This window comes from Sphaerothrix gracilis Ecp01, from assembly GCF_030405905.1.
GTDB classification, from domain to species: domain Bacteria; phylum Cyanobacteriota; class Cyanobacteriia; order Phormidesmidales; family Phormidesmidaceae; genus Sphaerothrix; species Sphaerothrix gracilis.
Window position 1 is genome coordinate 1 of the sequence record NZ_JASATW010000024.1, and the last position, 57,671, is coordinate 57,671.

General features: G+C 50.3%; 44 protein-coding genes and 2 pseudogenes (1 of these 46 running past the window's edge). 30 read left to right on the top strand and 16 right to left on the bottom strand.

What is annotated here, in order from left to right; all coding sequences use genetic code 11:
• Positions 1–135 (top strand): annotated as a pseudogene (locus QJQ48_RS21565) (IS701 family transposase); the annotation flags it as partial.
• 205 nt (positions 136–340) lie between these two features.
• Here the strand turns inward: QJQ48_RS21565 and QJQ48_RS21570 are convergent.
• From QJQ48_RS21570 to bicA, 3 genes are read right to left on the bottom strand one after another with little or no spacing between them, the layout of a single operon-like run.
• A complete protein-coding gene (locus QJQ48_RS21570; RefSeq protein WP_346293316.1) occupies positions 341–1,750 on the bottom strand; it encodes a cation:proton antiporter in 1,410 nt (469 codons plus the stop codon).
• A 44-nt stretch (positions 1,751–1,794) separates the two neighbouring features.
• Complete coding sequence (locus QJQ48_RS21575) at positions 1,795–2,007, bottom strand: hypothetical protein (protein ID WP_346293317.1); 213 nt, start codon at positions 2,005–2,007, stop codon at positions 1,795–1,797.
• 3 nt (positions 2,008–2,010) lie between these two features.
• Positions 2,011–3,714: a bicarbonate transporter BicA gene (bicA, locus tag QJQ48_RS21580; protein ID WP_346293318.1), complete on the bottom strand. Its 1,704-nt coding sequence runs from the start codon at positions 3,712–3,714 to the stop codon at positions 2,011–2,013.
• 392 nt (positions 3,715–4,106) lie between these two features.
• On the opposite strand from bicA, the gene QJQ48_RS21585 reads away from it, so the two are divergent.
• The gene (locus tag QJQ48_RS21585) at positions 4,107–4,457 is read left to right on the top strand and encodes a DUF6788 family protein (protein ID WP_346293319.1); all 351 of its coding nucleotides are present in this window, start codon (positions 4,107–4,109) and stop codon (positions 4,455–4,457) included.
• A gap of 36 nt (positions 4,458–4,493) precedes the next feature.
• Here QJQ48_RS21585 and QJQ48_RS21590 read toward each other — a convergent pair whose 3' ends face one another.
• Positions 4,494–8,777, bottom strand: coding sequence for a tetratricopeptide repeat protein (locus tag QJQ48_RS21590; protein ID WP_346293320.1), 4,284 nt, complete (start codon positions 8,775–8,777; stop codon positions 4,494–4,496).
• Positions 8,778–9,180: 403 nt separating this feature from the next.
• On the opposite strand from QJQ48_RS21590, the gene QJQ48_RS21595 reads away from it, so the two are divergent.
• The 5 genes from QJQ48_RS21595 (at position 9,181) to QJQ48_RS21615 (ending at position 14,030) form a co-directional block, all read left to right on the top strand.
• On the top strand, positions 9,181–9,864 hold the full coding sequence (locus tag QJQ48_RS21595; RefSeq protein ID WP_346293321.1) for a response regulator: 684 nt from the start codon (positions 9,181–9,183) through the stop codon (positions 9,862–9,864).
• Positions 9,848–12,037: a CHASE2 domain-containing protein gene (locus QJQ48_RS21600; protein WP_346293322.1), complete on the top strand. Its 2,190-nt coding sequence runs from the start codon at positions 9,848–9,850 to the stop codon at positions 12,035–12,037. The genes QJQ48_RS21595 and QJQ48_RS21600 overlap by 17 nt, the downstream gene beginning before the upstream one ends.
• A 573-nt stretch (positions 12,038–12,610) precedes the next feature.
• The gene (locus QJQ48_RS21605) at positions 12,611–12,922 is read left to right on the top strand and encodes an NfeD family protein (protein WP_346293323.1); all 312 of its coding nucleotides are present in this window, start codon (positions 12,611–12,613) and stop codon (positions 12,920–12,922) included.
• Between the two features lie 86 nt (positions 12,923–13,008).
• Complete coding sequence (locus QJQ48_RS21610) at positions 13,009–13,251, top strand: hypothetical protein (protein ID WP_346293324.1); 243 nt, start codon at positions 13,009–13,011, stop codon at positions 13,249–13,251.
• 164 nt (positions 13,252–13,415) lie between these two features.
• Positions 13,416–14,030, top strand: coding sequence for an esterase/lipase family protein (locus QJQ48_RS21615; RefSeq protein WP_346293325.1), 615 nt, complete (start codon positions 13,416–13,418; stop codon positions 14,028–14,030).
• Here QJQ48_RS21615 and QJQ48_RS21620 read toward each other — a convergent pair.
• Both QJQ48_RS21620 and QJQ48_RS21625 read right to left on the bottom strand, forming a co-directional pair.
• Positions 14,006–14,914, bottom strand: coding sequence for a lysophospholipid acyltransferase family protein (locus QJQ48_RS21620; RefSeq protein ID WP_346293326.1), 909 nt, complete (start codon positions 14,912–14,914; stop codon positions 14,006–14,008). The two genes, QJQ48_RS21615 and QJQ48_RS21620, sit on opposite strands and share 25 nt — an antisense overlap.
• A 59-nt stretch (positions 14,915–14,973) precedes the next feature.
• Positions 14,974–15,405, bottom strand: a complete 432-nt coding sequence (locus QJQ48_RS21625; RefSeq protein ID WP_346293327.1) for a DUF2267 domain-containing protein — start codon at positions 15,403–15,405, stop codon at positions 14,974–14,976.
• A gap of 1,580 nt (positions 15,406–16,985) precedes the next feature.
• Between QJQ48_RS21625 and QJQ48_RS21630 the strand changes: the two genes are divergently transcribed.
• The gene (locus QJQ48_RS21630; protein WP_346293328.1) at positions 16,986–17,591 is read left to right on the top strand and encodes a Uma2 family endonuclease; all 606 of its coding nucleotides are present in this window, start codon (positions 16,986–16,988) and stop codon (positions 17,589–17,591) included.
• A gap of 129 nt (positions 17,592–17,720) precedes the next feature.
• Here QJQ48_RS21630 and QJQ48_RS21635 read toward each other — a convergent pair whose 3' ends face one another.
• Together QJQ48_RS21635 and QJQ48_RS21640 are read right to left on the bottom strand one after the other, a co-directional pair.
• A complete protein-coding gene (locus QJQ48_RS21635) occupies positions 17,721–18,401 on the bottom strand; it encodes a hypothetical protein (RefSeq protein WP_346293329.1) in 681 nt (226 codons plus the stop codon).
• The gene (locus QJQ48_RS21640; protein WP_346293330.1) at positions 18,394–18,930 is read right to left on the bottom strand and encodes a hypothetical protein; all 537 of its coding nucleotides are present in this window, start codon (positions 18,928–18,930) and stop codon (positions 18,394–18,396) included. The genes QJQ48_RS21635 and QJQ48_RS21640 overlap by 8 nt, the downstream gene beginning before the upstream one ends.
• Positions 18,931–19,134: 204 nt before the next feature.
• On the opposite strand from QJQ48_RS21640, the gene QJQ48_RS21645 reads away from it, so the two are divergent.
• Entirely contained in the window at positions 19,135–19,377 is a 243-nt protein-coding gene (locus tag QJQ48_RS21645) for a DUF2267 domain-containing protein (protein ID WP_346293376.1), read from the top strand.
• An 18-nt stretch (positions 19,378–19,395) separates the two neighbouring features.
• Here the strand turns inward: QJQ48_RS21645 and QJQ48_RS21650 are convergent, their stop codons facing one another.
• Positions 19,396–21,786 carry a WD40 repeat domain-containing protein gene (locus QJQ48_RS21650; RefSeq protein WP_346293331.1) on the bottom strand — a complete coding sequence of 797 codons (2,391 nt, stop codon included), beginning with the start codon at positions 21,784–21,786 and terminating at the stop codon, positions 19,396–19,398.
• Positions 21,787–22,116: 330 nt separating this feature from the next.
• Between QJQ48_RS21650 and QJQ48_RS21655 the strand changes: the two genes are divergently transcribed.
• The 11 genes and pseudogenes from QJQ48_RS21655 (at position 22,117) to QJQ48_RS21700 (ending at position 39,217) form a co-directional block, all read left to right on the top strand.
• On the top strand, positions 22,117–25,329 hold the full coding sequence (locus QJQ48_RS21655) for a DEAD/DEAH box helicase (protein WP_346293332.1): 3,213 nt from the start codon (positions 22,117–22,119) through the stop codon (positions 25,327–25,329).
• A 5-nt stretch (positions 25,330–25,334) separates the two neighbouring features.
• On the top strand, positions 25,335–26,171 hold the full coding sequence (locus QJQ48_RS21660) for an SWIM zinc finger family protein (protein WP_346293333.1): 837 nt from the start codon (positions 25,335–25,337) through the stop codon (positions 26,169–26,171).
• 157 nt (positions 26,172–26,328) lie between these two features.
• Positions 26,329–31,149 (top strand): PAS domain S-box protein, encoded by a 4,821-nt coding sequence (locus QJQ48_RS21665; RefSeq protein ID WP_346293334.1) that lies wholly within the window; start codon positions 26,329–26,331, stop codon positions 31,147–31,149.
• Positions 31,150–31,582: 433 nt separating this feature from the next.
• Positions 31,583–32,224 (top strand): annotated as a pseudogene (locus QJQ48_RS28400) (ABC transporter ATP-binding protein); the annotation flags it as partial.
• 75 nt (positions 32,225–32,299) lie between these two features.
• Positions 32,300–32,737, top strand: coding sequence for a Wzt carbohydrate-binding domain-containing protein (locus QJQ48_RS28470; protein WP_487247702.1), 438 nt, complete (start codon positions 32,300–32,302; stop codon positions 32,735–32,737).
• 69 nt (positions 32,738–32,806) lie between these two features.
• On the top strand, positions 32,807–33,601 hold the full coding sequence (locus QJQ48_RS21675; protein WP_346293336.1) for an FkbM family methyltransferase: 795 nt from the start codon (positions 32,807–32,809) through the stop codon (positions 33,599–33,601).
• Positions 33,602–33,613: 12 nt separating this feature from the next.
• Positions 33,614–34,534, top strand: a complete 921-nt coding sequence (locus tag QJQ48_RS21680; RefSeq protein WP_346293337.1) for a sulfotransferase family protein — start codon at positions 33,614–33,616, stop codon at positions 34,532–34,534.
• Between the two features lie 155 nt (positions 34,535–34,689).
• Positions 34,690–36,111 (top strand): hypothetical protein, encoded by a 1,422-nt coding sequence (locus QJQ48_RS21685; RefSeq protein ID WP_346293338.1) that lies wholly within the window; start codon positions 34,690–34,692, stop codon positions 36,109–36,111.
• Positions 36,102–37,250 (top strand): glycosyltransferase family 4 protein, encoded by a 1,149-nt coding sequence (locus tag QJQ48_RS21690; RefSeq protein ID WP_346293339.1) that lies wholly within the window; start codon positions 36,102–36,104, stop codon positions 37,248–37,250. Before QJQ48_RS21685 ends, QJQ48_RS21690 begins: the two co-directional genes overlap by 10 nt.
• Positions 37,247–38,365, top strand: coding sequence for a glycosyltransferase family 4 protein (locus QJQ48_RS21695; protein WP_346293340.1), 1,119 nt, complete (start codon positions 37,247–37,249; stop codon positions 38,363–38,365). Before QJQ48_RS21690 ends, QJQ48_RS21695 begins: the two co-directional genes overlap by 4 nt.
• A 39-nt stretch (positions 38,366–38,404) precedes the next feature.
• Positions 38,405–39,217 (top strand): hypothetical protein, encoded by an 813-nt coding sequence (locus QJQ48_RS21700; protein ID WP_346293341.1) that lies wholly within the window; start codon positions 38,405–38,407, stop codon positions 39,215–39,217.
• 4 nt (positions 39,218–39,221) lie between these two features.
• Here the strand turns inward: QJQ48_RS21700 and QJQ48_RS21705 are convergent, their stop codons facing one another.
• The gene (locus QJQ48_RS21705) at positions 39,222–40,172 is read right to left on the bottom strand and encodes a glycosyltransferase family 2 protein (protein WP_346293342.1); all 951 of its coding nucleotides are present in this window, start codon (positions 40,170–40,172) and stop codon (positions 39,222–39,224) included.
• 53 nt (positions 40,173–40,225) lie between these two features.
• Positions 40,226–41,173 (bottom strand): glycosyltransferase, encoded by a 948-nt coding sequence (locus tag QJQ48_RS21710; RefSeq protein WP_346293343.1) that lies wholly within the window; start codon positions 41,171–41,173, stop codon positions 40,226–40,228.
• 598 nt (positions 41,174–41,771) lie between these two features.
• Between QJQ48_RS21710 and QJQ48_RS21715 the strand changes: the two genes are divergently transcribed.
• The 9 genes from QJQ48_RS21715 (at position 41,772) to QJQ48_RS21755 (ending at position 51,076) form a co-directional block, all read left to right on the top strand.
• Entirely contained in the window at positions 41,772–42,641 is an 870-nt protein-coding gene (locus QJQ48_RS21715) for an ABC transporter permease (RefSeq protein WP_346293344.1), read from the top strand.
• 36 nt (positions 42,642–42,677) lie between these two features.
• Positions 42,678–43,352 (top strand): acylneuraminate cytidylyltransferase family protein, encoded by a 675-nt coding sequence (locus QJQ48_RS21720; protein ID WP_346293377.1) that lies wholly within the window; start codon positions 42,678–42,680, stop codon positions 43,350–43,352.
• 17 nt (positions 43,353–43,369) lie between these two features.
• A complete protein-coding gene (locus QJQ48_RS21725) occupies positions 43,370–45,613 on the top strand; it encodes an N-acetylneuraminate synthase family protein (RefSeq protein ID WP_346293345.1) in 2,244 nt (747 codons plus the stop codon).
• 62 nt (positions 45,614–45,675) lie between these two features.
• Positions 45,676–47,313 (top strand): hypothetical protein, encoded by a 1,638-nt coding sequence (locus QJQ48_RS21730; protein ID WP_346293346.1) that lies wholly within the window; start codon positions 45,676–45,678, stop codon positions 47,311–47,313.
• A gap of 30 nt (positions 47,314–47,343) precedes the next feature.
• The gene (locus tag QJQ48_RS21735; protein ID WP_346293347.1) at positions 47,344–48,318 is read left to right on the top strand and encodes a glycosyltransferase family 2 protein; all 975 of its coding nucleotides are present in this window, start codon (positions 47,344–47,346) and stop codon (positions 48,316–48,318) included.
• 256 nt (positions 48,319–48,574) lie between these two features.
• The gene (locus tag QJQ48_RS21740) at positions 48,575–48,736 is read left to right on the top strand and encodes a transposase (protein WP_428843078.1); all 162 of its coding nucleotides are present in this window, start codon (positions 48,575–48,577) and stop codon (positions 48,734–48,736) included.
• Between the two features lie 490 nt (positions 48,737–49,226).
• Positions 49,227–49,889 carry a hypothetical protein gene (locus QJQ48_RS21745; RefSeq protein WP_346293348.1) on the top strand — a complete coding sequence of 221 codons (663 nt, stop codon included), beginning with the start codon at positions 49,227–49,229 and terminating at the stop codon, positions 49,887–49,889.
• Complete coding sequence (locus QJQ48_RS21750; protein ID WP_346293349.1) at positions 49,886–50,494, top strand: hypothetical protein; 609 nt, start codon at positions 49,886–49,888, stop codon at positions 50,492–50,494. Before QJQ48_RS21745 ends, QJQ48_RS21750 begins: the two co-directional genes overlap by 4 nt.
• A complete protein-coding gene (locus tag QJQ48_RS21755) occupies positions 50,495–51,076 on the top strand; it encodes a hypothetical protein (RefSeq protein ID WP_346293350.1) in 582 nt (193 codons plus the stop codon).
• A 72-nt stretch (positions 51,077–51,148) separates the two neighbouring features.
• Here QJQ48_RS21755 and QJQ48_RS21760 read toward each other — a convergent pair whose 3' ends face one another.
• The 5 genes from QJQ48_RS21760 to QJQ48_RS21780 all read right to left on the bottom strand — a co-directional run bounded on the left by QJQ48_RS21760 (position 51,149) and on the right by QJQ48_RS21780 (position 56,189).
• A complete protein-coding gene (locus QJQ48_RS21760; protein WP_346293351.1) occupies positions 51,149–52,249 on the bottom strand; it encodes a ParB/RepB/Spo0J family partition protein in 1,101 nt (366 codons plus the stop codon).
• 58 nt (positions 52,250–52,307) lie between these two features.
• On the bottom strand, positions 52,308–53,135 hold the full coding sequence (locus QJQ48_RS21765; RefSeq protein ID WP_346293352.1) for a ParA family protein: 828 nt from the start codon (positions 53,133–53,135) through the stop codon (positions 52,308–52,310).
• 95 nt (positions 53,136–53,230) lie between these two features.
• Positions 53,231–53,995, bottom strand: a complete 765-nt coding sequence (locus QJQ48_RS21770) for a peroxiredoxin-like family protein (protein WP_346293353.1) — start codon at positions 53,993–53,995, stop codon at positions 53,231–53,233.
• A gap of 20 nt (positions 53,996–54,015) precedes the next feature.
• Entirely contained in the window at positions 54,016–55,101 is a 1,086-nt protein-coding gene (locus QJQ48_RS21775) for a PDDEXK nuclease domain-containing protein (protein ID WP_346293354.1), read from the bottom strand.
• A gap of 59 nt (positions 55,102–55,160) precedes the next feature.
• Positions 55,161–56,189: a hypothetical protein gene (locus QJQ48_RS21780; RefSeq protein ID WP_346293378.1), complete on the bottom strand. Its 1,029-nt coding sequence runs from the start codon at positions 56,187–56,189 to the stop codon at positions 55,161–55,163.
• 1,378 nt (positions 56,190–57,567) lie between these two features.
• On the opposite strand from QJQ48_RS21780, the gene QJQ48_RS21785 reads away from it, so the two are divergent.
• A protein-coding gene (locus QJQ48_RS21785; protein WP_346293355.1) for a hypothetical protein crosses the window boundary here: on the top strand, positions 57,568–57,671 show its beginning. It continues 1,336 nt past the right edge of the window; only the first 104 of its 1,440 coding nucleotides appear in the window; it begins with the start codon at positions 57,568–57,570; its stop codon lies off the right edge, out of view.

Below are 57,671 nucleotides of genomic sequence, written 5' to 3' on the forward strand. Positions count from 1 at the left end.
CGGGCCTTTGTCGAGTTGGAGTTGCAAGTCTGGCACCAGCAGTTAGGCAATTGGTATGAGCTCCAACGTCATCTCTATCAGGACGTCGCTCGCCAGTTCATACTTCAAGCACCTCTGATGGGTAGGACCGCTTGAATCTTAGTTTTGTCGATTTTGTCAATGCGTAAGTCCTGATGAATTAAAGAAAGTAACCTTACCCCAAAAAACAAGACATTCTTTACAGAATGAGCCACAGAGAAAATCTGCGCTTTTTCGGGGTAAGGTCAAATTTGTAAAAGCTCAGGTTCAGAAACAATCCTGACTGCTCAAGCCCTGAAGCTACAGGCAGGGCATTGACGAATCATTTAGAGGTAGACAGCGTGACCTCTTCGGCAAGCACTGCTTCCGACTGGTCTTTGAGAGAAAATTGCAGTAAGGGCGGTGCCAGAAAGGTGGTCAAAATCACCATGACGATGATAGCGGCTTCTAAGGGGCGATCCAACACGCCGCTGGCAGAGCCAATTCCAGCAAAAACTAAGCCTACTTCCCCGCGCGGAATCATGCCGACGCCAACGGCTAGACGATTGACATCGGGCTGACCAAACACGGCCCAGCCTGTGACGATTTTGCCCACAATTGCCACCACAATCAGGAAGGCCGCAATAATCAAACCGGCTCTGTTTTCCGCCACTGCCGGATTCAAAACGCTGAGGTCAGCCTTGGCCCCTACGGTCACAAAGAAAATGGGCACCAGCAGATCGGCAATCGGCATCACCTGCTGATCTAACTCCTTACGCTTATCGGTTTCATCCAGCACCAGACCAGCAGCGAAAGCGCCTAAAATTGCCTCTAAATGGATAATATTGGCAAGCACCGCCATCACTAAGGCAAACGTAAAGGCCGGAATCAGCAGGGCACCGCGCGTTTGCAGCTTATCAGCGATCGCCACAAAGCTTTGATTAAAGAACTTACCGAGCAGAATAGCTCCCAGTAGGAAGGCACTGGCGCTGATGATGAGATAGACCACATTCAGCAAATCTACCTCGCCGGTTTTGGCTAAACTGGCGACAACAGCTAGCACAATGATGCCGAGGACGTCGTCGATCACTGCCGCGCCGACAATAATTTGACCTTCCGTTGACTTAAGCTGTCCTAATTCTGACAAGACTTTAGAGGTAATGCCGATGCTGGTCGCCGTTAGCGCTGCCCCGGCAAAAATGGCCGGAATCACCGCCACATGAAATAGCGTCACTAGCCCCACCGTACCCAAGATGAAAGGAGCCGCCACGCCGACTACTGCTACAACTGCTGCCTGATAGCCAACCTTGCCCAACTCTCGCAGGTCTGACTCTAAGCCAATTTCAAACAGGAGTACGATGACGCCTAGCTCAGCTAAGACAGAAATTACCTCGCTTTGACTCTGGAAGATGTGGGTCACAGCGGCGGCATCTAGCTGACCGAACTGCTGCAAAATGCTGATGATGGCGGAATCTGTGGCCACCCCGTTTTCTGGGAAGAGGAGCAAGTGCAAGGCTGAAACACCGACCAGAACGCCGCCAATAAGCTCTCCTAAAACCGGCGGCAAATTTAGCCGCTTAGAGAACTCGCCCCCCAGCTTGCTGGCTAGATACACCACAATCAGGCTTAGCAAGACGCCCGTAATCACAAACGAAGCATAGTCCGCTTCGGGGGTGGCCGCTAGAACCCAGGGGGGCGACGGCCACACATCAATCCAATCGGCTAACAAGCCCGAAGTTATCTCCAACTGCATAACAATATTCTCCAAAAAGCAACATACCGAGTCATCAAACAGGCTCATTCGCTTGCCAGGGAACTCATTTGCAACCAGCCAAATGCCACAATGCTGATACTGAGTAAGAGAGTGCTGGGAGCGATCGCCAAGCCCCAGAGAGCACTTAGGATTCCGGCACTGTAGACAGCGATCGCGTAAACCTCATCTGCCTGCGTCAAATACCGGCCTAAGCTGGTCAAAATCAAAGCCAGTGACAGCAGTATCAACCAGGGCATGGTCTAAACCCTCCGTTGCGGTGGGACAGAGGAACCCGGTTCGGAGGCTAGCTGATTTAAGTCCGGAAAGACAGTGGCTACGGCATCTCTTAAAGCCGCTGCGCGATCCATATATAGGTGATCTGGGGGAACCAGGCTGAACACTTTGAGCTTCTCTAGACGGCGCTTGGTTTGTCCAGAAGCTCCCACAATAAAGACCTGACGCTCTTTCTCAACCGCTTCTTGAACGGCATTTTCCAAGGTGAGGGAAGCGGTGACGCCTAGGTGAGGCACATTGCTCAAATCAAAGACAATGGCGTCACAGTCACGGATAGCATTGTGTTCACGGGCGATCGCCTTGGCTACGCCAAAGATCATGGGGCCGCTAAGCTGAAACAGCAGTACTCGACCGTTAGCCTCATCTAGCCAGCGCTTTTCATCGGGTTCCAGCAAAATGGCATCATCAGCATCGGTAATCGCTTTAACCGACTCGGCTCGAAGCTGACTCAGACGGTCAATTGTCAGAATGTTCGCGACAAAGACACCAATTCCCACAGCGGCAATCAGATCCACTAACACCGTCAGCAAGATCACCCCGTACATGATCAGGGAGCCTTTGATCGAGATTTCATGGGCCCGCTTCAAAAAGCCCCAGTCAATAATATCGATACCCACTTTTAGGGCAATTCCAGCTAAAACCGCTAGGGGAATCGTCGCCGCTAGATTAGCCGCTCCAAGAATTACCACCAGCAAGACCCCAGCCCGGACTAAACCAGACAGCGCTGTTCGGCCCCCAGTTTGAATATTGACCACCGTTCCCATCGTGGCCCCGGCCCCGGCAATCCCGCCAAATAGACCTGACATCAGGTTGCCTAAGCCTTGGCCAATCAGCTCTTTATTAGAATTGTGCTCGGTGCGGGTCAGACTATCGGCCACTAACGAAGTCAGCAGGGCATCAATACAGCCCAACATGCCTAAAACTGCCGCATCCACAAACATGAGCTGGAGCTGATCCAAGCCAAAAGTTGGCACTTGGATGGCCGGAAAGCCTGCCGAAATTTCGCCAATGCGGCGAATATCGAGTCCCGGAAACAGAATGAGCGATAGTACCGTACCCGCAATTAGGGCAACAAGCTGGGGGGGAATTATCCGCTTAAATTTAGCGGGCATAAACCAGATGATGGCCACTGTGATAACCGCCAAGGCAGTCTCGGCTGGCTGAATATTGGCCAGTAGTTCAGGAATCGCCTGCAACGTGCCGACTACGCCACCGGGAGGGCTGGGCTGGCCTAAAAACGGAGCCAGCTGCAGAATCACCAGAATGATGCCGATGCCGGACATAAAGCCCGAAATCACGGTGTAGGGCATCATTGTCACGTATCGGCCCAGGCGCAGTGAGCCGAAAATAATTTGAAATACCCCTGCCATCATGACGACGGTAAACGCCATTGCTAGGCCGTCCTCAGGATTAGAGGCGGTTAGATTGGCGATAACTGCGGTCATCACCACCGTCATCGGGCCAGTGGGTTCAGAAATGAGCGTGGGCGTCCCGCCAAATAGGGCCGCAAAAAAGCCTACCAAAACAGCCCCCCACAGGCCGGAGGCAGCTCCTGCACCAGAGGCTACCCCAAAGGCGAGGGCCATTGGCAGGGCGATGACGGCAGCGGTGACGCCGCCAAAAATGTCGCCGCGTAAATTGCGGAAATTAATTCTGTTAGTAAGTTGCATGGTCAAACCATTCAAGTTCAGTGAATTGGTAATGGTCTTGCGAGGTGGAGCTTGGGCTTAGATGTCACTCAGGGAGATGCGACTACCTCTAGGGGCATCTCCCTGAGTTGAAAAAAGGCTATCCAGATTCAATAGACACAAATCTATATTTAATAGTAGAACCATTGAGTTTAATCTACTACATAAACTCCCCGGTTTGAACCACAATGGTGTGAGTATTTTTAATTGAAGTAGCAAGGAGAGCTTATCGTTGGGCGATCGCAGGGTCGATGCCTGCTTGATAAACGGCCCGCTAGGGCGATCGCGCCTGCGAATTTACGCTTGCAGGGCAGAATGTTTTTCTTAGGTAACATTTCTAGTACACTGAACAGAAGAGTTTGTTACCTAAGAAAATGTCTTCCTCACGCCAATGGACACAGGCCGCTGCCCGCCAAGAAATCGCCCGCTGGGATCTAGCAGAGCAAAGACGTTTACTGGCTTGGCTGCGGCGACAGGTCGATGCGGCTGACCAACAATCGGCTGAGGACTGGCAGCCGCCCGGTAGCGAAAGTGCCATTGAGCGGCGGCATATCGGCAAGTCTTGCTTTCTGCTTCAGGGGGTGAAGTGCGGCAAGGCCAACTGCAAATGCGCGGCTGGAGATCTGCATGGCCCCTACTGGTATGAGTTTTGGCGAGAGGGCGACAAGGTGAAAAAGCGCTATCACGGCAAGCAGATCAAGCTGAAATGGCTAGCGACGCCCTAAACATATTGAGTAAGTCAGCTAGAGGCTTAACTAAACCTACAGGCCGTTACCAATCAAAATAAACGGTGCCCAGTAGTAGGGATGATCCAGGTTTTCGGCGGTAAACGCTTCTCCGGTTTGCCGATTGACAATGCCGATACTCGCCCGCGCTGCACCTATCGCTGAGAAATCACCTGTAATCAGCGCAACTTGGGCCTGTTGCAATGCTTCAGCTTTCGTCATGCCTTGACCGAGAGCGTTGTAAAAAGCAGTCATTAGAACCTGAGTGCCCTGATCGCTTACCTGCCACAGGGACGATAGCACGGCTTTCGCGCCCCTGGTCTGAAACGTGTAGCCCAGACCCAAAATCTCTTCGCCATTGCCCAGTCCACCTACTCCGGTTTCACAAGCACTCAGCACCACTAGATCAACTCCATTGAGCGTCCAGCCTTCGATATCTCGCAGCGTAGGCGTGTCGCCATTGCCAAAAAGAATGAACGAATCCTCTGGTACACCGGGGACAAAAGCGGCATGAGTAGCCAGATGCAGCACGGTGTACTCATCCATTATGGGCCGCACGGCTGATAGGCTAAACGCCTGATTGAGAAATGTTCTCTCAGCGGGCAGCGTTTCTACTTCTAAGCCGGCACCGGGGAGTCCTGTAAAGGTGTAGGACGTACCGTTGACCTCTGGGGTGTGTACCAGGGTTTCATCGGTGTAGGCGGCGGCGAGAATGCGGGGCTGAGCAGCGTCAGCTTTGGTCAGGTCAGTCAGGGAGGCGGCGGTGATGTTGTTCACCCGGTAGCGCTGAGTCAGCCACTGATTGCCATCGTGCAGCGCGGCCAGGGGAATGTAGCGGAGCTGACCATCCGGGGCATAGATGATGGTTTCGACTCCGGCGGCAGCTAAGTCGTCTTCTAGGGGCCGGACTAGCCAGTCGTAGAGCTGCTGGGCTGAGGCTTCTATGTCTGAACCGGGTCGGGTCAAAGCTTGGCGAAAGGCGAGAATGGCCTCGTTGAGTTCGGCTTTGGTGACGGGGACGGTGCGTCGCAGCGGGGGTGAGTCGGGCGTGGTGATCACTAGCTCTAAGCGGTCTTCTAGAATCAGCGGATAGAAGATGGCGGCATTGAGCTGTTGCAGTTCATCTCGCTGACGACTGAGCTGGTCGAGATTGACGCTGGCTTCTCTGGCTTCGTAGCTGAGCTGCTCAAGCAGGGCACGAATTTCGGGGCTGCGAGTGAACTCGCCAAAGCTGCTGTTGATTTCAGCTAGTAGGTCAGTGAGCTGAGCAATTCGCTGATTTTGGGCGGTGCTGCGCTGGTCTTCAGCAATGTCTTTGAGCGTTTCGAGTTCTTGGCCTAGAGCGATCGCCGATTGCTGTCTTTCTTCATAGCGGGCGAGGATAGTGGCTTCAGGGCGCAGATAGTCTACGCCAGTTTGAGTATTGCTGTTGCCGCGCACGTCGCGCAGATATTCGTCTAGTTCTTGAACTTTCAGCAAGTCGAGAACACGCTGGGCTTCGAGGATACGGTTTTGTTGCAGCAAGAGATCGGCGAGGGAGCGATAGCTGTCGGCGATGGAGTCTGTATAGGAGGATTGCAGATCTGTATCAAGCGTGCCTAAGCCACCGCGAATGGACTCATACACGTTGACGGATTGTTTATGAAAGACGATTGCCAACTCTAACTGGCTTTGATTTTCGAGCGTACTACCAATGTTATTAAGCGTTATGGCCTCACCACCGCGATCGCCAATCTCTTGAAGAATCGCCAGTGAGCGCTGGTAGTAGTCTAGGGCTTCTGCATACTGTCCCAATCTGTCATAGACATGCCCCACGTTATTAAGCGAAGTTCCTTCACCACCGCGATCGCCAATCTCTTGACGAATCGACAATGAGCGCTGGTAGTAGTCTAGGGCTTCTGCATATTGTCCTAAACCGGAATAGACACCCCCCACGTTATTGAGCGAAATTCCTTCACCGCGGCGATCGCCAATCTCTTGACGAATCGCCAGTGAGCGCTGGTAGTAGTCTAGGGCTTCTGCATATTGTCCTAGGCTGTCATAGACACTCCCCACGTTACTAAGCGAAGTTCCTTCACCGCGGCGATCGCCAATCTCTTGAGCGATAACCAGTGAGCGCTGGTAGTAGTCTAGGGCTTCTGCATACTGTCCTAGGCTGTCGTAGACAAGCCCCACGTTGTTAAGCGAATTTCCTTCACCGCGGCGATCGCCAATCTCTTGACGAATCGTCAGTGAGCGCTGGTAGTAGTCTAGGGCTTCTGCATATTGTCCCAATCTGTCATAGACACTCCCCGCGTTATTAAGCGAATTTCCTTCACCACGGCGATCGCCAATCTCTTGAGCGATAACCAGTGAGCGCTGGTAGTAGTCTAGGGCTTCTGCATACTGTCCTAGTCGGTCATAGATACTTCCTACGTTATTGAGCGAAGTTCCTTCACCGCGGCGATCGCCAATCTCTTGACGAATCGCCAGTGAGCGCTGGTAGTAGTCTAGGGCTTCTGCATATTGTCCCAAACTGTCATAGACACTCCCCGCGTTATTAAGCGAAGTTCCTTCACCACCGCGATCGCCAATCTCTTGACGAATCGCCAGTGAGCGCTGGTAGTAGTCTAGGGCTTCTGCATACTGTCCTAGTCGGTCATAGACACTCCCTACATTATTGAGCGAAATTCCTTCACCACGGCGATCGCCAATCTCTTGAGCGATAGCCAGTGAGCGCTGATAGTAGTCTAGGGCTTCTGCATACTGTCCTAAACTGTTATAGACAAGCCCCACGTTACTGAGCGAAATTCCTTCACCACGGCGATCGCCAATCTCTTGAAGAATGGCCAGTGAGCGCTGGTAGTAGTCTAGGGCTTCTGCATACTGTCCTAGTCGGTCATAGACACTCCCTACATTATTAAGCGAAGCTCCTTCACTGCGGCGATCGCCAATCTCTTGAAGAATCGACAATGAGCGCTGGTAGTAGTCTAGGGCTTCTGCATATTGTCCTAGGCTGTCATAGACACTCCCCACGTTATTAAGCAAAGTTCCTTCACCACGGCGATCGCCAATCTCTTGAGCGATAGCCAGTGAGCGCTGGTAGTAGTCTAGGGCTTCTGCATACTGTCCCAAGCTGTCATAGACACGCCCCACGTTATTAAGCGAAGTTCCTTCACCGCGGCGATCGCCAATCTCTTGAGCGATAGCCAGTGAGCGCTGGTAGTAGTCTAGGGCTTCTGCATATTGTCCTAGACCGGAATAGACAAACCCCACGTTATTAAGCGAAGTTCCTTCACCACGGCGATCGCCAATCTCTTGAGCGATAGCCAGTGAGCGCTGGTAGTAGTCTAGGGCTTCTGCATACTGTCCCAAGCTGTCATAGACACGCCCCACGTTATTAAGCGAAGTTCCTTCACCGCGGCGATCGCCAATCTCTTGAGCGATAGCCAGTGAGCGCTGGTAGTAGTCTAGGGCTTCTGCATACTGTCCCAAGCTGTAATAGATACCCCCCACGTTATTAAGCGAAGTTCCTTCACCACGGCGATCGCCAATCTCTTGACGAATCGCCAGTGAGCGCTGGTAGTAGTCTAGGGCTTCTGCATACTGTCCTAGACTGTCATAGACACGCCCCACGTTATTGAGCGAAGTTCCTTCACCACGGCGATCGCCAATTGCTTGATAAATTGCCAGTGATCGCTCAAACAGCTCCAAAGCCTCTGAATACTGCGATGTATTGAGTCGCTGTAAGCCCTGACGATTTAGTTCATCCGCCTCAAATTTTCTGATAATTGGATCATCCGGCTGCACAGGTTTCACCGTCAGCCGATAGCTGCCCTGCCCCGTGTCTTCATAGCTATTAGCGATCGCCTGATACACACCTCCCTGCGACAGCACCACCGCAATTTGCGAGTTGCGATCGCCGTCGCCGATATCATCATTGCGAAAAATTGTTTGCCCTTGGCTGTCCTGCAGCAGCAGATAGGCATCAAACTCAGTGCTTTCTAGCGTAATAACGACCGCCTGCCCCGCTGCTGCTTCAAAGGTATAAACGTCATAGAGGCTGTCGTCGCTAGTAAAAACAGCATCCCCCGGTTCAAGCGCCCCCGTCACCTCCAGCAGTGGCCCCGCCTCATCACGACTCTGCTTGAGCTGCTGCGGATCGGCCAAAACCTTCGTCTTCGGCGCTAGGGTTTTCTCAGGCTTCCGGGTTAGCGCGTCAGGTGCTAGCGATCGCGGTGCCAATCTCCCTCGTTCCTGAGAAAGCTCTGCCACTGCAATAGCGGGCATCCACACTACTGTCATTGCCACCAGAGTGAATAGCTTTGCGGAATAGCGCATGGGCAGAAACTTACACCTCAGAGATGACATTGACTTATATATCTGACAGGACAGAGCTTGTTCACCGCAACTACCCCAACACCTTAGGAATAGCAGACAAGAGAAGCTGCTTCAGGCTAGGGTCTAGTAGAAACGGTATAGTAAGCACAACTCCGCACCAACAAACCGCAACAAATTGCTAATCTCTACAGAGCCGACACCGCTGAACCTATTTGAGCTGAGAACTTTTCTACAACTGCAGTTCCAGTTTCTCAACGTTGGCCAGAAGACTAGCCGCAAAGACTCGACTTTTGTGTAAAAGGCTTTGCAGTTTTCAAGATTGACCTGACCGCGAAAATAGGTTTAGGTAGAAGTCTGGGCTTAAAAGGCATTTAGCGCTCGGAGACTGTTCTAAAGCAGCACAATGACACCTGACTTAGCAAAGCTGAAAGTTTTAGTGGTTGAGGATCATCCGGTCGTTTTAGAAGGAACTCTCAGTATTCTCAAGCAGTTTTACTCTGATTTGGAAACAAGGGCTGTCGATACCGAGGAAAAAGCCTTAAAGGAAATTTTCCAATATCGCCCTGACTTGATTATTTTAGATTTACAAATTCCTGAAAAAGAAAACGATCTCACCAAATTAGATACGGGCGTAGATTTGCTGAAAAAAATCATGAAGCGCTATCCCGAACAAAATTTAGCTGTGCAAAGCTCTTTCGTTTCCGCTCTCTGCCGCATCAAGCCCGATATTGATAATCATCAGGGCGGCTTCACCGTAATTGACAAAGGCCGATGTTCAACTCAAGAAATTTTTGAGCGCTTTGACTGTGCCCTCAAGGGCTATACCCATACTAAAGACATTCGTGGGCTACAGGCTGGTCTAGAAGTTAAACCAGAATGGTTGAAAATTCTGGCTTTTGCCTGTGAAGATGGCCTGCAGGATAGATCAATTGCTCAACAAATTAATGTCTCAGAAGGAACCATTCGGCACTACTGGACAAAAATCTATGATGTCTTAGGTATCTATCCAGAAGATGTCAAAGGCGATGGCAAGAATTTGCGGGTTTTAAGCTGTAATCTAGCGAGAAGCAATGGCCTCATCGATTGAGCGATCGCAAAAGCCAGCTACGCTGCGAGAGGTTATCATCGCCAGACTGATGAGATGGCGCATTGGCCTTGCCATTGTCGGCTTAATTGTAATTGCTAGGGCTGTTGGTCTTTTAGAGAGTTCCGAGCTATTTTTCTTAGATTTATTTTTAGAATATCGGCTACAAGAAGCTACCGATTCTAGAATTACCATTATTGGTATTGATGAACACTATACTAATCCGGATGGACTTGAGATTTCTGAGCAAGAATCCTATCTCACCGATCAAAGAATAGTCGAGCTCATCAACACTATTTTCGAGTCTGAACCAGCCGTCGTTGGGCTTGATTTTTTTATTGATAAGCCCCGTAGTGAAAACGAACAAAAAACAGATAGAGCTGAACTGATCAAGCTGTTTCAACAGCGGCGAAATCTAGTAGGGGTTCAAAAGCTGTTTGAACCTAGCGCTATAGGCCCGCCACCAGAACTACAACCCTACTTTGTTGAGCGCAGAATTGGCTTTAACGACTTTCCCACGGATGCGGCTGATGGCAAAGTCAGACGTTCTTATCTAGGCGTGTTGCTCAAAAATGAGCAAGAGGAAGATATATTTTATGAATCCTTTGCCCTAAAGCTGTCTAGCCTTTATTTAAGACAGCAGGGCTTAGTCGCTGAGAATGGTAAACGCGATACCAAAGCGATCAGATTTGGCGACACAGAAATTCCCAGACTCAAATTTGGGGCTGGCGGCTACTTTGGCGATCGCCTAGATGGACAAGTACAAACTCTCATCAATTTTAGAAGCGGTGCTAAAGCCTTTGAGTTTATTTCTGCTTCTCAGCTCATGAGTCAGGAAATTGATGAGGATAGAGTACAGGATCTCATTCAAGGCCGCTTGATTATTATTGGCAATACCGACTACCGCACAGCCCGCACCATCGAAACGGTAGTAGCCCGCAGCATTTTTCAGAACTCTGGCGACGAACCCTATGCTCCCAGTGATAAAACCGAGGCTGACACAGCCGCTTTTATCTATCGGATTTCTGATATTGCTGATCAGGTATTACAAAACGTGAGCGGAGCCTTCAACCAAACTGAGAATGAGACAGATACCAGCGATCGCATTTTTGGCATTGAGATTCAAGCCCACGCTACTAGCCAAATTCTCAGCGCGGTTCTAGACTCAAGACCTTTGTTTTGGACGTTGAGCACATTAGTTAGATACGGCTCTATTGTTGAGTATGGCTTTATTGTCGGCTTAGGAGCTGCCGGTATTTTAGTGGGTAAACTCTTTGCCTCTACGGTCAACGGATTTTTATGTTTAGGACTGGTCAATATTTGCGTTCTCGGTATTAGCTATCTAATTCTTTTTCACTCTGGGCTGTGGCTGCCCGTCTTTCCGGCCTTTATGGCCGTATCACTCAACGGTATTGCCTATATTGCTTTTTATCAAAGCGAACGCACCTGGAAGTCTCTCGTCCGGGAGCGAGATCAGGCTTTAGCAGCCCTAGAGAATGAGCGTCAGCAAACGGTTGAGCGGGCATTTGCGGCAATTCATAGCGGCCCACTGCAAACTTTGGCGGATATCCTCAGACATGTTCGAGATAAAAATATAAGTAATTTCCAAGTACTGAATCTGCTTGAAAACCTCAATGTTGAAATCCGAGATTTAGGGGAACACTTAAGACAGGAAATCGTCCTTAAAAGAGACAGCGTTTTGCTACAGGGCAATATCAAAATTGACTTGAGCCATCCCATGCACGAGTTATTTTATGAGGTTTATAAAGCTACTTTAGAAAATAACTGCAGCTATCCCGGTTTTCAATCACTTCAGGTTAGAACTGTCTCCTTTGATCCTATTTATGAAGGCTATCTGTCTTTGCAGCTCAAGCGTAAATTATGTCACTTTTTAGCGGAAATACTTTGTAACGTTGGGAAACACGCTAAGGGCACAACACGCTTGAATGTTTCCGGCAGGTACAAAGATAGTCAATACGTTTTGAAGGTTTCAGACAATGGCTCAGGTATAGTTTCTTTTCATGAGGGAGAAGGAACTCGATTTTGTCAAAAATTGGCTAGCAGCCTGCATGGAAAGTTTATTCGACAGGCAAAACACCCCACTGGTACACTCTGTATGCTGACTTGGGCACCTCAACCTGTTGAGGCAACTACATCGAGTATCTTATCGACATAATTAGTCTATGGATTTGAAGGGTTCGTAAAGTTAGAAGATTCGGCCTTTCCATCATTCAGATCGTTATGTTCAACTTAAACATAGTCTTATATTAAAAATATGATTGCGCTATCTATTCATAGAATTAAAGCCTTTACCTTAGCCGGATTAACTCTGTTTTTGCTTCTAGCTTGCACTACAGCTAGTCTTGCTGATTATAATCCGCCTGCCGGTGAACCCCCTCGCCGAGGCACCACATCCTCTGCCTAGGATCTGCTGAGAATTTAGAGATGCCTAAAGCTCATATTTTATCTTTTTAACCAGAACTGTTTCACATTACTTAGAGAAAATCCGCATCACCAATATTTCGCAAACGCGCCATTTTGGCTACTTGGCTAACAAAACTTTTATAGAAATTACTAAAAACTCCAAACTTGCTGCTACCAATCATCAAAATGAAGCTGGCAAAGCTTTGGTAAAGTATGCAATCTCCTGATTGAGAAAACTGCAAAAGATTGCAGATAAAAATCTATTGTTTTTATCCGGACTCCTCGCATAGTATCAAACCAGTCTGATACATGAGGAATTCATCAGATGAAAAACTCTAGCTTTATCCAAGGTCTACGGTTTCTGCTGCAATCGGACGAGCCGAAATCAGATCAGAATGGCGTTAATGAGGGACTGATAGAGATTGATGCGATCGCGTCCCGTGGCGGCAGCGAAGCAGTTGTTGAAAATAAAATTGAACCCGGAGAATTTGGCCGAGTTCGCTATCAGGCATCGCGCTGGAAGGCTCGCTGCAACAGTGCCATTGCGATCGCTGAAAATTCGCGAGTGAGAGTTTTAGGCCGACAGGGTTTAACACTTGTAGTTGAGCCGATTGAGCCTATCTGTTTCGCTCATTAGCTTTAGGTAGATAACCAGATTTTGCGCAGCTCCCTCTGTTTCTGGCTACTCGCCTATCTGCCTTTGTCGTATTCTAAGAGCCTCCTATGAAGCACGCCAACCACCATAATTTGCTGTTTAGAATTGCCTGTGACGCCCTAAAGCTACTAGCTATTATTACGTTTGGATTTATGGCCGCCTGTCTGTTTCTAGTTCCCTTTGGAGCGGCTGCTTTAGCACAGCCGCTGGTAGCAGCGGCGATGCCCTTTTTCCTCAAGCTAGCAGTTTGTATTTTGAGCGTTATTGCCATTGCCGGACTGCTGGAGTCCATAGGCGGTGGCGACTTCTAGGCTCACAGCTAACTTTGGAAACCGGGTGGTCCATCGGATGTAACAACTTCGTTCTCCGATTGGGAAAAATCCGGTTTCTGCCCCCTCTCGATCTATAATTGAAAGTATAAAAAGCGCTGCTTTGAGCGATCGCAGCGATGAGAAAATTGCTTCTCTGCTAAAGCATGAAGATACTTTTAATTCATGGTCTGAGCCGCAGTCCCCTTTCACTTTTATCGCTGGAGCTAAAGCTAAAGCGAAGCGGCTACACCACTGAACAGTTTGGTTATCTAGCAGTCACCGAAAGTTTTGAGAGCATTGTCAGGCGGCTGTGCCAAAGACTACAGCGGTTGGCGAGTCAGGGAGCCTACGGCATTGTGGCCCATTCTTTGGGAGGGCTATTGACCCGGGCGGCCCTCAGCCGCCATCGCGTCAGGCCGCCAGAACATATCGTCATGTTGGGGACGCCGAATCAACCGCCACGCTTAGCTGCTTTTGCCTGGCGCTTACCGCCCTTCCGCTGGATTTCCGGTCAGTGTGGCTTCAATCTTAGCCGTCCCGATTTCTTTATGGCCCTGCCCTCTTTAGACATCCCCTACACGCTCATTGCCGGAACAGGTGGCCCTAGGGGACTCCTGAGTCCCTTCGGAGACGAGCTGAACGACGGCATTGTGGCGCTCAGTGAAACCCGGCTAAAACCCACTGACGCGATCGCACAGCTTCCCGTTTGGCACACCTTCATGATGAACGATCCGGCTGTGCAGCAGACGGTGCTTCAGTCCCTAGTCTCTTCTTCCTGAACTAGCTGGTCAAGCTGGCGCTGCATAGTGCTAACAACTTGGTGATAGCAGCGCTGCACATAGTCGCGATCGCGGGCGGCCTGCTGCCCGTAGCGCTCAAAGACAATTGGGGGACAGACGCGGGTGTGCAGGCGCACGGGCAGGGGAATGTTGGGTAAGGGGCCGACAGCGAGTCCCCAGGGCAACCCCAGATAAATCGGACAGGTTCCAGGATCGATGCCCAGCGGCCAGGGCACTCCCGCCCGGTGTAGCCGTTGCAGCTGCGGGTAAACGTCAGCCAAAATCACCAGGGTTGAATGTGCCCCATAGGAAATCAGGGGCACGATGGGGACTTCTGCGTCCAAGGCTAGCTTGATAAATCCCTGACTATTCCCAAAATGAATCTGGTGTCGCAGCGAATAGGGCCGAAAGACATCCTGGACGCCACCAGGATAAATCAGCACGTTAGCCCCGGCCTCCAAAGCCGCGATCGCCATCTGTGGGCGAGCCTGCACTGCGCCCACCTGAGCGGCCAGCCGGGCCACCCCCGGAAATACCTGCCACATTTTCGGCTCCATCAAAGCATAAACCGGACGGGCAGAGCCAAAGCGCTGGCACCAGTCATAGGTCATCATGACCGTATCGGGGGCGGCCAGTCCGCCATTGTGGGAGCCAATCAGCAAAACCTTCTCGTCTTGGGGGATATGCTGCCACCCATCCGTCTGCACCCGAAAATAGTTTTCGTAGAACCAGCCAAAAAAAGGTAGCAGTTGCTCAATTACCTGCGGATCGCGATCCTCTAGCGACCAACCTGTAAAGCGATCGCCTGCAGTTAAGGAAGCCTGCAGCAAAAGATTGGCTAGGTCCACAGCTGACTGCAGCGGAAAATCCAGTTTAGACGGCATTAAATTTATGGGTTCATAGCGAAGAACTGTAGATAATGCTATCTAAAGGCTGCACAAAGCTAAACTTGCTCCCAAAGCACCTGTAGACCATCCGGTAAAATTTGAGAAATCTCTTTGGCCCGCTCGGCAGGCAGTTCTTCTCTAGCTGTGGAGAAAACGGCAATGACAACGGCTTCGGGAGTCACGTTTTTGGGGACTCCGGCTTCCTGCTTGACACGCCGTAAAAAAGTTTCCGTATCGATTTCAAGCGGCGGGCGAAATCTGCTCAGCAGCGCCACAATGGGGTTATCATCTTTCCAAAGCTTGGCAATCTCTTCGTCTGAAAAAGAAGCCTGGATGCGATCGGAAGCCTCTGTAGTCATCATGTCTCGCATCGTCCGAAACACAACTAAAGTAATATCTCTAGCATCGTAAATATCAGGCAAACTCGCCTTTTGCATTACTTTCTCAAGGAATTTTTTCTCGACCTTGCTAATATTTTCTGACGCCATTATAGACTCCTAATAATATTGATGAATTTTACCAATAAGCTAAAAAATACAAGCTCATGCCTTCTTTCTCAGCCCCACGACAATACCATGTTTTAGCGGCGATCGCAGAAAAGTTGAGCGCCTAACTGCCGAGGACAAGAAATTTATCACTAAACTTAAATTCTCCTGCGGCAGAATACAAACTATGCTTATGCGTGAGGCTCGCTATACTCAAACCTTTTAGATATTTTACAAACCTCAGGGCAACAACTATATTCCGCCGTTGTAAAAAATACTAGTGGCCGATCGGGCTGGCCAGTTCAAATCAGAAAACAATATCGATCAAGCTCCTCATTTTCTCTGCAATACTATGTATGGAAATAGTCAGCTTTGGGCGCAATTACTGAAAAGAATGAACCTGACCCAGCGCTGCCGATAGTAAGCACTGAGACCGCATCTAGCGGGTACTATTTTTCCGGAGAAGCCCTATACGCTGAAGTTCATTAATCTTGCAGAAGATCTACAATCTCCTAGCGAAGATGGCTTTATACTGGAATTTATGAAGAGACAGCAGATACTAACACTATTCTGATAGGTAACACTAACGGTTTCATTATCGGTTATTGGTCTCATTGTAGAGATTCTCCATTACAAATCCCTTGGGGAACACCAGTTTAGAGACAGATAGCAAATAGCTGAGAAAACAGAAACTCATGTTTCAATTTGTTAAATCTACCCAAAAAAATTCTGCTTTGTGACTCAGGATACTAAAATTAGCCAAATTAGCCCAGGATAAGGGTTGCAGCCTCTCTATGTTTGGCATATAATTTTAGGTAAGAAATGCTTTAGACCGCAACTTCTCGATCGCAGCCTAATTGCTTACCTGAAGGGTTAGTCGTTAAGCCCAGTGAAACGGATAAATTGTGGAGTCGGTTTGAGCTTCTAGATAATGCTATAGAGCTGATATCTTCTGGAAGCTGAGCGCCATCCAGTCAGTTGCCTGCCACAGCGCTTGCCAACTGACTTAAAAGTTTCGAGCGATCGCGGTTAAAAACCGTATTAGCACCGCTGAATTTCGCTTTATGCGATTTTTGGTTGATGTTTAAATTGGCTTAGGCATCCATGTTCTCCAAGCGAGGAATCTGAGGAGATATGGCTGTGGCCTGATGCCGAATCCTGCTGTGCATAGCAATGTGCGCTCAGGGTTGGATTGCCCGGTAGCTCTGCCATGAGCGACCAGATAGCTCTGTGCTCTAGCTGAGTCATTGAGTTAGTCTAAGCCCTTGCCTTAATTGCGATCGCGGTGGTTCAGGCTGCTCGTGATAACTGCGGCTGTAAGCATCCTCTTCAATAACCAATAAACTAAATACCAACTGAATAGTCCCAATGTATCAAGCGCTCAGACCCCATCGATTTGTTTCTCTCTTCTTCATCCTTTCTCTATTACTGATAGAACAGCCCCTCATTCTAATTAGCCAAAACATATCTATCACCACCTTCACGCTTAGCTTTCTGCGAAATCTTATCGGCAGTTTTCATTGAGGCGATCGCCCCTCACAATTCACCTACAATAAGTCCATAGACATCTGTACTAATTCGCTATGGTTGCCTCTCCTCAACCCGCCCTCTCTGCCGAAGAGTATCTCCAGCTAGAAGCCGAAAGTCAGATCAAGCACGAGTATATCGCCGGTGAGGTCTACGCAATGGCCGGAGCCAGCGATACTCACGTCACGATTACCGGCAACCTGTTTGCTCTCCTCCGTAGTCACGTCAGAGGCAGCGGCTGTCGGGTCTACATTGCCGACATGAAAGTGCGAATTGAAGCGCGCGATCGCTTTTTTTATCCAGACGTGATGGTGACTTGTGATGGGCGCGATCGCGAAACTTCTAACTACAAGCGCTTTCCAAAGCTAATTGTAGAAGTGCTGTCTGACTCTACCGAAGCCTTCGACCGGGGCGATAAGTTTATGGACTACCAGCAGGTAGAGAGCCTGGAAGAATACGTGCTGATCAACACGCGACGTCAGCGGGTAGAATGCTTTCGCCGTAATGAAGCTGATCTCTGGGTGTTGCAATACTATGTGGCAGAGGAAACCGACCATTTTCAGCTTAAGAGCGTCGATTTTACCGAGACGTTTGCGGTTCTCTATGAAGATGCTGAATTAGAAGCGTCCCCTGCGGAGTCTTCAGAGCCACCAGAAATTTAGCTGTGTCTTTCAACTCAGGTAGCTGACCACGATTGGCTACCCAGCTAATGGCATCTATGTGATTGCAGCAGGTCGGGTAGGGCAGCTTTGAGGAACTGGCTGCTCAGCCTGGAGTGTTTACTTAGCTCATCAAGCGTCAGATGACTTAGGCCCTGGCTTTATCCGAATGTCTGCGGGTGAATAAAACTCGCCGCGCTGCTCCAGGGCATAGTTGCCCAGCAGTAAACCCAGCCAGACTTCGATTAGCGGTCTGTTTAGAGCTTGGTGCAGTTCCATCAGCGAAACTTCCGCGACCTGTTGCTGGGTCATCCAAACCGCGATCGCCCTAATCCAAACAGAAACCTGTTCTGCGTGAGCCGTCATCAGAGCCTGTTGAGCCGCAGTTTCAGCATCCATCTGATCCACCATTGCCAGCACCTTCTGCTTATCCACCGTATCGGCAACAGAATCTAACTGCTTGGGCATATCCGACCGCGAGCGACGGCGACGCACCGGCTCGGTAAACATGGAGACATCCACCTGTTGGCTTTGCCGCACCAGCCCCTGCAGCATTTCGTCTGAAAAGATGGGATCTTGAGGGTGATAGGTATCTTCCCAGTCGTCCAAGAGCCATCCGGCCTTGAGTTCATAGAGCTGGGCTAGTTGAGCAATGAGTAATGCCCCCAGCCGCAAATGATCAGGCAGAGGAAGCTGAGCGATCGCCGCTGCAAACTGCTGCCAAACATCCTCTAGTTTGACCGTTTGGGGAGCTACCCTAGCGGCAGCGATCGCTTCGTCTAGGGCCAATTCCAGCGGCTGGGTGTCAGTCATGAGTAGGGTCTATCCCCTCTGTAGGGCTATGCCGCAACGCACAGTTCGCGATCGGACATTCAGTTGGCTCTAAACGAATCTCCGGCTCGAACTTGGTGATACCATAGCGATCGCCTAAACGGGCTAAAACCTGGGTCAAGTAGGCCTGAATTTGACGATTGCGCAGTCCGGCACAGTGAATCGGTTTAACGTCTAGAACTTTAACATCACCCTGCCAAACAGCAGCCGCTAGGGCGTGCAGCGGCGCATCCTTGCGCTTCTCGCGGTAGAGATACAGATAAGCTACGGGGGGCAGCGACAGCGGAATTTCAATTTCGGTCAAAACTTTGGCTTCGGCCTGGGCCACCTGCTCCCGGTATTGAGCGCGGCGTTTGGAGTTGTTGTCGCGGCGGTGGCGGTAGTGGGAGCGGCGGCGAGGACAGACTTTTTCGTCCCAGCAGCTGTCACCATCGGGGCCGTGTTGCTGTTGCGCAACGGTAGCGCTCAGTTGGGCGCAGGCTAAACATTTAGAATTAATTCGCCTTGGCATTAGCCTCAATCCTGGCTAAACTTGGAGTGATTTCTCTACAAAGTCAAAACGCTGCACCACTTGGTATCAGGTCAGCATGGCGACTCAAGTATAGTCTATTCTGCCATTGTGTAATCTTTAGTGTAATCTTGGCTGTGTCTCGGTGGCGTCGACGCAGGTTTTGAGGGAGGTTGGCAATTTCAATCATCATCTTCTGATGAAGAGATCGCCCAGCTTTGGAAAAGTGATAATTCCATCGCGGCGTTTTTGAGTCGATTTCTACTCCCTCCCAATATTGATACTGAAACCTTCTTACGCCGCGTCAAAGGCGTGCCCAAAAACGTGACGTCAGAGGCCGTTGTCATTGCGGTTTTCTTGACCGCGCGGGAAGAACTCTCTGCTGAACGGGTGCAAGAAATCTCATCCATCCTGCCAGATGGCCTGCAGGTGCTGTGGGATCAGATTTAGCCAACGATAAACAGACCGCTATCTTTGACAGCCTTCTCGTTGTGCCTCTTCTGAAACGTAAGGACTGCTTTGCAAGTAGTCTTCTATTTGCTGACAGGTGTGAGACCTGAGCAGACCGAGTTCCCACGGCAATGTTTTGATAGTCGTAATGTCGTCACCGAGATCTCGATCAACGACTGAGAGAGTGCTTTCATCTGGGCTAAAGTGTACGAAGTCGCCTGGTAGCTGGTAGAAAAGCGTACCATCGATTTGCCAAAAGTTGATGGAGTCACCGCTTTTAGTGACAATAGTGCTACCGTCTGGACTAAACTTGCTGTACCGACCTTCCAAGGTGTCAATTAGCGTGCCGTCTGACAGCCGCAGCGCCGTAGTGCTATCAAGAGGATTGGACGTCACTATCAGGCGACTGTCAGGACTGAAGCTAATAAAAACGCTATCAGCTAGCGTATGGAGCAGAACGCCATCCATGTTCCATATTTTAACGATGCCACCAGGACTCGATGTTGCAACCGTTGTGCCATCGGGACTGAAGCTTATATATGATCCAATGCCCCGATCTTCACTGTCGTCGCTGTTGGCTTCTAGCGTATGCAGCAGCGTTCCGTCAGTAGCCCACAGCTTAGCAATGCCGCTTGCGTCTATCGTAGCGATCCTACGGCCATCGGGACTGAACTGTATGTCGTAAATTACTTTCGTGTGACCTTCTAGTGTTTGCAGAAGTTCGCCGTTGCTGCGTTGCCAAAGCCTTACAGTTCCTACACCTGCATTTTCCTCACCCGTTTTGGTCGCAACCAAGCGACCATCGGGGCTAAAGTAAGCGCCTGTGGCAAACTTATGTCCATCTAGGGTATGCAGCAGCGTACCGTCAACCTGCCGCAATTCAACAACGCTGCCGTAGCTGTACACAGCCAGTGTTTGCCCATCGGGGCTGAATACAACCCATGGATGCGATCCCAAATCGCTATCTATCGTGTGCAGCAGTTCACCATCAAGTTGAAACAGTTTAATCGTGCCGTCGTCACTGGAAGCAGCAACACTTTTCCCATCAGGACTGAAGGTGAGCGGTCTCGAACTCTGGTCGGGCAAGGTGAATGTATGGAGGTCGGCGTGAATGTTCAGCAGCGTATCGTCATCAATTTGCCAAATCTGAGCACTACCAGGGCCGCCCTTTTCACGATCGTTGCCTGCCATCAAGATGGCTTTTCCATCAGGGCTGAAGCGCACATCCGTTGCCATGTTGTCAAAACCTTTGAGCGTGTGTAAAAGCGTCCCGTCAGTTTTCCAAAGCTTAGGAAGATTGCCGCCTGTTACAAGGGTTTGACCATTAGGGCTGAAACGTACGTCTAGTACCGTAGCAGAGCCTTCTAAGGTGTGTAGTAAGGTGCCATCAGTTTGCCATAGCTTGGCAGTTCCATCTGCGCTGCCAGTAGCAATCAGTGTGCCATCTGGGCTAAAGCTAACGTCAAGAATCCAGTCGCTATGACCTTCTAGGGTATGCAGTAGCGTTCCGTCAGTCCGCCATAGCCTAGCTGAATCATCGCGGCTAGCTGTGATAAGCATTTGACTATCTGGGCTGAAGCTAAGATCGAAAACATCATCGCTATGACCTTCTAAAACATGAAGTAGCGTTCCATCGGTTCGCCACAGCCTAACAGTGCCACCGAACTCGGCAGTGGCCAGCAGTGTGCCATCTGGGCTAAAGCGAGTCTCTATGACAGATCTGCTGTGGCCTTCCAACGTCTGCAGCAGTGTTCCATCCGTTTGCCAAATGTTGACCTGACGATCGAAAGTGCCAACAGCTAAGGTACGGCTATCTGGACTAAAGCTGATGTCGGTTGTCCAGGAACTGTCGCCTTCTAGGGTTGCGATAGGCGTGCCGTCGGCTTGCCAAAGTTTGACGGCGCCATCCATACCATCACTAGCCGTAGCTATAATCTTGCCATCTGGGCTGAAAGCAGCATCCACAACATGATTGCTGTGTCCCTCTAGCGTATAGAGAAGCGTGCCGTCAGCTTTCCAAACCTTAGCTGTGTTGTCATCGCTAGCCGTGATGACCCGACGACCATCCGGGCTGAACTGAGCACTCCAGACCTGGTCACTATGGCCTTCAAACTCTACTACTCCAGTCGCGTCTGCCGAGAGCGCAGCTAAAAGAGCGGCCTTTACTTCATTTTGAATCGCCACATCGGATGTCTGGCTCTCCTCCAACAGTCGTGCCGACTGCAGCGCTGTTGTCAAAGCCGCTAGCTTTGTGCCAGAGGAGGCCAGTTCGTCAGCGCGCTCGGCGGTAGCTTTTACGTCAGCTGCACTTGTAGCGTTGGCGATCGCTACCTTATCTACCCTGTTAAGGCTCAGCGGTTGCTCAGGCGTGCAAGCGCCTCCGATAGCAGCTGCCGCAATTACACTCAAGGCGAGTCCTCGCTTAGATAAAGAATGACAGCAATTTGGGCCGTTGGTTTTAGTAGCTAAGTTTAATAGGGTTGTCACCTTCATGATGTAGACATTGTGCTTGAAAAGAAGCGATCGCTCAAAGTACTAATACTTCCTGGAGCCATCAGCTTATTCAAAAGAACTGAAAGAAAGGTAAGTTAACGTAGTCTGGCTTGGCTGATCTTCTATGTCTGCTGCTACATTTTACTCCGCGACATTGTCGCTCATACTCCCACCACGAACGCCTTCGATAAAAAGGTTGAAGCTAGATCTGATACCCTTTTCAAAAAGGGATGCAGGCGTAAACTGATGAAAATACTCCACGGCACTTGGATTCCTCACGCTTCAACTGATTTCATTCAAGGCGGCACCTTCTATCTATGGGTCGAGACTGAGACCAAAAGCCGCCGCCTGCGCAAATCGGGGCAGCCCCATCCGCGCCAGCTCACCCGGGCTGAACTAGCGGAGTTCCTCACCGCAGAACTCGGCATTAAACCTGCACCGAACCGGAAACTAGAGGACCTAATTGCGCCGCAATACTTCCTACTGCCCACCGCTGAGGAAATGCCGCTGCCGTCCCTCGAACTCTCCCGCTACCTGGAAGCTGAACCGCCTGATGAGTTCGACTGGCAGTATTGGCAAGTGGATTGCTATCCCGCGATCGCCCATCAGAGCTACTCCACTGCTTGCAACGCCATCAGCCTGCTCAACGATCTCCACTTCATTGCCCTCTATAACTTAGCCGACGAAGTGCAGCTCGGCGCTGATCTGCTGTTTTGGTATCACTACACCCAAGCCTTCAAGCAGGTGATTCTGCGGGATCAATACATTCCGGCGCTGAAATATCGGGAGCTAGCTGGCAGCCGCAAAACGGCGAAGAAATCTGCCAAATCGAAAAGTAAGACTCAAAAGTCCCCTGAGTTTGAAATCTACCCTGGCTGGGAGCTGATTGGCGATCGCTACGAAAGCACCCTGCAGACCTACTTAGAGTACATGCCACTGGTCTGCACTGCCGGATTTGCAGGGCCGCAGGAGGCTCCCAGGTTTTATGACCCGGCAGCGCTGCTACGCCACTTCTCGGAATATCTGCTCCACGATATTGTCACCCGCACGCCTACTACTAACGCCTTTGATAAAAAGATCGACGGTTCCCTAATCCAGCACTGCTTACGCCCTAGTGCTAGTCATCCACCTTGGAAAACGCCGACTGCCTTAGAGCAATATCAGCAGTGGCAAGCCTGGCGCGATCGCATTCGCCGCTCGCAGACGGCTGCTCCGTTTCATGTTTGCTTTCAGCTCCAGGAACCGCCAAAGCCGGAAGACCCCTGGCAGATCCAGTTTCAGGTTGCGCCCAAAGATGACCCCTCCCTGCGCATCTCACTGCTGGATTTTTGGCGGCTGCAGGGCGATCGCCAGCAGCAGATGGAGCAGCACTTTGGCGAAAATTTTGAGCAGCATCTGCTAATGAATCTGGGCTACGCCGCTCGCATTTATCCCGCCTTTTGGCGCGGCCTAGAAACCGACCAGCCCGTAGGCATATTTATCACATTGGAAGCAGCTTTTGACTTCCTGAAAGAGTCGGCCTGGGTGCTGGAAGATGCTGGATATAAAGTGATTATCCCGGCCTGGTGGACGCCGAAAGGGCGGCAGCGGGCCAAAGTGCGGCTAAAGGCTAAGGGCAAGTCTATTGGTGGTAATGACAAAGCTAAGAGCTACTTTTCCCTCGATACGCTGGTGCAATATCAGTATGAGCTGGCGATCGGCGATCAGCCTGTGAGTCAGCAAGAGTGGAATCAGCTCGTCAATGCTAAAGCGCCGCTGGTGCAGTTTCGGGGCCAGTGGATAGAGTTAGACCAAGACAAAATGCGGCAAATGCTGGAGTTCTGGCAGCACAAGCGACAGGAAGATCCAGAGATGAGCCTGCTGGAGTTTATGAAGCTGGCGGCAGAGGGCGATGAAGCCGTAGAGGTAGAGTTCGAGCGAGACGACACCCTCAGCGACATGCTCACCCAGCTCCAGGACAAAAGCCACCTGTCCCTGACGCCAGACCCAGATCAGCTCCAGGGCAACCTGCGGGACTACCAAAAGCGGGGGCTTTCCTGGCTGCACTATTTGGAAAGTTTGGGGCTCAATGGCTGCTTAGCTGATGATATGGGCCTGGGTAAAACGGTGCAGGTGATTGCCCGACTGGTGCAGGAGCGAGAGCTAGCGGCTCAGGAAGGCATCAAGCAGATGCCGCCGACGCTGCTGATTTGCCCCACCTCAGTCGTGGGCAACTGGTATCATGAACTGGCAAAGTTTGCGCCTCACCTGAAAGCAGTCGTGCATCACGGCAGCGATCGCCCCCAAGAAGCCAAAGCTTTCAAAGCCGCCTGCCGCAGCCATGACGTGCTGATTACCTCTTTTACCCTGGCCCGCAAAGATGCCAAACTGTTTAGCCAAGTCACCTGGCACCGGGTCGTCCTTGATGAAGCCCAAAATATTAAAAACCCCAAGGCCGCCCAGACCAAAGCGATTCTAAAGCTGTCAGCCAATCATCGACTCGCTCTGACCGGAACGCCCGTGGAAAACCGGCTGATGGATCTCTGGTCAATTTTCAACTTTCTCAATCCTGGCTACCTGGGCAAGCAGGCCCAGTTTCGCAAACAGTTCGAGCTACCGATTCAGAAAAATAACGATCCGCAGCGCTCGATGACGCTGAAGAAGCTGGTAGAGCCGTTTATCCTGCGGCGCGTCAAAACAGACGAGTCGATCATTAAAGACCTGCCCGACAAAGTTGAGCAAAAGCTGTTCTGCAACCTCACCCCAGAGCAGGCATCCCTCTACGAAGCGGTGATCAAAGACATTACCGGCCAGCTCGAAGCTGCCGAGGGCATTCAGCGCAAGGGCATGATTCTGGCGACGCTGACCAAGCTCAAGCAAATCTGCAATCATCCTCGCCAGTTTTTGCAAGACGAGAGCGACTTTACCCCAGAGCGATCGCATAAGCTCAGCCGCCTATTGGAAATGCTCGCGGAAGTCATGGCCGAGGGCGAAAGTGCCTTAGTGTTTACTCAGTTTCGAGAAATTGGCGACGCTCTAGAGCACTATCTGCGCCATACCTGCCACTACCCCACTCACTATATTCACGGCGGCACTAACCGCGACAAGCGGCAGCAGATGATCGCCCAGTTCCAAGATCCTGAAACTGAGCCGTCGGTGTTTGTGCTGTCGCTCAAGGCGGGGGGTGTGGGCATTACCCTGACGAAGGCGAATCACGTCTTCCATTTCGATCGCTGGTGGAACCCGGCAGTAGAAAATCAGGCCACTGACCGGGCTTTTCGTATCGGCCAAAAGAAAAACGTATTCGTCCACAAGTTTGTGGCGATGGGAACGTTGGAGGAGCGGATTGATCAGATGATTGAAGACAAGAAAAAGCTGGCCGGGGCGATTGTTGGTTCAGATGAGTCCTGGCTGACGGAGCTGGATAATAATGCTTTTCAAAAGCTAATAGCCCTGAATAAGCAGGCGATTTTGGAGTAGAGATCATGGCCCAGATGAGTCGTACCTGGTGGGGGCAAAAGTTTATCGCCGCCTTAGAAGAGATTTCAGACTCGGCCCGCCTCAGCCGAGGTCGCAGCTACGCCCGCAATGGCAAAGTGCTGGATTTTCAGATTGTAGACGGCACCGTCACCGCTCAGGTGCGCGGTTCGGTCAATCCCTATTTCGGGGTCTATAAAGAGCCTCTGTACCATACCAGCATTGAGTTTCAGCCAATTAGTAAGGCCAAATGGGCGGCAGTAGTCGCGCTGATGGCCTCCAAAGCCAGCCTCATCTCCCGGCTGATGCTCAATGAAATGCCCGAATCGATTGAAGACAGCTTCGTCACTTTGGGACTGCCTTTTCTGCCCAAAAGCAAACAAGATTTTTCCACCGACTGTTCCTGCCCGGACTGGAGCAACCCCTGCAAGCATATTGCCGGAGTGCATTACCTGCTAGCGGCCCAGCTCGATCGCGACCCGTTTTTACTGTTTGAGCTGCGGGGGTTATCCCGCGAGGCGCTACAGGCAGAGCTAGCTAAATCCCCGCTGGGGCAGGCACTGGCAGAGGAGCTAACTGCCCAGCAGCAAGCGCCCCAATCTGCCGAGAGCTATTTCACCCGGCCAGCCGTCACAACGGTTGCAGATAGCGATCTGCAGCGCTTTTGGCAGGGAGAAAAGCGACTGCCCCAGTCAGTTGAACCAGCTTCAGCGGCGTTAGTCTCAGCCGTTATGATTAAAAAACAGGGTGATTTTCCGGCTTTTTGGTCACGGGAAAATTCGTTTATTGACGCCATGTCAGAAGTTTATGAGCGAGTCAAGGCAAAGAACAAAGATTTGCTCTAGTACTTTTGGCTGATGGCTGGCTGAGGCAGCCACCAGCTCTGATCAGAAAATACGCGGATCCGCCCATGAAAATTCAGTATTTTTAGGGTTAAATTAGCCCAAACCTCTAGAGAAAAGACCGAATATAGACGCTTACAAATCAAATATAGACGCTTACATGGATATTTTTAGGGGATCCCAGCTCCACGCTTTGACGACTGAACAATCACAACAGAGCCTATCACCCGATCATTGCGACCAGCCGACAAATTGGTGTCCCCTCACGACAAAGATTGCCCAACAAATTCAGCGATCGCAGGCGCTAGAGACTATTGAGCAAACCGCCGTAGCTGCGGTGCGGGATCTGTTGGGTTGCGATCGCCTCTGGATTTGTCAGTTCGATGCTAACGGGAGCGGTCAAATCGTAGCTGAGGCCGTCTTGCCGGCCCATCCATCGCGGCTGCATCAGACAGTCGCACATCCCGCCCTAGAGGCTCACTGGCTTGAGACCGACCTAGAGCAGGGGTTTTTAGCGATCGCTGATGTGGCAACCGCCAACCTAGAGCCAGAACAGACAGCACTGCTGGCCCAGCTTCAGGTCAAAGCCAGTTTGACGGTGCCGATTTGCAACCAGACCCAGCCGTGGGGGCTGTTGATGGCCCAGAGCTGTACCGGGCCGCGACAGTGGCAGACCTGGGAAGTTGAGGGTTTGCAGCAGGTGGCCTTACAGCTCAGCATTGCTGTGCATCAGGCGGCCCTAGCCGAGCAGCTCCAAGCAGCAAAGCTAGAACTTGAAACTAGCGCAGCGCGGCAGACCCAGGAGATAGAAAATACCAACCAGCGGTTTTTAGAAGAGGTTTATGAACATACCCAGGCGGTGGCCGCAATCCGGCAGCGAGAGGTATTTTTGCGCCAAATTCTCAACAGCCTGCTGACGTTTGTTGCGGTGATAACGCCCAAGGGCAAACTGCTAGAGGTTAACCAGGCTCCCCTAGAGATTGCCGGACTAGTGCGCGAGGATGTCATCGGCCAGTCCTTCGCGGAAACTTACTGGTGGGGCTATGAGGCCGCCGCTCAGGAGAGAATATGGCAGGCGATCGCCCAGGCCCAGCAGGGAAATGTCGTTCGCTTTGACATTGCGGCGCAGGTAAAAGAGGGGCGGCAAATCATGGTTGATTTTTCGCTCGCGCCGATTACTGATAGCGCCGGGAACATTACCCATCTGACGGCCTCTGGCATTGATATCACCCATCGCAAACAGGCCGAAAGCGAGCTCAGCCAGAGCAAAGAACAGCTTGAAGACTTTTTTGATAACGCCAGCGATCTGATTCAAAGCGTTTCCCTGCGCGACGGTCACTTTGTCTATGTCAATCGCGCTTGGCGAGAAACGCTGGGGTATAGCGCTGAGGAAATCGCCGCCCTCACCATTTTCGACATCCTCGCTCCGGAGTGCCTCCCCGGCTGTCAGGCGCTCTTTGGGCAGTTGCAGGCAAATACAACTCAGGCCGCGAAACACCTGGAAGTCATCTTCCTGGCAAAAGACGGACGCAAAATTCTGCTAGAGGGAAATATCAACACCCAATATCAGGCAGGAATGCCCCTCTATACTCGCGGCATCTTTCGAGACATAACCGCCCAGCGGCAGGTACAAATGGCTCTGCAGGAGCAAGCCGTTATCCTGCGCATCTTCTATGAGACATCTCCGCTGATGATGGGCGGCGTGGAACTCTCAGCCGATGACGACATTCTGCATACGTTTCATAATCCAGCGACGGTTGAATTTTTTGAAACCACGCCAGAAGCCCTGACGAATAAGTGGCTTAGCGAACTCGGCGCACCTAAGGACTTAGTGCAGCTCTGGGTTTCTCACTACCGCCAAAGCCAGCAGCAACGACAGCCCGTGCAGTTCAGCTATAAGCACACTGCCAAGTCTGAAACCTGCTGGCTGCTTGCTACCGTGTCTTACATTGGCATTGCAGAGAGCGATCGCCCCCAGTTTTCCTATATTGTTCAGGATATTTCTGAAAGAAAGCGGCTTGAAGCAGCCCATCAGCAGACAGAAGCCATCAAGCAGCAGGTCGAACGGGTGGGTAGCGAACTCAAGCTGCTAGAAAATATTCTAGATGTGATCTTAGCTGGCTACTGGGACTGGGATATTGCCCATAATCAAGAATATTTCAGCCCTGGCCTCAAACGCATGTTTGGCTACGAAGATCACGAGCTGCCAAACTCACCGGAAACCTGGCAGCAGCTTATTTTGCCTGAAGATCTCCCTGGCGCTTTAGCCTGCTTTGAGCGCCATGTGCAAAGCCACGGTCAGGTGCCTTACTATGGCGAAGTCCGCTATCGCCACAAGGATGGTTCCATCGTCTGGGTTATTTGCTCAGGTCAGGTAATTGAGTGGGACGAAGCGGGTCAGCCGGTAAGAATGATCGGCTGTCACGTTGATATCACCGAGCGCAAACAGACTGAAGAACAGCTCCGGCAGAGCGAAGCCACCAATCAGGCGATTCTATCAGCCATACCTGATTTGCTGCTGCGAGTCGGACGAGATGGCACCTGCTATGACTTCTTTGCCCCCAAAACTCAGGACAAAGCTTTTCTACCCATTCAGCAGAACCTAGCCGAGGTGTTGCCGCCAGAGCTGCTGCAGAGAAATTTGGCTGGAATTGCAGCCGCCTTAGCTAGCGGCAAGTTGCAAGTATGGGAGCATGAGCTGAAAAAACATGGAGTGCTGTGCGCCGAAGAGGTTCGCATCGTGCCCTGTGACGTTGATCAATGCCTAGTGATTGTGCGCGATGTGACTGAGCGCCGCAGAACTGAAGAGACGCTGCGTAAAAGCGAAGCTACCAACCGAGCACTGATCAAAGCGGTTCCCGACTTTTTGATGCGGATGCATCAAGACGGCCTGCAGACAGAGATTCTCAATCAGGATCTGATTCAGGACCTACATCCTGGCAAGTCAGGGAAGGAAATTCAAGGAACTTGGGTCACAGACATGAGGCCGCCTGAAATTGCTCATGAGCGGATTCAACTGGCTCAAAGGGCTTTGGCAACGGGAGAAATTCAGCGACAGGAGTACAGCTTTTGGATTCAAGAAAAGATTTGCTACGAAGAGGCTCGTATCCAACCGCTAGGAGGGGATGAAGTCCTAGTCGTTATCCGGGATATTACCCAGCAAAAACAGGCAGAACTGGATTTAAAGCAGACAAAAGAGCAGCTTGAGCTTTTTATTCACGCCACTTCAGAAGGTTTTTGGGACTGGGATTTGCTCACTGGCGAGATTTACTTTTCTCCCCACTGGAAGGAAATGCTGGGCTACCGCGATCATGAACTGGCAAACACGCTGCAAACGTGGGAATCACTCATTTTAGAGGCCGATCGCTCTGCCCTACTGCAGCTCTTAGAAGACTATCGCCGCGGCAAGATAGACCGTTTTTCCACCACTCAGCGCTTTTGTCACAAAGACGGCTCCATTGTGCACATTCTCTCACGGGCTATTCAGCTCAAAAATGAATCAGGGGAGGTAGTGCGGATAGTCGGTAGTCATCTAGATGTGACGCCAACTATCGAGATGCAGGAGGCTCTTAAAGTTTCAGAAATGCAGCTAGCTGGCGTCCTGAATAGTTCGCTTGACGGCATCATGGCGTTTCGCTCCGTGCGCCAGCAGGGCCAAATTGTTGACTTTGAATGGCTGCTATGTAATCCGGCGGCTTGTGAAGTAGTAGGTCGCTCCGCCGAGCAGCTCATTGGTAAACGCATGTTGGAGGAACTGCCGGGAAATCGCGAAGAAGGGCTATTTGATCTCTATGTGCAGGTCGTCAACTCAGGCGACCCGGTTCAGCGGCAATTTTACTACGACCATGACGGTATCGACTGCTGGTTTGAAAATATTGCCGTTAAGCTAGGGGACGGCTTTGCAGTTACCTTTCGTGACATCACTGAGATCAAACAGTCGGAGACTGCCCTACAGCAAGCCAACCTGCAGCTTGAGGGGCGCGTAGGGGATCTGAAGCAGCGTAACGTAGAGATGATGCTGCTGAGCGAAATGAGCGAGTTTTTGCAGGCTTGTCTGACGATTGAAGAAGCCTGTGCCGCCATCACCTGCCTCGTAGACCCCTTGTTTCCCGACTGTTCTGGCGGCATTTTTATCACCAGCGCTTCCCGCAACCGGGTTGAGAGCGTAGCCTCTTGGGGGAGTCAGCTCAAGTCTGAAAAGAGCTTTGCCCCCAAAGCCTGCTGGGGTCTGCGCCGCGGCCGAAGTCATACTGTTGTTCAAGAGCGTTCCGGCCTGCGCTGTAACCACGTATCTGCCGAGGCTGAAGTTTTCACAACGCTTTGCATTCCGATGATTGCCCAGGGAGAAACTCTAGGCTTGCTCCATCTCAGCGCTGAGAATGCAGAGGCGCTGCCAGAATCTAAGCAGCAGCTAGCCCGCACCGTTGCGGAGCAGATCGCCCTAGCTCTAGCCAATCTGCATCTGCGAGAAACGCTGCAGCATCAAAGCATTCGTGATCCGCTGACGGGCCTCTTTAATCGTCGCTATTTGGAAGAATCGCTCAATCAGGAGGTCGCGCGATCGCAGCGGCATAAGCATCCTATTGGCATCATCATGCTGGATGTAGATCACTTCAAGCGATTCAACGATACCTATGGGCATGACGCGGGCGATCTCGTCCTGCAGGCGGTGGGACAGTTGCTCAGAGACATTACGCGCGACTCAGATCTTGCCTGCCGCTATGGGGGCGAAGAAATGATCTTGGTTTTACCCGAATCCTCTTTGGCAGAAACACAGACCAAGGCTGAGAGAATCCGCCAAGCAATCAGCCAGATGTCGCTGACGCATCAGGATCATCTTTTAGAAAATTTGACCATATCGCTAGGCGTGGCCTGCTTGCCGCAGCACGGCAAGACAAGCACTGCTGTCATTCAAGCGGCTGACACCGCCCTTTACAAGGCTAAAGCCTTGGGTCGCAATCAGGTAATTGCGGCTTCCTAAGCCAGTGCGATCGCTGCAGCTAAGTCAGTCACGATAAACGGAGTTGCTAAGCGCAACCGTAGCTTTGTTGAATTTTTGCCTCATCTGGCTCTCAGTTGCATGAGAGTTCAATAAAGATGTCAGGTAGCTGATTCAGCTATAGACCACCTCTTCAGTACTATATAGCTTGCTGATCCGTTCTTTTCTGCCAAATAATAGGCATATTTTTTCAATCTAAGCCGCAATTTCAAAAAACAGTGATTTCTGTTACCAACAGAGCTTAATTTTAATCAATTAATCACTCAACAACTTTGCAAAACAGTATGTGGGCAAATTGGCATCAAGCTATCCGGCTATGACTGAAACACTAATTCAGGTAGATGGAGTTTCTAAAAAGTTTTGTCGCGATTTAAAGCGATCGCTCTGGTATGGCTTACAAGATATTAGCGGCGAGATGCTGTGTCGAGAAGCCTCTAAAGACGCTTTACGTAAAGAAGAATTTTGGGCTTTAAAGGATATCTCGTTTGAGCTAAAACGGCAGGAATGTCTAGGGCTAATTGGCAAAAATGGCGCAGGTAAGACTACGCTGCTGAAGCTGATTCACGGCTTAATTAAACCAGATCAGGGGCAGATTACGCTGCGGGGCCGCATGAGCGCCCTGATTGCGTTGGGTGCAGGTTTTAACCCAATTTTGACCGGACGAGAAAACATCTACGTCGGCGCTTCTGTTTTAGGCTTGAACAAAGCCGAAATTGACCAGAAAATTGATGAGATTATCGACTTTGCTGAAATTTGGGATTTTATTGATACCCCCGTCCAGAGCTACAGTACGGGAATGCAGGTCAGACTCGGATTTGCGATCGCTACCGCTTTAGAACCCGATATTCTCATCTTAGACGAAGTCTTGGCAGTGGGCGATTTAGCCTTTCGCAGCAAGTGCTATAACCGCATCGGCGAACTGCGACAAAAAGCAGCGGTTATTTTAGTCTCCCACCATATGGATCAAATCGTGCAGACCTGCACGCACACGCTTTTGCTGAAAGAGGGTCAGTGTTACCACGCCGGCGATGTGCAGACAGGGGTTAAAACCTACTATGAAATTAACCATAATCTAGAAGGTCAAAGCAAAAGCGAGTTTGAGCGCTTATCGCCCAGCATCACATCAGTCTCAGTGCGGGCAGAAGCAAATAGTAACTGCTTACTTGAAGCAGAACCTGCTGTTTTGACCTACAACAATTATCTCAAAATTACGCTGGAGTTTGAGGCCGATCAAAAATTTGACAACATTACCTTAAGATTTGCCTTTTACAACGTCTTGGAGCAGTTTGTAGCTGAGTGGCACAGCAAGTTTCAAAATATTGAGCTAGATATACAGTCAGGTAAAAATCAGTTTGTTGTTGACATTGGCCCGATTAACTTAAAAGCAGGACATTATAAAATTAGCACTCTAGTGCATGACCATACGGGTATTTACAGCTTGGTTTGGCTTTCTAAAAGTTTGAAAATTTTTATTGAGGGTGAAATGAGTGGACATGCTCCCTGCCAGCTAAATTCAGCGAGTGATGTCGCTAAAGCAGTCCGATCAGATATTGAGTCTAAAGCAAAATAGGAGTTACTGTCTTTTAGCATTTTTTAGACTAAGAAATAAACAAAATGATGATGTTTTCAAATGATACTAATGAATCAGACTTTTGTTAGACACTGGATCATAGAAAAAGCTGCCGCTTTTGTTTATTTCAGTTTAGTTAAATTTTTACGATTATTCGATCGAGCAGATGGCGGTGGTAACAGTCTGGCTGGATTCCTATTTGACTTCCTGTATGATGACTATCGAATTAAGGGTTGTCGGTTTGAAATTCCAAAGAAGCTAACTACGCGCAGTTTTCGCTCCCGCTTTTTCTACAAAGGCTATGAAAGCAGAGAAGTTTTTTTAGTTGAAAAATTCATTCAGCCAGGGGACAACGTTCTAGAATTAGGTGCCTGTTTAGGCGTGATTTCCTGCCTCACAAATCGCAAGCTGTCAGACCCTCAAAAGCATGTGGTAGTCGAAGCCAATCCTCACCTAATTCCCTGGTTGGCGAAGAATAAAGCCAAAAATCAGTGTCAGTTCGTCATTGAACACTGCCTAGTTTCTGACACATCTGACGGTGAGTTCTTCATTCATCCGCTAATTGTCGGCGGCAGCGCCAATCGCCAGACCGGGCAAAAAGTTCAGGTACCCGTCAAAACTTTGAAAGCTTTAGAAGAAGCTCATGGCTTTACCTTTTCAGCGCTAATTTTAGATATTGAAGGCGGTGAACACGATTTCTTGGTCGAAAATGCAGCTGATCTCGGCCACATCAAAACCATTATCGTGGAATTTCATGACTGGATTATTGGCAAAGAAGCGATCGCCATCTGCACTGACTTGCTCTCTAAGAATGGATTTCACTGCGCCTTCAAGCAACAATGTGTCGAAGTCTGGCAGCGCTAGCCCTATTTCATCATGAAGCCTGATTTTATTTGTATTGGTGCGATCAAGAGCGGCACTACCTGGCTGCATCACAATTTGCAGCAGCATCCCGAAATTTGGCTGCCGCCCATTAAAGAGCTGCGCTATTTCAATGAGCCGGAATATAACCTGAGGGGGCGTCTGTTTGGCAGAGATCAAAAGCGTTATGAATACTGGCGGATGCAGGTTAGGTTTTTCTGGCAAGACAAGCGAGCTTGGCTGCGTCCCGGTCATCTGAGCTGGTATCTAAACTACTTTTTCATGCCGCGCAGTCCTCAGTGGTATAGCTCTCTTTTCAATTGGGGACAAGCCAAAATCACAGGAGATATTACGCCGCTCTATGCAACGATGCCAGAAAGCAATATCGCCGCCCTTCGAGAGAACTTTCCTGACATCAAAGTCATCTACATTCTCCGCAGCCCGGTTGAGCGCACCTGGTCGCATATTCTTCTTAGATGTATCAGCTTAGTTAACTGGCAGCCCCAAAATCTAACCGCAGAAATCGTCAGAAAAACAGTTTTTGAGCGGGACTTGCAAGATAAGTGGCTTTTCGCCAATAGTCAGTACATCAAAAATTTAGAAATTTGGGAACGCTATTTTAGCCCTGAGCAAATGCTGATTGGATTTTATGACGATCTAAAACGAGAGCCAAAGCTGTTCTTAAAAAGAATTTATCAGTTTTTAGGCGTTGACAATATGGACTTTTACCAAGCCGATACGCTAGCTACTCAGTTCAATCAAAAGCCGATTCAGCTACCCATTCCGTCAGATATTGAAGCAATTTTTTCTACCTACTACTTAGAAGAATTAGAAAAGCTAGAGCATCGCTTCGGAGGTGTGACCACAAGCTGGCTAGAGCGATCGCGGGCTGTTCTGGAAAAGGAAAACTCTAGTTGCCAAATAGAGGGTCAATAAACGATGCCGGAGGGCGTGTCAGGCGAAGCCGTAACGCACCGAAGGCTTTGATGCATGACTAATATTTATGTCGCTGAAATTTGCCAATCGTGCTAGCAAACTTTAGATTTCCGAATCAAGGGGTAGCTGAAGCCTTTGCCGCAGCGCAAGTGTTGTTGTATAAGACTTCTCCCAGTCTGCAACACTACTTTTACAGTTTGCAAAAACATGTGGGCTTCAGTCCTGATTCCCTCCCCCAAACGGTTTATGCACCACCGCCAAGACGACTCTCAGCCCTAGCTAGAACTGCGCAAAGCCTGACTACTGCAGTTCCTAAACGGTGCTATCGAGCTGATGTGGTCGTCTGTGGCATCTGGCTATGGGCGCGGCAGCAAGAAGACGAGCTAATCATTCGCTTGTTGCAGAGTCTGCTGCAGCAAGACATTCGGATTTTATGTCTGCTGCACAAGGGGATTAGCGTTGGGATTGCCCGCAGATTGCAGCAGGCCACAGCTGGGCAATCTCTGCCTGGACGGCTGGATTTTTTAGACCCTGCTGGTAGACTAGGACGGCTAGATGCCCGCTTTCATCTAGGCATGGCGCGGCAGCGATCGCGAAAAGACTTTGAGCGCGTGCGTCAGATTCTGGCTCCGCACGGTATCTGTGTGTATGACAGTGCCCTGCCAGAATTTGAGTGGGCCGCCGCCCGTTTAATGGAGTGGGAAGCATGGGCACCCCAGATTGAGTTTGAAACCGCTATAGTTCGCTGTCACTGGCTGCCTTTGTGCAGCGCCGTGGCGCAGACCGGGCTGCAGCGTCATAAGAAGGTCGTTACGCTACAGCAAGGTGTGGTAGGACATAGCTTAGACATCCCTATTCTGGCGCACCAGTATCTTTGCTTTGGGGACAGCTCAGCTCAGCTCCTTAGCCAGATGGAGTCTACTTTTGCCGATGCGACTCAGCGAGAAACGGTCTGTCAGGAATATGTACCTGTAGGATCTCTGTTTGATCCCGTTGTGGACTTGAGCCATAATTTCAGCCGGAAAACAGTTTTGATTCTCGATCAGTCCACTCGCTGGGCCACTCATCTGTATGGTTTAGCTGAACAGGAGGCAGCCCTGCGGCATCTGGTAAGGATGCTGTGTCAGCAGGCAACTGACCTGAAGCAAGTCATAGTGCGGCCCCATCCGGCAGCAGCAGACCGACAGCAGTGGCCACAAATTGCCGCCCAGTTTCCCGATCGCTGCGAGATTTCTGCTGCTGCCTACAGTCTGACAGACGATCTGCGCCGCGCCTCTGTGACCGTTAGTCTGTTTAGCGGAGCCTCGGTAATCGCGGCAGCTAGCGGACTGCCTTCGTTCTTTGTCAGCACGCCCAACGGCTACTACACTCAGGATTTAGCCTGCTGCGCGTCTCAGTTTTTGCCGCCCGAAAAACTGAGTAGCATTCTAGCGCGGCTCTGTACTAATGAGACTTTCTATGCCGACTGGCAAGCTCAGTGCCGCCAACAGGCAGCCGCTTACTACGCCCAAAATCAGACCTGCCGGTTTGACCCAGCTCTCATCAAAAAGATTTTGGCTAAGGACATATGCGACTAGGGATCTACTCGACTATCAACGGTCTGGCCTGGGGAGCCTCGGAGCAGCTTTGGTCACAGGCCGCTCTGGTACTACAGGCTCAAGGGCATCAGCTGGGCGTGAACTATCCGTGGTACCCAGACTGTCTAGAGGGGCTGGCCGAACTTCAGGCACAGGGAGGAACCATTTTTTGGCGGCAGCGACCCGTAGGCGGCGTGGCCGAGAAGGTACGTTTTTTCTTCTACAAGGTACTGCTAACCCTAGAACGCCAGCATGATCGCTGGCTGTTGCAGTTCGCGCCGGATTTCGTATTGATTTCCGTCAGCTATCACACGGAAGATGTCAGCATTGCCAAAGCCTGCCTGCGCCATAACATTCCTTTTGCCATCTTGCTGCACTGTGCCAGCCCCAGCGACTGGATTACGCACTTTCAGCTCCAAACCCATCGCAGCGCCTATTTAGAAGCGCAGCGCTGTTTCTTTGTCTCGGCTGAGAATCAGACCATCATGGAAACGCTGCTGGCGGCAAAGCTGCCGCAGGCGCAGATTGTAGACAATCCCCTGAAAGTGGAGCAGACAACGATACTGCCTTGGCCCCAGCCCGATCCGGTTTGGCGACTGGCCTGTGTCGGACGAATTCATTTTCGCTCTAAGGGCCAAGATCTGATTTTGCAGGTGCTGCAGCAGGCTCAGTGGCGCGATCGCCCGGTGGAAGTTGTCTTTTGGGGGCGAGATCAGGGCAATCAGCAGCAGCTTGAAGAATTGGCTCGTCTCTACGGTATTCAAGCCAAAATTTGCTTTGGCGGCTTTGCTAACTCACCGGCTGAGATTTGGCGTCAAAGTCATGCCCTGCTGCTGCCATCGCGGTTTGAAGGAATGCCGATGGTAACGGCTGAAGCAATGCTGTGTGGACGCATCGCCATTGTCACCGCCTGCGGGCGCAATCCGGAATGGGTCGATGAAGGAGAAACCGGGTTCCTGGCCGCCGCGCCGACGGTGGCTTGTTTAGGAGAAGTATTAGAAAAAGCCTGGCAGCGCCGCCACGACTGGCAGGAAATGGGAGCCTTAGCGGCTGAGCGGCTACAGCAGCGATACAGCCACCACCCAGTTCAAGAATTCGTCGCTGCCCTAGAAAAAATGCAGCCGGAGGTGCCGTCATGAGAATTGGCTTTTACTCCACCATGACGGGGATTGCTTGGGGAGCCAGCGAATACCTCTGGTCTGAGACCGCCCTGCTGCTGCAACAGCGAGGCCACACCGTCGGCGTCAACTATCAGTGGCAGCGGCGCTGTCCGCAGCGGCTCGCTGAGCTTCAATCGCGGGGGGGCAAGCTCTTTTGGCGGCATGGCCTAGTCGATCAGGTGCAGCAAAAATTTACCAATACTCTGCCTTGGGAACAGCGTCATCGGCAATGGCTGCGACGCTTTGCGCCTGACTTTTGCCTGATTTCGGCCGGATCTCACACCGACAATATGAGTATTGGTGGCGTAGCCCATCGGCTAGGCATTCCTTTTGCCACCTTAGTCCACTGCGCCAACACCAGTCACTGGATTACAGAAGCTACTCTAGAGCAGCACCGGCAAGCCTACCTGAACGCTCAGCGCTGCTATTTTGTGTCGCAGGAAAATCGAGACATTTTAGAAATTCATCTGGCAGCAAAGCTGCCCCAGGCTGAGGTGGTAGACAATCCGCTGCAAGTGACTCTGACTGAGCCGCTGCCCTGGCCTTCATCGGAGGTCTGGCAGCTAGCCTGCGTGGCCCGTCTAGGCTGCTGGCAGAAAGGGCAGGATTTGATTCTAGGCATGCTGAAACAGACGAAATGGCGCGATCGCCCGCTGCAGGTCACCTTTTGGGGAGCCGATCAGGGCAATCAGAGCCAGCTAGAAGACCTCGTGCAGCTCTATGGCTTACAGTCACAGGTCAAATTTGGCGGCTTTGCTCAGCCTGAAACCATTTGGCGACAGAGCCACGCTCTGCTGCTACCGTCGCGCTATGAGGGGATGCCGATGGTGACGGCTGAAGCGATGCGGTGCGGGCGCATTGCCATTGTCACCGCCTGCGGGCGCAATCCAGACTGGGTGGATGAGGGAGAAACCGGATTTTTAGCGACTGCGCCTACCGTAGATTCCCTTGATCAGGCTTTAGAACGGGCCTGGGCCTGCCGCCAGCGCTGGCCACAGATGGGACACCTCGCGGCCCAGCGGATCCGCGATCGCTATAGCCCCGCTCCGGTACCTGCATTTGCCGACGCCCTAGAAGCGTTGACCCAGTCATGACTCAGATTTACCAGAAAATTCGCGGGAGGGGCTGCCACCATGCCTAATCTAAAATCCAATCTGCTGCTGGAGACTTTAGAAAAAATCTGGCAGCCCAGCGATCGCATTGCCATGCTGCACTATGGTCGCTGTGGCAGCACGGTCTTAGGCGATTTGCTGGGCCAGCATCCCGATATTTTCTGGGACTCAGAGGTGTTTGAACGCCTGTATACCCAGCAGCTTTGGGAATCGCGCTGGCTGAAAGAGCCGCTGTCGCTGCTGCGGCTGCGGGTAGGGCTAGCCTGGCTCACCCGCAGGCAGTGCTACGGCTTTGAAACCAAGTGTCATCCGGCCTATCATCTGCGCAAAGCCATTTTGAATACGGTACCCGCCCAGTACATCAGCGATCTGAGGCAGTTAGGCTATCGCCACTTTATCGGGCTGAAGCGCCAGAACTATCTGCGACAGTATGTTTCGGAAAAAGTGGGACAGCAAAAAGGCAAAGTCTGGCACCAGCCCGCCGGAACCCAGGCCCAACTCGAACCCATTACCTTAGACACTGACTGCGTTCGGTTTGGCTACTACCAGATGCCCCTACTTGACAGCTTTGCAGAGCGCGATCGCGGTTATGCCGAGCTAGAAGCGATCCTGGCCGGCGATCGTGCCCTCTGGCTCACCTATGAAGATGACATTCTCAATAATCCCAAACAGGGCTATCAGCGAGTGTGCGACTTCATTGGCCTGCCGGTTCACCCTGTCACCATCAAGCGCAGCCGCACCAATCCCTTTCCCCTGCAAAAAATACTGCGCAACTTTTCTGAGGTAGAAGCCTGTTTGCAAGGAACGCCCTATGAATGGATGCTCTACGACTAGCGGTTTAAGTTGCTGGCTGATCGAGCCGTAGGGTTTGACGCAGAAACTGAGTCAGGCGAGGAGGCAGCACAATTGCACCGACCAGTCGCGGGTTGAGAAAGCAGCGAGGATTGAGCCGATAAGCCGCTAAAACGTGCTTGCGCGAGGTGGCCAAGTTTCCGGCCCTAAACGCCTGCCAGGCCCAGAGCAAATGTAAGACCAGCGGATCGCCGTAGCCCTTGCGACTGCCAAACTGAGGCAGTTTTTGATCGGTCAGTCCCCGACGGGCGATCGCCTCTTCGACAATGCTCACGGCATCGACGACCTGCTGTTGGTATTGGGTATGATTGACGCTTTTGAAATGGACCCGGTAGTGCAGCAAAACCTCTGGCAGGTTAGCAAGCTGCCCCACTTCCCCTAGCTGTAAGTAGAGCTGTAGATCTTCGTTGGTGGGGCGCGCCTCTGAATAGCCGCCAATCTCAGCCAGCGCCTGCTGCCGCACCATCAGCGTTGGGTGAGTAATGGCGCCTCCTAGACCCGCTAAAAGCTCCTTTTCAATCTGCGGGTGAGACTGGTGATGACCGCGCAGAGCGATGGGCCAGCCATCGGGATCAATCAGCAGCACCTCAGAACCGACCGCCACGACCTCCGGGTGGGCCTCCAAAAAGGTCACCTGTCGCTCAAATCGCTTGGGCAGACAAATATCATCGGCATCCATGCGAGCCACAAACTCCCCCTGACACAGCCGCAATCCCTGATTGAGGGCCGGGGCCAGTCCTTTGGGGAGTTGCTGATAAATCCGCAGCCGAGAGTCGGGATACTCCTGCAAGCGCTCTACGGTGCGATCGCTAGAGCCATCGTCTACCACAATCAGCTCAAAATCGCTGAAGGTCTGATTTAGTACACTATCAACGGCTAGCTCAATGTAGTCTTCGCCATTATGAACGGGCATCACGACGGATATTCTAGGCTTCATTGTTTAGCGCCGTAGCGGCGGAGGTAAACTGCAAGTACAGGTTCAAACCGAAACTATGAGCGCCATAACAGGATCAGTCGCTGATAGACCAGCGGCGGCAAGGCCAGCGCCGCCAGAATTTTGACAAACACTCTGACAGTCATCCCCAGGCGATGAGTTAAAACTGTCCAATCAGCCTTGAGCGCCTGCCAGTAATAGTGAGCTGCTAGCTGTCCTTTTTCTCTTCCAGAAGCGCCATCAGCCGCTTTGAAGCAGAGATATTGGTAAAAGTTAGCCAAGCTCTTTTGCTTGAGCGGCTGCAGCACATCGGGGGCTTGCTCAAAAGAACGATTAATCACCTTAAGCGTTTGGGCTTCCTGACGAGGCAGATTGGCAGAAACTGAACTGGAACCGCAAATTCTGTAGAGAATGCCCAGCTGCGCTACAGCCACGAAGGGGTAACGGGCCGCTAACCGAATCAGCAAGTCCCAGTCCTCCGGGCCATGCAGCGATTCATCAAAGCCACCAACCGCTAAAAAGGCTTGACGACGAATCATCACGTTGGAGCCGCTTTCTGAAAAATTTTGCACTAAAAGCTGAGCATAGACGTCGCCGCTGAGCGTCACGCGCCGATCGCGATCGATCAGGCGATCGGCCTGATCAATATAGTTAGTCCAGCTATAGGCGATCGCAGCTTGAGGATTTGCCTGCAGAGCCGTGAGCTGCGCGGCCAGTTTGTCAGCTACCCACAAATCATCGGCATCTAAAAACGAAAGATAAGCCCCCGAACTGTGGCTTACCCCTCGGTTACGGCTAGCGGCAACCCCAGCGTTGGGATAGGAAAACAGCTTCAACCTCTCGTCTCTCAGCTCGGAAATAACCGCGAGGGTTTCATCTGTCGAGCCATCGTCAATAACGATTAGCTCAAAATCCGTCAGGGTTTGCCGCAAAACGGATTCCAGCGAGGCCCGAACTGTTTTAGCGCCGTTATGTACCGGAACAATGACAGAAACCAGTGGCATGGGACAGAACCAGCAGGGTTGCCTAGAGCAGTTTTAACGAAGTACCGAGCTGCTGTGCCAACTTATCTCAGCTACGTAGGTACTCGGCAGAAAACCAAAGACTGAATATTTAGAAAATGTAAAGCTGGTTTTATCAGCTCTAACTACTTTCAACAGCTCAATCCTATGTGCTTTAGCGTAGAGCAGTTTTAGATTGATGTCATAGGTTAAGGGAAACTTTATATAAGTCCTATCCAAAAACTAGCAAAGTTGATTTGAGCTTTAAATTGCAGCGGCTTATTACTGATAACTTAACTCAAGACCTTAATTTTCAGAGGAGGCCAATCTAAAAAGCGATTAAGAAAAACTTGTTTGAAAAGAAATATACTAACTCATTTAGCATTCGCTCAAATATCTCCTCTAATCCTCTTTAAGAAGGAAGATTAGCCTAAAAATTTTCTTTTTAGAAGGGAACTTAGGAGATTGAATAGCGTAGGTATTTGCCAAGAATTCTAGGAGTTACGCAGCCCAAAATTCGAGTGCTAGTGGTAGAGATAGGATCCCCCCTGCCCCCATTAATCAAGAGGATCCCGCAATGAGTTCAAAATGAGCAATAGTCATGCATCAGAAAGATTGCGGTCAGGCGCTTCCTATCGTTGTTCACAGCTACAGGAGTAAGCTTAAAGATCCGCGACAGCTTGCAGCAGAAATGCTCCAGGATCTTCGGTCTTCTCGCGAGCTAGCTTGGAGGCTGTTAGTCCGAGATATCAGCGCTCAGTATCGACAGTCCTACTTAGGCTTTTTTTGGGCTTTTATTCCTCCCATTGTCATGGCAGTTGGACTTACCCTGGCCAGCAATGCCAAAGTGATTACCTTCAGCGAAACTGACGTCCCCTATCCGGCTTACGTCATGTTCAATACGGTGATTTGGCAAACATTTGTAGAGGCAGTTCAAGGACCGATTCAGGCCGTCACCCAGGCTAAGCTGATGCTAGCTAAGATTAATTTTCCCCGCGAAGCCCTTATTCTGGCCAAATTAGGGGAAGTCGGCTTCAATTTTGCCATCAAGCTCGTTTTAATTGTAGGACTCTTTATTTGGTTTCATATACCCGTCAGCTGGACTATAGTTTTAGCCCCTGTCGCTTTGATCCACTTGATTTTTTTAGGAACCTTAGTAGGGGTATTTTTGGCCCCTTTGAGTGCCCTTTATCAAGATTTTTCCAAAAGTCTAACGCTGCTGACTGGATTTTGGCTGTTTTTAACTCCCGTGATCTATCCAGTTCCCCAGGAGGGGACTTTTAGCTGGTTGGTTAGGCTCAATCCGGTTACGCCACTCCTAGTTACCCTGCGGGAGCTGACTACCGCCAGCGAACTTTCTAGTCCGGTTGGATTTTGGATTGCTAGCGCGATCGCCCTTATCGGTTTACTGCTGGCCTGGGTCATTTATCGACTAGCGATGCCGTTTGCGATTGAACGCATGAGTTCTTAGAGCTAAGCCTAGATTGTGAATCGATCAAATTCTCAGTTGGAAGTTATTGCAATCATTCCGGCTCGCGGTGGTTCTAAAGGAGTTCCCCGCAAAAACGTGCGGCTGCTGGCAGACAAACCGCTAATTGCTCATTCAATTTTGCACTGTCACGATGCTCAATTGATCAGTCAAGTCTATGTTTCCACTGATGACGATGAAATTGCGCAGATTTCTCAGTCCTATGGAGCAGCAGTCATTCACCGCCCAGCGGCATTAGCCAGTGATGAAGCCACTTCAGAATCTGCTTTGATTCACGCTCTAACAGAGATTGAGTCGATCGGATTTTCGCCTAGCCTAATCGTTTTCTTGCAATGTACTTCGCCTATTAGATCAGGCCAAGATATTGACGGCGCAATCACAAAATTGCGTCAAACCGGGGCCGATTCACTGCTCTCTGTTTCTCCCTCACATCGATTTCTCTGGCAAAGAGTTGACGGCAAGGCGATACCAATCAACTATGACTGCCAGCAGCGACAGCGCCGCCAAGAGATGAATCCTCAGTATGTTGAAAATGGTTCTATCTATGTCTTTAAGCCCTGGGTTTTGAAAGAGAGAGGCAATCGCCTGGGCGGAAGAATTGAGCTGTTTGAGATGGATGAGCTTTCGGCCTGGGAAATTGATAGCTTAGCTGAATTTGAAGTCATAGAAACGCTGCTAAAGCGTCATCATTAGACTAGGTAATTAGCCTTATGATTATCGAAACTCAACTGAAAAAGTACATCATCTTTGCTGAAGATAGTATCGTTGATGCCTTAAGAAAAATTAGCGATAACAAAAGCCGCATCATCTTCTCTGTCACTGAATCTGGGGTACTTGAGGGCATCGTTACTGATGGTGACTTTCGCCGCTGGCTAGTACGGCAAAATAGCATCGATCTCAATCAGCCTATTTCTAGCATTTCCAATAAAGACTTTAAGTTTGCTTTTTTTGACGCAGAGCGTGACAGCATTCAGGCAGCTTTTTCCGAAAAAATTGAGTTTATTCCTTTACTCGATCGTAATCACCGCTTGGTAGCGATCGCCCGCAGCCGTCCCAACGGGATTCAGCTAGGTGATTTTACCCTAAACGCTAAGTCTCCTACGTTCGTGATTGCTGAGATTGGCAACAACCACAATGGCAGTCTAGCTAGGGCCAAAGCACTGGTAGACGCCGCTGGCGCCGCCGGTGCCAACTGCGCCAAATTTCAGATGCGTCACCTGCCTTCCCTATATCGCAATGGTGGTCGGGCAGAAGATACCCGCGAAGATCTAGGATCGCAGTACACGCTGGATTTGCTCCGCCGATATCAGCTCAGTCCGGCAGCCCTGTTTGCAACCTTCGACTATTGCCAGGAAAAAGGGATTTTACCGCTGTGTACTCCCTGGGACTTCGAGAGCCTGAGACAGTTAGAAGCTTATGGACTGTCGGCTTACAAAGTAGCTTCGGCGGACTTGACCAATCATGACCTGCTAAGCGCGCTGGTCAAAACTGGTAAGCCGCTGATTTGCTCTACAGGCATGTCTACGGAAACGGAAATTAAAGAAACCGTAGCGCTGCTGAAACAGTTAGGGGGTTTATATGTCCTGCTGCACTGCAACTCTACTTATCCAACCCCCTTCAAAGACGTGCAGCTCAACTACCTAGAGCGACTGCAAGAGATCGGCGACTGTCCGGTGGGATACTCTGGCCACGAGCGGGACATCTACGTGGCGATCGCGGCGGTTGCTAAAGGGGCCAAAGTCATTGAAAAACACCTCACTCTTGATAAAACTCTGGAAGGCAACGATCACAAAGTCAGCCTGCTCCCTCAGGAATTCAAAAATCTAGTAACGGGCATCCGACAGGTTGAACAAGCTCTGGGAACGACCGAGGCACGCCAGATCAGTCAGGGTGAGCGGCTGAATCGAGAGATTCTGGCCAAGAGCCTCATAACGCGGTGCGACCTGCAGCCGGGAGAAGTGATTACAGCCGAGATGCTAGCGGTTAAAAGTCCAGGACAGGGCCTACAGCCCAACCGCAAACTGGAGCTGATTGGGCTACCGGCCAAGAGACCGCTCAAGGCCGGTGACTTTTTCTTCCCCAGCGATCTGCTCGATCGGTCAGCCCAGCCTAGATCCTATTGCTTTAAGCGCCCTTGGGGACTGCCAGTGCGCTATCACGACTTCAAATCAATTTTGGCGAAGTCCAATCCTACCCTGGCTGAGTTTCACCTCAGTTACAAAGATATGGATGAGGATATTAGCCAGTACTTTGATCAACCCTACGATCTAAAACTGGTGGTTCACAGCCCAGAACTATTCGCCAATGACCACATTCTCGATCTCTGCTCGGAAGATGAACGCTATCGCCATCAGTCCATCGAGCAGCTCCAGCGGGTGATTGACATTACGCGATCGCTCAAACCCTATTTTCAATCTGAGCGGCCCCAGATTGTCACCAACGTGGGAGGGGTCACTGCCGAAGCGCCACTCTCGGTGAGCGATCGAAAAAAGCGATATGAGCTATTGCTAAACAGCCTGTCAGCACTAGAAACCAAAGGTGTGGAAATTATGCCTCAAACCATGCCGCCTTTTCCCTGGCATTTCGGCGGACAGCGATATCACAATTTATTTTTGGACTGTCAAGATATAGCCGACTTTTGTGGCCAACAAGGGTACCGAATCTGCTTGGATGTTTCGCACACCAAGCTAACCTGCAACCAGCAGCAATGGTCCTTTAAATCCTTTATTCAGCAGGTTGCGCCTTATGCTGCTCACTACCATATTGCCGATGCGAAAGGAGTAGACGGCGAGGGATTACAAATTGGCAAGGGCGAAATTGATTTTTTCGCGCTAGCAGAAGATCTAAATACTCTCAATCCTACAGCTTCATTTATTCCAGAGATATGGCAAGGCCATAAAAATGGGGGTGAAGGATTTTGGCAAGCACTAGAACAGCTAGAAAGATGGTTTTGATCTAGCAGCTAGCTCAATGGAAGCAATAGTACTTGCAAACAAGTTATAGGTAATGAGTAAAAATGAGCCTTAACCTAGCGAAGCCTCGTAATCTCCCGTCTTTATTCAAAGGCTTAATCACTTTTGAGCATACCTTGACAGCGATATTTTTTATTTTAGGACTAATAGGAATTAATCATCATGAAATTTGGCGAGACGAGTTTCAGGCATGGCTAATTGCCAGGGACAGTCAGTCTATACTTGAGCTGCTTACACACATCGGCAATGAAGGGCATCCTGGGCTATGGCATCTCTGTCTTTATGGCCTTAGCCACTTGACCCATAACCCATTTGCCATGCAGCTTTTTCATCTCTTGATTGCTGCAGGTACTGTCTATCTCTTTGCCAAATACTCTCCCTTTACTACAGCTCAAAAAACCTTGTTCGCTTTTGGCTATTTTCCCTTCTTTGAATATGCCATTATTAGCAGAAATTACGGCCTTGGAATTTTATTTACTTTCTTATGCTGCACATTTTTCTCTAGCCGCAGTAAAAGACTACTACCGATAGCAGTAATCCTAGCGCTGCTGGCAAATACCAGCCCCTATGGCCTAATTTTCAGCTTCATATTTTGGTTAATCCTGTTGTTTAACCAAATAGACGGTTTTAGTCATCTGCGTCATTTTTCCTCGCTGATAAATAGGTCTTTTATCAGTGCTTCAGGCTTTGTTTTTACGAGCTGGATTATTGCCGTTCTCCAGATGATTCCTGCGCTGCGTAACAAGCCGGTTGTGCGTCCGGTAGAAGCAGTTCAGACCCACTTGCCAACTACCCACCCTTTACTCGAAGAATCTATACGAATGGGCCGGGCCTTTACAACCATCTGGAAAAGCTATGTGCCGCTTCCCAATTTTTTTCAATACGATTTTTGGAATACCAATATCCTGTCTGAGAAAATTAGCTTTTTACCTACCATAGGTGGAGAAGTCGGTTCTGCTAGCGACATATTGAGTTTTTTGTTTTCGGCCGCGCTTTTTCTAATTGCCGTCAAAATTCTAATCAAAAAACCGCTCATTTTATTCATTTATCTTACAGGGTCTTTTGCTTTAGTTCTTTTTAGCTATTTGATTTTCTTTGGCGCGCTCAGGCATCATGGGCATCTATTTATTTGGTTTCTGACCTGTCTCTGGCTGTCAAAATCTATTCCATCCAAGACTTCTAATAATTTGAGTAATGAATCGGGTAGGTTTGGCGATCGCTTCGCTAAAAAGTTTTTAACTGTACTGCTGTTAATTCACGCAGTATCAGGAATCTTTGCCTATCGAATGGATTTAGTTCATCCCTTTTCCATGAGTCAGGCCACTGCAAGCTACATCAAAACACATAATCTAGCTAACCTCGTCACAATAGGCACACGAGATAAGGAAGTCACAGCTATAGCTGGCTATTTAGACAAAGAGATTTACTATCCAGAAATTGAGCGCTTTAGCAGCTTTTGGGGCAGAAGAAGAAGGGAGCTTTTAGACAATCAAAGGCTGTTTCAGGCTATTGAAAAACTAGCCAGCTCAGATGAAACTCAAATCTTACTGATTTTAACAAATGAATTAGACAGCAGCCCCGCTGATATCAAAGTTGAGAAAGTAGCTCATTTTCAAGGAGGAATTGTCTCTGCAGAAAAATACTATCTCTATTTAGCTAACAAGATAAGAGTCAATACTTAAGCTATCTATTGAAAAATGCTTCAGAGTGCAATGAAAAATCAACTTACTCCCATTTTTTCAATTATCATTCCAACCTATAATCGTCCTCAGAGGTTAGCAACCTGCCTCAACGCGTTAGCTCAGCTGAAATATGCCACTGAAAACTTTGAAGTCATCGTAGTCGATGACGGCAGCCAAGTATCACTAGAGTCAGCGATCGCCAACTTTCAGGACAGGCTTGACTTAACAGTGATTACGCAGACCAATTCAGGCCCTGCCAAAGCTCGAAACGTCGGTGCGGCCGCAGCAAAAGGCCAGTTCTTAGTATTTACAGACGATGATTGTACGCCCGATGCAGATTGGTTAACGTTCATCGCCGAGCAGCTAGCGGCGGCACCTGACTGCTTAGTTGGTGGACAAACAATCAACGTCTTAACCCAAAACTTGTGCTCAACCGCTAGCCAGCTCCTGATCGATTATCTCTATCACTATTACAACAGCAGCTCTAGCCAAGCCCATTTTTTCACCTCAAATAATCTGGCTCTATCGGCCAAGCTTTTTCACCAAATGGGAGGTTTCAACGCTAATTTTCCCCTAGCGGCTGGGGAAGACCGAGAACTCTGCGATCGCTGGTCGGAGAGTGGATACAGCATGATCTATGCCCCAGAAGCTATCGTCTATCACGCCCATCAGCTAACCCTGTGTGGCTTCTGGCGGCAGCATTTCAACTACGGGCGGGGAGCTTACTATTTCCATGAATCTCGCTTTACTCGCGGGGCCAATCAAATTACAGTTGAGCCTGTTACCTTTTATCTCGATCTCTTAAAGTACCCTTTGACCCAAAAACAGGTAAGCTCACGGTCATTTATCACTGCGCTCTTTTTAGTTTCGCAAGTTGCTAACGTGGCTGGCTTTTTGAAAGAATACTTTGCCCTCAAACCAGCTAGCTCCATCGCTAAAATCCTAGTTACTAAAGAGGAAACTGTCTCGGTAGCCAGTAGCGCTACCGAGAACCATCCGCAGTAAGCGATCGGGTATCTCGGCGGTGCAGGCGAGCTTACGGCCAATCACCGACCAGCCCAAATGGGGCCAAAAACAAGAAGGCGTTTGAAACAGCCAGAAAAGCTTTCATGACATAGGCTGTCAGTCCAGAAAACACCAGACAGTCGCATGAAAGCTACCTTCAAAATCCTATCCCAGTCATCTCACTGCGGTCCAATGGCAGCTCATCGCTCCCTATATTCTCGCTGCCAAGTCAGGCGGCAGATCCCGCTGAGTTGATATGCAAGCGGTGCTCAATGCCATCTTCTATGTTTTGGTTTCAGGCTGTAGCTGGCGGATGCTGCCTGCTGACTTTCCCGCCTGGCAGATGGTCTATAGCTACTTGCGTAACTGGCGCCTAGCCGGCATCTGGGAGCGTATCCATCGCTACTTACGGCAGTAGTGGCGCGACATGCCTAAAATGATGCAAATTATCAACAGGCTCAAACCCTTGAATCCGGTGCGTTACGCTGCGCTTTTCTGCTATGCCCTTCGGGCTATACAGCACCCTACTCAATACCCTATTTTAGCTGTGTCAGTCCAGTAGGTACGACTGAAACACTTGGTCACTTAGTCGTATTCGCTCTAGGCTGACGTGAGCGCAGAAGATTGGATCTAGCCTGTATCAGTTCTGGTAACGCAAAGTGGGCACGGGCGCGGCGAAACTAGAATAACTACTAGGTTGTCGGTTATTTCTTCACAAATACTTTACGGAATGAGGCCGGCAACTGTTGAAGTTACCCCGAAGCAAGGCGTCTCCTCAATCGTTTCAGACTGTTCGTCTCAGGAAAGAGGATCGCTGCTGAGTTCAACATGAATCACAACGCCAAAGCTCGGTGAGAAGAGGTCTCTCATATAGTTTTGTGCGTCCACTAACCCCCAACTTATTATTTATGAACCCGATTTTTCCCATTCCGGCGATCGCTGGGGCGGCTCTGGTGACGCTGATGGCCTGCTCGCAAGCACCTCCCATGCCCCAATCCGGTATACCCGATACAGCCTCGTCTCCCACCTCTGCAACCTCCACCGAGGCTGCTAAAAGCTGGTCAGACATTTTAGGTACAGCCTCAGCGCCCGCTGGCTGGCAGGTCTATCCCTGTGACAATCCGCTGCTGCTCTGTGTCGAAGCTGATGGTGAGCTAGTCGGCACCGTGGAGCACTTGAGCTATCCCTTGGAAACAGTCGAGCTGCAAACACCAGTTGAAGCCTCTGCGGAGGCAGAGTTTGCTTTCTTACAGGCTTGGGTAGCCGAACACTATGACGCGATTGAGCGCGATCGCCAAGTTGGCTACGCTAACGCTATCTTTGCCGCAGACACCCCCACCGAAATTAGCGTTGGCGACTTACCGGGACTCCGCTACGGCTACAGCCTCACCCATGCTAACGGCACCCCGATTGATGAAGCCATCGGCTATGTAACAACTGACGGTGAAAGGCTGCATGTATTTGTTACTGGCGTCATCAGTCAAGATCCCGCTGGCAGCATTTCTGATCCCGCAGCACTGGCAGAGTTCAAACCCCATCTGGACACGATTATTCAGGAGTTATTGCTATGATGCTCACTCATTCATCTCGGCTGCAAGGCGCTAAATTTCTTAGCCTGTGGACTGGGGCCAACCTGCTGGGCGGCTTTTTAATTGGCTATTTGGAAAGTAATGGACTGGAGTTCATGGCTAGCCTGATGCTGACAGGCGCAATTGTGGGGTCATTACAGTGGACAGTGCTACGGCTCACAGGTTGTCGGTTTCGCTGGTGGCCTGTAGCCAGTACCCTAGGCTGGATTACAGGCACGTACGTGCTGACTGCTAGCCAGAGCCTGTATCATCCGGTAGCAGCAGGTCTAGAAGGGCAGTTGGGGCTATCGGAAGTCTTTTGGCTCCATCTTTTAGACACTCCCCTCTGGGTATTATTTATGGCTTTGGCTCAGAGCTTAGTACTGGTTCAGTATCGGCGCTGGGCTGGTCCGTGGCTGCTGGCCAGTTTGCTAGGCGGCGTTGCTTTAGCCGTGGTGAGGCAAGGGATGTGCAGCGCCTTTTGCCAGAGCTTACCCCTAAGTCTCAGCGGCTTGGATGACGGCATAGGCTGGGCAGCTTATGGCTTGGTTACCGGCATTGCTTGGCTGATCTTATCAGAACGAGAGGCAGAGGCTAGAGAGGTTTAGATGCCACAGTTTCACGCAACGCCACGTCAGCTTGCCTCTAGCCTAATTGGTACGGTCTTAATAGTCGCCGGAACCGTGCTGTCTGCCTGTTCGCAGCCATCAGCTTCTGTGAGCAACCCAGCTCAGACAAGTTCCAGTTCATTCAGTTCATCAGTGAAGCCAGTCGCAGCTAATCCGGTACCTGAATCAGTTGAATCAGTTCAAATTCAGCCTAATGTTTACTTCGCCGTTGTGGCTGAATCGGGTACCTGCCCAGAAGCAATCGGTATCTGGGAATTTCTCCTAGGCTTTGAGGGCGGCGCTGACCACACCGTTGTAGCTGACCTATCAGCGATCGCCACTGCAGCTTATATCTCAACGGCTACAGATCACCGCCTTACCTACGAAGCTGCTTTAGCTGATGAGTATGCCACCTGTGTCGGTACTGCTCAGTCTGATCTCTGGCAGATGTACAGCTTTCGTCTTAGCAGTGGCAAGGTGATTTTTGACCTCGATCTGACTCAGGCAGGTAGCTACCGGGACATTCTTTATGCAGGGCTATCAGCAGAGCGTCCCTATGTACACTGGCGGGCCACAGAATAGTTGACTGTATTGCTCCATCTGTCACCAACCTGCTTGCTGTAGCTGCCTTAAAAACAGCAGCCGAAGGCCGGACTAAAGATTGGCTGCTGTTTCGCTAATCGACTGCAGCAGCCTCTCCATCTGTCTTAGCTGTTTTTGCAACTTGGGCGTGCTCCAAACCTGGGGATTTTTGCGCATCTTTAAATAGTGGGCATGAATGCGATCGCGAATTGGCTTTTCGGCAGCGGCTGCGTTGATCTCAGCATTTTCGGCTAAGGCTGACTGAGACTTAAGCTTTTGTATCCTAGCCCGGATTTCTTGCTTAGTGAGGTCAGCAGCTACCGCTTCCTGCAAAAGCTGATTCGTGATTGGCTCGTCTAAGCGGGCTTTGCGAATTGCATCTGCCTTAGAAAAGCCAATTTGGCCGTAGCGCACGGCCTCTAGCAAAGCTGACGGCATCCTTTGTAGCGCTGTCAGTCGATTAGCGGTGAAGCTCTCTAAAGTCATGCCAAATTCAGCAAAGATGGCATCAATATCAGCGATCGCTTTTTCGTTGAGAATTCCGGAATTCTCAACGTCGCTTTGAGCCATCTCATCGGCAATTTCCTGATTGCTGTAGCGGTATCGCGATCGCAAATTTTTAATCTTAAACAGCAGAGGAGGTAGCTGATCGCGGCTGAGCTTAAGCCTCAAAGCGATAAGGGCCACAATGCTGTCAGATTCCTCAACTAGATTGAGATCTTCCCGCATTAGGTTAGCCACCAGAGCAATTTCCAGTGCCTCCTCGTCGCTAAAATCTTTGACCAAAGCCGGTACCTGATCCAGCTGTAGCTCCGTAGCTGAGCGCCAACGGCGTTCGCCTGAAATAATTTCTAGCTTGCCGTCAGGGGCAGGTCGGGCTAGCAGTGGCTCTTGAATGCCGACTTTTTGAATTGAGGCTTTTAAATTGTCTAGGGCTGAGCGATCAAAGTACTTACGCGGCTGAGTGAGGCCATCGGGTAGACGTAGGGGTACAAAGTCGGTTGCCGGATATTTTTGGACAGTACTGGCGCTATAAGGCGTTTGGGCTAAAGTTTCTAACTGTCGCTTCAGGTCTTGAATTTCCTCATCTTTCTGAACAATCTGTGTCTCTAGTTGTGAAGTTTGAGCGGCGGCAAACATGGTGCTTACGGGTCGGTTGCTGCGTCGGGCCATCTTGTTTTCCTAATTAATTTTCCTTGAGTGAATACGGGGAGATAGTTTTAGAACGGCTCTAAAGCTGCTGCCTGATGGCTTTAGCAATTTCTCTAAAGTTTTGATTGGCAGCATGGCTAGGCCGGTAAGCTCTCAGCGGCAGGCCAATGCTGGCAGCGTTGCCCACTTCAGCCGCGTCTTTGATCACATCAAAACAGTGAATATTCATAGCGGCTAGCATTTCTGGCAGAGAGGGCGGATCTGCCGCCGTTCGTTCTCGCTTTGACAGGCCCATGTTGTCTCGGTGCTGGGCGCGATCGCCCAAACGCACCCGATTGGGCACAACACCTAAAATTTTCGGTGCAGGTTTCAGCCGCAGGGTGCGCACTGAATCAAAAATCCAGGTCAGAAGCTTAGCAGCCCCGTCGATATCTTTGTCATCAGGCTGAATGGGAATCAAAATATAGTCTGCAGCCGTCAGCGCCGCAGAGTGCAGCGTATCAATGGTACCGGGACAGTCAAACAAAATAAAGTCATGAGGTAGGGGATAATCTTCTAGGTGATCTGCCAAGACGTAAGCCTTGCGATCTAGCAGAACTAAGCGCTGGGCCGCTTCCGTCATCACTAATCCGCCTAAACAAGCCTGCACTTTACGGGTTCGCTGAGGCCAGCAGTCAAATAGGGGCCACTGGCCGCCAAAATCTTTTTGCAAAACCTGATTTAGGGTTTGCTCTGACGGTGGATCGGACAAGCCGCAGAAAAGCGTGAGAGAACCGTTAGGGTCAAGCCCGAATAGCGCGACTGAGTAACCTTCTACCGCTAGCTCATAGCCGACATTGACTGTCAAAGTTGACTTGCCGCTGCCACCGGCATTTGACATCACCGCAATTCTAAGTTGTTTTGTCATGAAGCGAGGGTGAGAATTCTGGAATTCTCACTTATATTATCCATATCTGTGGCTATAGGTCATGTTTGTTTGCACAAACCTGCCGAAAACTCTGGCTAAAAGTCAGAGAGAAAAGCTAGGGGATAGCTCATATTCTCAGCAAAGCCTAAAATACCGCGATCGCGGTGTTCATAGAGCAAGTCTCCGGCTGCATTAAATAGGAAAGTGCCGCCGCGCTGGGGAAGGTAAGCGGCATTGGGCACATAGGTCTGCCAGTGGCTGAGCACTTCCGTCATGTTGCGCAGCCGTAAAGTAGCTAGCTCGAACGGCCTTTGAAATCCTTTACCACCGGCAAACTTAAAGAAAGAGCCTTTGAGAGCTGGCAGCGGCTGGGCTTTGATAGTTTCTGCGTCATCAATGAGCTGAGGCGCTTGGCGATCGCCCGTATAGCCCCGCAGCACTTCAGCTAGAGTGCCAGGACTACCCAACCCGGCACACATCAACAACAGATTTAGCCAGGCATTTGGACCTGTAGCTAGGCCCGGTACACTGAGCGATAGTCCTGGGTATAAGTTGAGCTGCGAGTGTAGTTCAGCCTGGGGATCGACTAGCAGCGCCGCTGGCGAAAATCCGGTATAGTCACAAAATTTCTGACCGGCAGCGCGATCGCCAATTCCCACCGCACGGACGGTAATCTCTTTTTCTGCTAGCAGTTGTCGCTCTCGCTGCAGCCACCAGGCATATTCTAGACTGTCAAAATCTCCTAGCTGCGGCCAAACAATTACCAGTATCTTTGAGGTGTTATTCGTCAAAACGGGCACGACGGCCCCGTCACTGACTCGCTGCCGCTGTGCCTGCTGCAAAACTGAATAGGGGTTCATAGCGATTTGCTCGGTTGTCATTACTCTTGGCCGTTATTTTCTAGGCGATTGCTTACCTGATCTTCTAGCTGCGCTGCCGCTGTTTCTAGTTCTTGCTCAAGCTGCTCGGCTGAGGGCAGATTGCCCTGCAGGGCTACAGGTAGCTCTTCCCGCAGCCGATAGGTGGACACGCCAATCGGATTCTGCACTGTTTCTAAGGCAAACTCAACCACTGTCTTCTTTTTTGACCGACAGAGAATAATGCCAATAGTTGGCTGATCAACCTTGTCATCCCGCAGCAGTTTATTGACAGCAGACACATAGAAGTTCATTTTGCCGGAGTATTCTGGCTTAAACTCCGTTACCTTTAGATCAATCACTACGTAGCAGTGCAGCTTCAGGTGATAGAACAACAGGTCAATAAAATATTCGTCTCCTTCAACCTCTAAACGATACTGACTGCCAACAAAAGCAAAGCCAAACCCCATTTCCAACAGAAAATCACGGATATGCTTAATCAGACTACGTTCTAGATCGCGCTCCTGAACATTTTCACTCAGGGAAAGAAAGCCAAAATTATAGGGATCCTTGATGAGCTGACGCGCTAAATCGGACTGCGGTGCGGGTAAAGCCTGGTTGAAATTAGTGACGGCCTCACCCTGACGCTGGTATAAACGGCTGTCAATTTGCAGAGTCAAAATGCTCCGGCTCCAGCCATTTTCAATCGCCTTATGGATATACCAAAGCCGCGCCTGTGGCTCTTTCACCGTGTCCAGCAGCTTGACGTGGTGGCCCCAGGGAATTTTGTGCAACAGCTGTTGCACAATTGCCTCAGCAGGATAGGCTTCAGCAAAGGCCCGCATATAGTTGAGGTTGCGGGGTGAAAACCCAGAAACTTGAGGAAACTCGCGGCGCAGATCCTTAGCTAGTCGCGTGATTACTTTAGCGCCCCAACCCTGAGCTTGCTGCTGCTGCAGGATATCCTGACCGATTTGCCAGTAAAGCAGAATGACCTCCCGGTTAAGCGCAGTAGCAGCTAGCACCTGCGATCGCTGAATTTTGTGCTTCAGGTGGCTGAGAAAGGCGCTGTAGTTTTCTTCAGGCAGGGGAAGTGACTGACGTGACATACGCTAAGGCTAGGTTGACAAGTCTGGCAGGAAAAAGAGCAAGCTTGGAACAGTATCCCCTAAGAACTTTGCAGTTTTTCAGGGTTAATCTGAAACTGAATCGTTGCCGATCGCTTTTTGCCGGGTAGTTCTTGAGCACCCAGAATATAGTCTTCCTGTCTCAGTTCCTCAACGGTACGCCAGAAAATTTGGTTGTTGCGAGACGAGTTACTGCCCAGCAGGTCTAAGTTTTTGAACAGGTAGCGCTTAGAAATATTGAGGTACTGGCCGTCGTCAGGTCGATCCCATTTCATCCGGCTGGCTAAATAAACCAGCAGCTTAGTTTTATAGTCATTTTTAGCATTACTGCCCAAGCGCTGGCTGATATCCATATTGTTGGCAAACAGGACATAGTCCCCAGTGCGCCCCGGCCCCTCGAAAAACTCCAGCGACAGGGTGTAGGCATCTGCCAGTTCGTAGGTATAGTCTGCAGCTTTGGCAATGTCAAAGTCGCGTGGGACATTGTCAATTTCGTAGTCGCGAATTCGCAGCACGCTTTTAATCGTGACCTTAGCACCCACGTTGTCGCCGTTGCGGAGGGACTGAGCAAATACCAGTTCAGTTCGGTGTAAGGCTACGAGGTCACGGTGTAGCTGCGATCGCACTTTAGAAGCAAAGCCACCGTCTTTAGTGCGTGTGTAGCCCAGCGCTTCTAGCAAATCATTGGAGCGAAACGAAACCAGTGGGCCCTGTTCCTGCTGGGCTGCTAGCCGATATAAAAATAGAACAATGGAAACCTGTCGCGGGTTCAGGAATGTCAGCAAAGCCATGATCAGCCGCTGGATTCGCCGATCCTGAATTTTTTCTAACCCCTTGCTGATACCTCTATCAATACAGGTATTGAGATCGAGATCGGTGTATTGGGCTTTAAGTTCTTCCCATTCTTCCTCAGAAAGATCCTCTAAAGGCACCCGGCGAATCACCGCCAGTTCTGATTCGTCTCTGGCATCGGCTTCAACCCTCATTTCCAGATAATAGCCATCGCCGTCTGACCGCAGAATCGGCAGTTGCACATCTGGATTCTTTAGAGAGGCGCTGGCGCGGGGCATCACTCGCAAAAGCTGACCGTCAACTGGAAAGCTTTCGGCGTTTGGCTCTTTTTGATCGCTCACAGGCAAAACGGGAAATAAAGTGACGCGGCTTACTTCAGTTAAGCGATAACAAATGAATTTTACAATCTCTCTACCTGTAACGCTGACGTATATTTCGAGGAAACTTCCGTAACACCCAGGAATAAAGCATGTACTTTTATAAAGTCACCTGTAACGCCGACGTACGTTTTTAGCAAGTTACCTGTAACTCCGGCGTATGGTTTTACCTGTAACTCCGGCGTATGGTTCAAAATTTGCCTGTAACTCCGGCGTATGATTTTGCCTGTAACTCCGGCGTATGGTTTGGGTATGACCAACCTTGCTAACGACTGCAGTACGGGAAAACTGTTTTTTTGCCTGTAACTCCGGCGTATGGTTTTGCCTGTAACTCCGGCGTATGGTTCAAAATTTGCCTGTAACTCCGGCGTATAGTTTTGCCTGTAACTCCGGCGTATACCCTACCTGTAACTCCGGCGTATACGCCGTTTCCAGTCATTGAGGTTGCCCTGGTTCAGTGTTAATCTAACGCCATTATGGATTGACAAACAGCTTGGGCAAATTACCGAGGAGAGCAGCCGATAAAAAATTCTAGAAAAAATAACCTAAAAATAAGAACCCTCCGCATCCCTACCACAGTCCGCTAAGGGTTCTTATTGCCTAAACAGCTTTACTGACGTAAAGCCTAGATTCTTGCACTTATAAGCTTTTGCGCTTGTCGGCAAAGAGAACTGTGCTCAGGTTTAAGCACCTGTGAGCTGAGTTCTTAGTGCTTATAAGCACTCATCTATATGCTTTTAAATCCTAGCAACTACAGCCACTTTTTAGCAAAGCATTTTTGGCCTGGCCACTGCTTCGCGATCGCTTCTCTTCTTAAACTTAGCCGCTTTGTCTCCTCCACCTGGCTGGGAGGTGACTTATCGTAGCGATTGCAGCGGCTTTTGAATATGTCCAGGAGCGAGAAGACCCGTTTTTTTCGCTCTTTCCGCATCGCTATGACTATCTCTATGCCGAACACCCTCTGCCCGGTGCTACCCCCCACTGGCAAACTGAAAGTCGCTATCCGCTAAGCGATCGCCTGCTGCAGCAAGGCAGCTATCTCTTCGGTGTCCGGTTCAGTTCTCAGACAGGCTACTGCCTACTCGATATTGACAAAAACAGTCCTTACCATCCCAGCCGGGATCCTCTGGCTATTCCCAAACTGGTCAATAGCCTAGAGCCGCTGGGTCTGGCAGCTTACCTAGCTTGCACGTCTTCTTATAGCGGCGGCCTGCATCTTTACTTTCCTCTAGCCAAGCCTCAGAAATCCTGGGAACTAGCAGCAGCGGTCACTGCTCTATTGAACAACGCTGGTTTTTCTACTGCTGCCGGACAGCTAGAAGTTTTTCCCAATCCTAGACTTTATGTTACTCAGGGTCGGCCCAAGCTCTTCAATGGTCATCG

Coding starts and splice junctions, on each gene's coding strand:
- QJQ48_RS21570 (WP_346293316.1), bottom strand. CDS start 1,750: ATGCAGTTGGAGATAACTTCGGGCTTGTTAGCCGATTGGATTGATGTG.
- QJQ48_RS21575 (WP_346293317.1), bottom strand. CDS start 2,007: ATGCCCTGGTTGATACTGCTGTCACTGGCTTTGATTTTGACCAGCTTA.
- bicA (WP_346293318.1), bottom strand. CDS start 3,714: ATGCAACTTACTAACAGAATTAATTTCCGCAATTTACGCGGCGACATT.
- QJQ48_RS21585 (WP_346293319.1), top strand. CDS start 4,107: ATGTCTTCCTCACGCCAATGGACACAGGCCGCTGCCCGCCAAGAAATC.
- QJQ48_RS21590 (WP_346293320.1), bottom strand. CDS start 8,777: ATGCGCTATTCCGCAAAGCTATTCACTCTGGTGGCAATGACAGTAGTG.
- QJQ48_RS21595 (WP_346293321.1), top strand. CDS start 9,181: ATGACACCTGACTTAGCAAAGCTGAAAGTTTTAGTGGTTGAGGATCAT.
- QJQ48_RS21600 (WP_346293322.1), top strand. CDS start 9,848: ATGGCCTCATCGATTGAGCGATCGCAAAAGCCAGCTACGCTGCGAGAG.
- QJQ48_RS21605 (WP_346293323.1), top strand. CDS start 12,611: ATGAAAAACTCTAGCTTTATCCAAGGTCTACGGTTTCTGCTGCAATCG.
- QJQ48_RS21610 (WP_346293324.1), top strand. CDS start 13,009: ATGAAGCACGCCAACCACCATAATTTGCTGTTTAGAATTGCCTGTGAC.
- QJQ48_RS21615 (WP_346293325.1), top strand. CDS start 13,416: ATGAAGATACTTTTAATTCATGGTCTGAGCCGCAGTCCCCTTTCACTT.
- QJQ48_RS21620 (WP_346293326.1), bottom strand. CDS start 14,914: ATGCCGTCTAAACTGGATTTTCCGCTGCAGTCAGCTGTGGACCTAGCC.
- QJQ48_RS21625 (WP_346293327.1), bottom strand. CDS start 15,405: ATGGCGTCAGAAAATATTAGCAAGGTCGAGAAAAAATTCCTTGAGAAA.
- QJQ48_RS21630 (WP_346293328.1), top strand. CDS start 16,986: ATGGTTGCCTCTCCTCAACCCGCCCTCTCTGCCGAAGAGTATCTCCAG.
- QJQ48_RS21635 (WP_346293329.1), bottom strand. CDS start 18,401: ATGACTGACACCCAGCCGCTGGAATTGGCCCTAGACGAAGCGATCGCT.
- QJQ48_RS21640 (WP_346293330.1), bottom strand. CDS start 18,930: ATGCCAAGGCGAATTAATTCTAAATGTTTAGCCTGCGCCCAACTGAGC.
- QJQ48_RS21655 (WP_346293332.1), top strand. CDS start 22,117: ATGAAAATACTCCACGGCACTTGGATTCCTCACGCTTCAACTGATTTC.
- QJQ48_RS21660 (WP_346293333.1), top strand. CDS start 25,335: ATGGCCCAGATGAGTCGTACCTGGTGGGGGCAAAAGTTTATCGCCGCC.
- QJQ48_RS21665 (WP_346293334.1), top strand. CDS start 26,329: ATGGATATTTTTAGGGGATCCCAGCTCCACGCTTTGACGACTGAACAA.
- QJQ48_RS21675 (WP_346293336.1), top strand. CDS start 32,807: ATGAATCAGACTTTTGTTAGACACTGGATCATAGAAAAAGCTGCCGCT.
- QJQ48_RS21680 (WP_346293337.1), top strand. CDS start 33,614: ATGAAGCCTGATTTTATTTGTATTGGTGCGATCAAGAGCGGCACTACC.
- QJQ48_RS21690 (WP_346293339.1), top strand. CDS start 36,102: ATGCGACTAGGGATCTACTCGACTATCAACGGTCTGGCCTGGGGAGCC.
- QJQ48_RS21695 (WP_346293340.1), top strand. CDS start 37,247: ATGAGAATTGGCTTTTACTCCACCATGACGGGGATTGCTTGGGGAGCC.
- QJQ48_RS21700 (WP_346293341.1), top strand. CDS start 38,405: ATGCCTAATCTAAAATCCAATCTGCTGCTGGAGACTTTAGAAAAAATC.
- QJQ48_RS21705 (WP_346293342.1), bottom strand. CDS start 40,172: ATGAAGCCTAGAATATCCGTCGTGATGCCCGTTCATAATGGCGAAGAC.
- QJQ48_RS21710 (WP_346293343.1), bottom strand. CDS start 41,173: ATGCCACTGGTTTCTGTCATTGTTCCGGTACATAACGGCGCTAAAACA.
- QJQ48_RS21715 (WP_346293344.1), top strand. CDS start 41,772: ATGCATCAGAAAGATTGCGGTCAGGCGCTTCCTATCGTTGTTCACAGC.
- QJQ48_RS21725 (WP_346293345.1), top strand. CDS start 43,370: ATGATTATCGAAACTCAACTGAAAAAGTACATCATCTTTGCTGAAGAT.
- QJQ48_RS21730 (WP_346293346.1), top strand. CDS start 45,676: ATGAGCCTTAACCTAGCGAAGCCTCGTAATCTCCCGTCTTTATTCAAA.
- QJQ48_RS21735 (WP_346293347.1), top strand. CDS start 47,344: ATGAAAAATCAACTTACTCCCATTTTTTCAATTATCATTCCAACCTAT.
- QJQ48_RS21740 (WP_428843078.1), top strand. CDS start 48,575: ATGCAAGCGGTGCTCAATGCCATCTTCTATGTTTTGGTTTCAGGCTGT.
- QJQ48_RS21745 (WP_346293348.1), top strand. CDS start 49,227: ATGAACCCGATTTTTCCCATTCCGGCGATCGCTGGGGCGGCTCTGGTG.
- QJQ48_RS21750 (WP_346293349.1), top strand. CDS start 49,886: ATGATGCTCACTCATTCATCTCGGCTGCAAGGCGCTAAATTTCTTAGC.
- QJQ48_RS21755 (WP_346293350.1), top strand. CDS start 50,495: ATGCCACAGTTTCACGCAACGCCACGTCAGCTTGCCTCTAGCCTAATT.
- QJQ48_RS21760 (WP_346293351.1), bottom strand. CDS start 52,249: ATGGCCCGACGCAGCAACCGACCCGTAAGCACCATGTTTGCCGCCGCT.
- QJQ48_RS21765 (WP_346293352.1), bottom strand. CDS start 53,135: ATGACAAAACAACTTAGAATTGCGGTGATGTCAAATGCCGGTGGCAGC.
- QJQ48_RS21770 (WP_346293353.1), bottom strand. CDS start 53,995: ATGAACCCCTATTCAGTTTTGCAGCAGGCACAGCGGCAGCGAGTCAGT.
- QJQ48_RS21775 (WP_346293354.1), bottom strand. CDS start 55,101: ATGTCACGTCAGTCACTTCCCCTGCCTGAAGAAAACTACAGCGCCTTT.
- QJQ48_RS21780 (WP_346293378.1), bottom strand. CDS start 56,189: ATGCCCCGCGCCAGCGCCTCTCTAAAGAATCCAGATGTGCAACTGCCG.